We start from the raw sequence: 55,388 nt of genomic DNA, 5'->3' as shown, positions 1-55,388 counted from the left end.
GCTGGCGCAAGCAGGTGGCGGGCATCCAGGCGCTGGACAAGGAACTGGAAGGCCTGCTGTCGGCATGGTTCGACGTGGGCCTGCTTGAACTGCGCCCGCTGACCTGGGATTCGCCGGCGTCGCTGCTTGAAAAGCTGATCCTCTACGAGGCCGTCCACGAGATCAAATCCTGGGACGACCTGCGCCACCGCGTCGCGGCCGACCGCCGCTGCTATGCCTATTTCCATCCGCAGATGCCGGACGTGCCGCTTATCTTCGTGGAAGTGGCCTTCGCCAGCCAGATGGCCGACAACGTGCAGGTGCTGCTGGACAGCACCTTGCCGCCGCAGGACCTGGACAAGGCGCGCTGGGCGATCTTCTATTCCATCTCGAACACGCAGCCCGGCCTGAAGGGCATCAGCTTCGGCAACTTCCTGCTCAAGCGCGTGGTCGAGCAGTTGCTTGAGGAACTGCCCAAGCTGAAGTCCTTCGCCACCTTGTCGCCGATCCCGGGATTTACCGACTGGCTGGGCAAGCTGGACGCGCAGGCGGTCGAGGCCATCGTGCGCGAAGACAAGTCGCGCGCCAAGGACCGCAAGCGCGAAGGCGTGCCGGACGGACAGCGCTGGGTCGCGCGCCTGGCCCAGGCCGCGCAGGGCAAGACCTCCGACGTGGTCAAGCGGGCGGGCTTCCGGCTGGCGGCCAGCTACCTGCAGTCCATGAAGAACGGGCTGCCGGTGGACGCCGTGGCGCGGTTCCATCTGGGCAACGGCGCGCGCATCGAACGCCTGAACTGGGCGGCGGACACCTCGCCCAAGGGCTTGAAGCAGTCCTGCGCCATGATGGTCAATTATCTGTACGACCTGGACGAGCTGGACACCAACCTCCAGCGGCTGGGCGAAGGCAAGCCGCAGGTCAGCCGCAGCGTGGGACGCGTGGGCTGACCGCCGGAAACACGGCGGCGCAACACATCGACAAGAAAAGGGCAGGGGACATGACGGAGAACGTGGCTGGCCGCGTGCTGCTGGAGCGCGAGGGGCATCTGGCCCGGGTGACGCTATCGCACCCGGGGCGCCTGAACGCGATCACGGTGGGCATGTGGGGCGAACTGAAGGACGTCTTCACGCGCATCGCCCAGGACGACGCCGTGCGCTGCGTCATCGTGCGCGGCGAGGGCGGCAACTTCGCCGCCGGCGCCGACATCCGGGAATTCCCCGTCCAGCGCGCCGACATGGCCGGCGTGCAGCGCTACCACCGGCAGGTGCTGGCGCCCGCGCTGCAGGCCGTGGCGCAATGTCCGCAGCCGGTGGTGGCGCAGATCGAAGGCGTGTGCGTGGGCGGCGGGCTGGAAATCGCCTGCCAGTGCGACCTGCGCATCGCCGGCGCGTCCGCCCGCTTCGGCGTGCCGATCAACCGCCTGGGCTTTCCCATGGCGCCCGACGAAATGCGCGGCCTGCTGGCGCTGGCCGGACGGGCCGCGACGCTGGCCATTCTGCTGGAAGGCCGGGTGTTCGGCGCCGACGAGGCCCGCGAGCTGGGCCTCCTGACCCGCGTCGTGGACGACGGCGACGTCGCCGTCGCCGCCCGGCGCAGCGCCGACCGCATCGCCCAGGGCGCGCCGCTGGCCGCCCGCATCAACAAGCGCTTGTCCGCCAGGCTCGCCACCGGCGCCGCCTTGACCGAAGACGAGTATCAGGATTATTTCTCCTATGCCGAAAGCCGGGACCACAAAGAGGGCGTGCGCGCCTTCCTGGCCGGCGCAGACCCTTCCTTTTCCGGAGACTAGACAGGTGAGCAACGCCAACCTATATGCTGTCCTGCAAGGCGGCTTTCCCAAAGACCGCAGCAAAGTCGCGCTGGAAACGCCCGACCTCCAATACACCTGGGACGACATCGACCGCGCCACGGCGTGCCTGGCGAACCTGCTGGCCTCGCTGAAGCTGCCCGAGGGCGCGCGCGTGGCGGTGCAGGTGGAAAAATCCCCCGAAGCCCTGCTGCTGTACCTGGCCACGCTGCGCGCCGGCCTGGTGTATCTGCCGCTGAATACCGCGTACCGCGAATCGGAGATCGAATACTTCCTGGGCAACGCCGAGCCGTCCGTGGTGGTCTGCGCCAGCAAGAACCAGGACTGGGTGCAGCGCGCCGCCGACAAGGCGGGCTGCGCCCACGTCTACACGCTGGACGAGGACCGCACGGGCAGCCTGCTGCAGGCCGCGGGCGGACTGGCGCAGACCTTCAAGACGGTCCAGCGCAAGCCGGACGACCTGGCCGCGATCCTGTACACGTCGGGCACCACGGGCCGCAGCAAGGGCGCGATGCTCTCGCACGGCAACCTGGCGGCCAACGCCCGCGTGCTGCACGAATACTGGGGCTGGCGCGAAGACGACGTGCTGCTGCACATGCTGCCGATCTTCCACGTGCATGGCCTTTTCGTGGCGTCCCACGGCGCGCTGCTGGCCGGCGCCCGGATGATCTGGCTGCCCAAGCTGGATGCCGACCAGGCGCTGCGCTATCTGCCGCAGAGCACGGTGATGATGGGCGTGCCCACCTACTACGTGCGCCTGCTGGCCGATCCGCGCTTTACCCGCGAGGTCTGCGGCAAGATGCGCCTCTTCATCTCGGGCTCCGCGCCCCTGCTGGCCGAGACCTTCTCGGACTTCAAGGAACGCAGCGGTCACGCCATTCTTGAACGCTACGGCATGAGCGAAACCGTCATGCTGACCTCCAATCCTTACGATCCCAAGCTGGGCGAGCGCCTGGCCGGCACCGTGGGCCGGGCGCTGCCCGGCGTGCAGGTGCGCGTGGTGGACGACGCCGGCATCGCGCTGGCGCCGGGCGAGATCGGCAACGTGCAGGTCCGCGGTCCCAACGTGTTCTCGGGATACTGGCGCATGCCGGAAAAGACCCGCGAGGAATTCACCGAAGACGGCTGGTTCAAGACCGGCGACGTGGGCCGCTGGGGCGGCGAATCGGCGGGACGCGACGTGCCCGCCGACTACCTGTCGATTGTCGGGCGCAGCAAGGACCTGATCATCTCCGGCGGCTTCAACGTGTACCCCAAGGAAATCGAGACCCTGATCGACGATATGCCCGGCGTGGCGGAATCCGCCGTCATCGGCGTGCCGCATGCGGACTTCGGCGAGGCCGTGGTGGCGGTGGTGGTGCCCAAGGACGGCGTGTCGCTGGATGCATCGGCGATGCAGGCCGAACTGAAATCGCGCATCGCCAACTTCAAGGTGCCCAAGCGCGTGCACATCATCGACCAGCTGCCGCGCAACACCATGGGCAAGGTCCAGAAGAACGTGCTGCGCGAAACCTACAAGGCGCTGTAGCGCCCCGCCATGCCGGTCCCCGCGGGACCGGCATTTTTTCAAGGAGACCCATCCCCACCCAGTGACGCGCCAGCCCTACCCGCCGCATTCAATAAAAAAATTCCAGAGACGAGACGCCAAAAATCAGGCGCCGTCCACCGATGCAGCAAGAGGAGACAAAATGAACTATCGCACCACCGCCGCGGCCGTATTCGCCGTGGCAGCCCTGGGTTTCGGCGGCGTCGCCGCCGCGCAATGGCCCGAGCGTCCCATCACGCTGATCGTTCCGTTCCCCGCCGGCGGCGGCACGGACACGTTCGCCCGTCCGCTGGCCGCGCAGCTCACCACGCAGCTCGGCCAGACGGTGGTCATCGACAACAAGGGCGGCGCGGGCGGCACCGTGGGCGCCGGCGTGGCCGCCAAGGCCAAACCCGACGGCTACACCTTCTTCATGGGCGGCGCGCACCATGCGCTGGCGCCTTCCCTGTACAAGAGCCTGAACTACAACATCCAGAAGGATTTCGTGCCGGTCGCCCTGGTGGCGCAGCCGCCGCAGGTCGTGGTCATCAACGCCGGCAAGCTGCCGGTCAAGACCCTGCAGGAGTTCATCGACTACGCCAAGAAGCGTCCCGGCGAAATCAACTTCGGCACCGCGGGCAAGGGCAGCACCCACCACCTGGCCGGCGAGCTCTTCGCCATGCAGACCGGCATCAAGCTGGTGGACGTGCCATACCAGGGCGCGGGCCCGATGCTGTCGGCGCTGATCGGCGGGCAGGTGGACCTGGCGTTCGACGGCCTGGGTTCGTCGTCCGGGCACATCCGCGCCGGCGCGATCAAGCCGCTGGCCGTGGCCGCCACCGAGCGTTCGCAGTCGCTGCCCGACGTGCCCACGGCCGCCGAGGCCGGCGTGCCGAACTACAACGTGTCGACCTGGTACGCGATCTGGGCGCCCACCGGCACGCCCAAGGAAGCCGTGGACAAGATGGCCGCCGAAATCACCAAGGCCCTGAACACGCCCAAGCTCAAGGAAACCTGGGCGGGCAACGGCACCGCGGTCCCCACGCTGACCGGCGCCGACTTCGGCAAGTTCGTCGACAGCGAGGTCGAGCGCTGGGCCAAGGTGGTGAAGGACTCCGGCGTGACGCTGGATTGATCCTTCAGCGCCACTCGCTGGCCAGGCTGAGCCTGGCCAGCTGGTCGTGCGTCAGCGTCAGGCTGGCGGCCTTGACCAGTTCGTCCAGCTGGGCCAGCGACGTGGCGCTGACGATGGGCGACGTGATCCCCGGTTGCGCGATCTGCCAGGCCAGCGCGGCCTGCGCGGGCGTGCAGCCGGCGTCCTCGGACACCTCGTCCAGCGCCTTCAGGATGCGCAAGCCGCGGTCGTTCAGATAGGTGTCCACGATCTTCTTGCCGCGCGCGCTCTTGCCCGCATCGGCGGCGCTGCGGTACTTGCCGCTGAGAAAGCCGCTGGCCAGGGCGTAATAGTTGATCGTGCCCATCTGCTGGGTCTTCACCAGGCTCTGCAGTCCGGATTCGAAGGACTCGCGCGCATACAGGTTGTATTCGGGCTGGATGCTTTCGTAGCGCGGCAGGCTGTGCCGTTCGCTGGCGATCAGCGCTTCGGACAGGCGCACGGCGGTGTAGTTGGATGCGCCGATGGCGCGCACCTTGCCCGCTTCGATGAGCTTGGCGTATTCCCCCAGCGTGTCGGTCAGCGGCGTGTCCGTGTCGTCCTGATGCGACTGGTACAGGTCCACGTGGTCCGTCTGCAGGCGGGCCAGCGACGCTTCCAGCGAGCGGCGGATGTAGGCGGGGGCCAGCCCCTTTTCGCCCGGCGCCATTTCCATGCCGACCTTGGTGGCGATCAGCACCTGGTCGCGCTTGCCCGAGCGCTTGAGCCATTTGCCGATCAGTGTTTCGGATTCGCCGCCCCGGTTGCCCGGGACCCAGCGCGAATACACGTCGGCGGTGTCGATGAAATTCAGGCCGGCATCGACCAGCGCGTCCAGCAGGGAAAACGTGCCGGCCTCGTCGACGGTCCAGCCGAAGACGTTGCCGCCGAAGGTGAGCGGGGGAATCTGCAGGCCGGATCGGCCCAGTGCGCGTTTGATCATGTCTGTCCTCGGGATGCTGCGGACGGGAGCGCGGATCGGGATGAACGGCGTTTGCCCGGCGGTTCAGTATATTCATGCCGCCCGCCCCGGCACAGGGCATGCGTGCGTACGCATGCACCATTACAGGGATTCCCCCCAACTCCAACCGGAAGGCGGCAAGTTAGACTATACGGCTTTACGGTAGCGCGAATGGATGGCAAATCCCGGCGCCGTAAATCCACCGGCAAATTCAACAAGCAACACCAAGGGTTCAAGGAGCTTATATATGCTGATCGGAAAAAAACATTTTCTGACGGTTGGCGCTATGGCGCTGGCAATGGCTATCGCCGCGCCGGTCGCCGCGCAGCAGAAGTCGGTGGCGGTCACCGCCATCGTCGAGCACCCGGCGCTGGACGCCGTGCGTGACGGGGTGCAGGACGCCCTCAAGCAAGCCGGCTACGAGCCGGGCAAGAACCTGAAGTGGCAGTACCAAAGCGCCCAGGGCAACAACGGCACCGCGGCCCAGATCGCGCGCAAGTTCGTCGGCGACCGTCCCGACGCCATCGTCGCGATCGCCACGCCGTCGGCCCAGGCCGTCGTCGCGGCCACCAAGGACGTGCCGGTGGTGTATTCCGCCGTGACCGATCCGGTTGCCGCCCAGCTGGTTTCCAGCATGGAGGCCTCGGGCACCAACGTGACCGGCGTGTCGGACCTGCTGGCGCTGGACAAGCAGGTCGAACTGATCAAGAAGATCGTGCCCAACGCCAAGCGCGTGGGCATCGTCTACAACCCGGGCGAGGCGAACTCGGTCGTGGTCGTCAAGAAACTCCAGGAAATCCTGCCCAAGTCGGGCATGAGCCTGGTCGAAGCCGCCGCGCCGCGTTCGGTGGACGTGGCCTCGGCCGCGCGCAGCCTGATCGGCAAGGTCGACGTCATCTACACCAACACCGACAACAACGTCGTGTCGGCCTATGAATCGCTGGTCAAGGTCGGCAACGACGCCAAGATCCCGCTGATCGCGTCGGACACCGACAGCGTCAAGCGCGGCGGCATCGCCGCCCTGGGCATCAACTACCGCGACCTCGGCGTGCAGACGGGCAAGGTCGTCGTGCGCATCCTGAAGGGCGAAAAGCCCGGCGCCATCCCGTCGGAAACCAGCTCCAAGCTCGAGCTCTACGTGAACCCGGGCGCCGCCGCCAAGCAGGGCGTCACGCTGTCGGACGCCCTCATCAAGTCCGCTGCGGTGGTCGTGAAATAATACCGACCGCCATCGGCCCCGCCATGCCCTTGCGGCGTGAGCGGGGTTTTTCTTGAGTTTTTCCCCGGCGCACCGGAATCAGTCCGACCCTGCCGCTGGCGCCCGCCGGCGTGGCTGCGCTTTGGCAGGAAACAAGGGAAAATCCCGGATCGGGAAACGTTTATTGCGAAAGCTCGGGTAAAACTGACCCGCGAACGCAAGAAATTGCGCGTTTCACTTCTTTAATATGCTCGTTTCTTTACCTGATTGGATCTGACCCATGTCATTGTTTTCGTTGTTGGGCGCGTTGGAGATCGGGCTGATCTTCAGCCTGGTGGCCTTGGGCGTGTTCATCTCATTCCGCTTGCTGCGCTTTCCCGACCTGACCGTTGACGGCAGTTTTCCGCTGGGCGGCGCGGTCTGTGCCACGCTCATCGCCTCGGGCACGGATCCGTTCTCGGCAACCCTCATCGCCACCATCGCCGGCGCGGCCGCGGGGCTGGTGACGGGCTGGCTGAACGTCAAGCTCAAGATCATGGACCTGCTGGCCAGCATCCTGATGATGATCGCCCTGTATTCGGTCAACCTGCGCATCATGGGCAAGCCCAACGTGCCGCTCATTACCGAATCCACCGTATTCACGATCCTGCAGCCGGCATGGATTTCCGACTACGTCGCGCGGCCGCTGATCCTGATCGTCATCGTGATCCTGTGCAAGCTGGCGCTGGACTGGTTCTTCGCCACGCAGACGGGGCTTGCCGTGCGCGCCACTGGCTCGAACGGCCGCATGGCCCGTGCGCAGGGCGTCAATACCGGCCGCATGATCCTGGGCGGCATGGCGCTGTCGAACGCACTGGTCGCGCTGGCCGGCGCGCTGTTCGCGCAGACGCAGGGCGGGTCGGATATCTCGATGGGCATCGGCACCATCGTGATCGGCCTGGCCGCCGTGATCGTCGGCGAAAGCATCCTGCCTTCGCGCAAGCTGGTGCTGGCGACGCTGGCCGTCATCATCGGCGCCATCGTCTACCGCTTCTTCATCGCATTGGCCCTCAATAGCGATTTCATCGGCCTGAAGGCGCAAGACCTGAACCTCGTCACCGCGGTGCTGGTCACGATCGCCCTGGTCATCCCCATGCTCAAGCGCCGCCTGGTCGGCAAGAAGGGGCGCTGATATGTTGTCCGCAAAAGACCTGAAAATCACCTTCAACGCGGGCACGCCCATCGAGACCCGCGCCCTGCGCGGGCTGTCGCTGGAGATCCCGTCTGGCCAGTTCGTCACCGTGATCGGCTCCAACGGCGCGGGCAAGTCCACGTTCCTGAACGCCGTGTCGGGCGACCTTCCGGTCGACTCGGGCCGCATCGACATCAACGGCGTGGACGTGACGCGCCAGCCCGTGTGGGCGCGCGCCGGCCGCGTGGCCCGCGTGTTCCAGGACCCTATGGCGGGCACCTGCGAAGACCTGACCATCGAAGAGAACATGGCGCTGGCGCAGATGCGCGGCGCGCGGCGCGGCTACAGCCGGGCGGTCAAGGCGTCCATGAAAGACGGCTTCCGCGAACGCCTGGCCACGCTGGGCCTGGGTCTGGAGAACAGGCTCACCGACCGCATCGGCCTGCTGTCCGGCGGCCAGCGCCAGGCGGTCAGCCTGCTGATGGCGGCGCTGCAGCCGTCGCGCATCCTGCTGCTGGACGAGCACACCGCCGCGCTGGATCCCCGCACGGCCGATTTCGTGCTGCAGCTGACCGCCCGCATCGTGGCCGAAAACCAGCTCACCACGATGATGGTCACGCACAGCATGCGCCAGGCGCTGGACGTCGGCGACCGCACCGTCATGCTGCACCAGGGCCAGGTCGTGCTGGACGTGTCGGGCGACGAGCGCCGCGGCATGGACGTGCCGGACCTGCTGGCGATGTTCGAGCGCGTGCGCGGCGAGAAGCTGTCCGACGACGCATTGCTGCTGGGGTAGGGCGCTCCGCCGCGCTAGATGAACCGGCCGGGGCGGAACGCGCGATGGCGTGAAGCCGCGCCGCCGTCCACCATCAGTTCCGCCAGTATCTTCGCCGTGCCCGGCGCCGTGCTGAACCCGATGTGTTGGTGCCCCAGCGCCAGCCACAGGCCGGGATGGCGCGGCGCCTCGCCGATCATCGGCCGGCTGTCGGGCAGCGTGGGGCGTCGCCCCAGCCACGCGGCCGCATCCAGCCGCTGGCCCAGTGGAAAGGCCTCGCGCGCGCGGGCCTCGGCCAGATCCAGTTGATCCGTCCGGGCGGGCGCGTCGCAGGCGTCCAGCTCGACCCCGGTCGACAGGCGCAGCCCGCGCGCCATGGGCGACAGCACGTAGCCGCCGCCGGTGTCGTAGACGGGGCGGGTGACGCTGGCGCCCTCCTGTCCGCTGTAGTGCATGTGGTAGCCACGCTCGAACGCCATGGGCAGGTCGATGCCGGCCGTTTTCAGGATTTCCTTCGACCACGGCCCCAGCGCGAAGACCAGGCGATCCGCCGTCAACGATCCCGAACCGTCCGAGGCATGCACCGTCCAGCCCTGGCCATCGCGGCGGATCCCGCCGGCGGCCAGGCGCCTGAATTCACCGCCTTCGCGGCGGAACAGGCCGGCGTAGGCGGCAACCACCTCATGCGGATCGTCCACGGAATACGAGCCCTGGATCCACAGCGCCCGATGGAAGATCGGAGCCAGGGCCGGCTCGATCTCGGCCAGTTCGGCGGGATTCAATTCGCGCGTCGGGACCTGGTATTGCGCGAAGGTGCGGCGCGCCAGCGCGCCGGCGTTCCAGGCCGCCTGCGTGCGGTACAGGAAGATCCAGCCGGTGTCGCGCAGGCGGCGCCGCGCGCCGCTGGCGTCCAGCAGCTTCAGGTGCTCTGGGGCGGACAGCCGGATCAGGCCGTCCAGCGCTTCGACGGTCTCGCGGAACACGGAGGGCCGCGCGCTCAGCAGAAAACGCGTCGCCCAGCCCAGGTTGCCGGCCAGGTACGGCCAGCGGTAGCGGAACTGGACGGTATCGTTCTTGAGCAGGCGGGGCAGTTGGCCCCACAGGCCGGGATGGTTGAACGGCATCAGCGAACTGCGGGCCAGGACGCCGGCGTTGCCCATCGATGTTTCCAGGCCCGGCTCCTGCCGGTCCACCAGGGTGACCGACAGGCCCCGGCGCAGCAATTCCAGCGCGCAGCAGACTCCGACAATGCCCGCGCCCAGCACGATGACCTGTTTTCCCATGTCGTCTTTTTATGTGTGTCCGATCAAGAAAAACCGCCCCGCGGCAGGGCATTCCTGGCCAGGCCGGAGCGGATCGCTACGCCCCGCGCGGCCGAGGGCCGGGGGACGACGGATTGTATTGCAGGCGCCGCGCGGCGGGCGGGAAATCGACGTTGGCGGGAGGGCCGGTCAGGACAGCGCGGGCCTGAGCCCGAGGATGCGTTCCGCCGCCGCCACGCCCCACCACGAGGCTTCCTCGAACACCGAATAACCGGACAGGTCGGCGTGCGCGAACAGCACGGGGCCGTCCACGTCGCGCAGCGCGGCCAGGCCCGGATTGGACAGGTAGCCGCACAGCGGCGAGGCCATGGCATGGCCTCGCACCGTGATCTCCAGCTGGCGCGCGTGCCGCCAGAATTCATCGCCGTACGCCGCGACCAGGTCGGCGGCGGCGGTTTCGCGCAATTCCTGAGGGCTGGCGCGGGTCAGCCATTCACGCGCGGCTTGCGGCGTCTGGCTGCTGAGCGCGTGATAAGCCGTAAAGACACTGCGCGGAGACCGGGCCACGCGCAGCAACTGGTGCGTGGAGACGACGTAGCCCAGTGCCCGACCCTGGTAGACCACGTTGTCCCAGGACAAGGGTTCGCCGGGCGCCTCCAGCGGATAGCCGTCCAGGACAAAGTTCGACACCATCCACGGCGCGTGCGCGGACGCGTGCACGGCGGGATCGTAGCCATACGCGCGGATGTCCGGCAGGATGCGCTGCGCGACGAACAGAGGCATGGCGCAGACCGTGCGGCGGGTCTGCAGGAGGTAGGCGTCGGGCGCGGCGTCCGGCCGGGCCTGCAGGCAGGTGACTTGCGGGCCTGCCGGCGTTTCCTGCACGCGTGCCGCGGCGCCGGGCAGCAGCCAGCCGGCGTGCCCGAGCTTGCGCGTGATCGCGTCCTGCATGCGTGCGGCCAGGACGGCCAGCCCGCCGGGCCACGTCAGCACCGCGCCTTCGCCGGCATTCGCGGCATGGCCGTCGCGGCTGGCGAAATAGTGCAGGCCGGCCCACGCCGACACCACGCCGTATTCCGCGCCGTAGTCGTCGCGGCAGCAGTAGTTCAGGTACCAGTGCAGGGCGGGCGAGGTATAGCCCTCGCGCTCCAGCCACTGCTTGAATGTGATCGCGTCCAGCGCGCGCCACGCGGGGTCGCGCGACGATAGCGCGATGGGGATGCAGAACACCTTGCGGCCGTCGCTGCCGGCTTCGGTGCGTAGCCGTTCAACCAGGGCCAGGAATTTCCGGTGCTGCGCGGCGTCGGCCTCGGGCACGCCCGTCATGGGCAGCAGGCCCTCTTCCCAATGCCCGTTGCGCAGCAGCCTTTCCTGGGGCGAATGCACCAGGACGGACTCGTCGTAGTACGGACGCACATCCCCCGCGCCGCGCTCGATGATGCCGAAATCCGCCAGCATCTCGCGCACGTGGGCGGACGCCAGCGAGGGCAGCGGCAGGTAGTGGGCGCCCAGCGGATAGTCCAGGCCGTCGCGCCGGCCGGCCGCGGCATTGCCGGCCAGTTCCGGGCCCTGCACCACGACGAAATCGGTGAATCCTTCGCGCGCCAGTTTCCAGGCGCAGGACAGGCCGGCGACGCCGGCGCCCAGGATCGCCACCTCGTGCCGGCGCGTGGCCGACGGGTGCGGCAGGGCGGCGCCATCGCGCAGCGCGTGGCCCGCCTGCATGCCCGGGTAGTTGACGACCGGCGTGGTTTCGACGATGCGCGACCGGTAGTAGCCGGCCGCGCCCGCTGCGGCGGCCGTGGCGGCGCCCAGGAGGAAACTGCGGCGCCGCATCAGCGGATGACCTTGCGCCAGTCCTCGTCGAAGTACCGCACGAGCGATTGTTCGTTCAGGCGGTTCGGCGGCATGGCCAGCGCCGGCATGTCGGCGGGGAAATGGAACAGCTCGCGCAAGGTCGTCGGATCCAGGTAGCGCGTGGCCACGGTGACCTTGTCGGGCGGCGAATAGTCGCGCCGCTTGCCGGCCAAAATGAAGCCCCAGTCGCCGAACGACGGCACGTAGGCGTGGTACGGCCAGGTGTTCAGGCCGGCTTCCTTCAGCGTGGCGTCCACGCTCCAGAACGAGCGCGGCGCGAAATACGGCGAGGTGGACTGCACGACCATGTAGCCGGTTTCAGCCAGGTGGCGCGCCATCAGGTGATACACCGGCACCGAATACAGCCGGCCCAGGCCGAAGTTGGACGGATCGGGAAAGTCCACCACGATGAAGTCGTAGACCTCGGCATGCGTTTCCAGCCAGCGGCCCGCGTCGTCGTTGATGACGGTGACGCGCGGGTCCTTCAGCGATCCCTCGTTCAGTTTGACCAGGGGCTCGGAACGCGTGAACAGGTTCGTCATGGCGGGATCCAGGTCCACCAGCGTGACGTGTTCGACGTTCTTGTGCTTCAGGATTTCCCGCACGGCCAGCCCGTCGCCGCCGCCCAGCACCAGCACGTTGCGCGCCCAGGGCAGGGCCAGCAGGCCGGGATGCACCAGGGATTCGTGATAGCGGTGTTCGTCGCGCGACGAGAACTGCAGGTTGCCGTTGATGTAGAGGCGCAGGTCGTCGTGCCAGCGCGTCACGGCCAGGCGCTGGTACTGGGTGGTCTCGGCGTGGACCACGTCGTCGCCGTACAGGCCTTTCTCGGCCCAGGCGGTCATGCTGCCGGAGTAGACGAAGCCCAACCCCAGCAGGCCGATGACGACGCCCGCGCGCACGGCCTTTTCGCCGGGGCGGCGCACTTCGGCGCGGAACAGCCAGGTGGTCCACAGCGCCACGCTGGCGTTCAGGATGCCGAAGAGGAAGCTGGTGCGCAGCAGGCCCAGCTTGGGCGCCAGCAGCAGCGGGAACACCAGCGACACCGCCAGCGCGCCCAGGTAGTCGAAGGTCAGCACGCGGCTGACGATTTCGCGGAACTCCGCCTTGCGCTGGTTGAACACGCGCATCACCAGCGGGATCTCCATGCCGACCATCAGCCCGATGACGAACACGCCCACGTACAGCGCGGCGCGGAAAGGGGCGGCCAGCCACGCGAACACCAGGAAGAGCACCGCCGCGGATACGCCGCCCAGCAGCGCCACCAGCAGTTCGACGTCGATGAAGCGATTCAGAACGTCTTCGTCTCTTACATATTTTGACAACCACGAACCGATGCCCATGGCGAACAGGTAGCAGCCGATGACGGACGAGAATTGCAGTATCGAATCCCCCAGCAAATAGCTGGCAAGCGCGCTGCTGATGAGCTCGTAGCCCAAACCGCAGGAAGCGACGATCAATACTGAAAGAATGAGAACGCGGTCGCGCATGAGGTGTCCGACTCGAAAAATGCGTTCGCAGTATATCGAACGCGACGTATATACTGCGCGCAATTGGGAGGCTGGCAATGGGAGAAGCAATGCATCCGGCGGTGACCTATCTGATCTACATCGTTTCGGCGCTCGTCATGCTGGGCGTATTCACGATGGTCTATACGGCCGTCACGCACTACAAGGAATTCGACCTGATCCGCGAGGGCAACATCGCCGCGGCCATGTCGTACGGCGGCGCGCTGGTGGGCTTCAGCCTCACGCTGTGCTCCAGCATCGCGGTCCACGCCAGCTTCGTCATGTTCCTGGTCTGGGGCGTGGCGGCGATGGTGGTGCAGATCGTCGTGTATGTCGTCGTGGCCCGGGCCATCCGCGGCATGAACGACGCCATCGCGGAAAACAACATTGCCATGGGCGGCCTGATCGGCGCGATTTCCCTGGCGGCCGGCATCGTCAACGCCGCCTGCCTGACCTGACCCGCGCATTCCGACCCGACACAGGAGGACTTTCCATGAGTCTCGGTTCATTCATCCGCAAACAGTTCATCGACATCCTGCAATGGAACGAGGATCGCGACGGCGTGCTCGCCTGGCGCCATCCGATGCAGGATTTCGAAATCCAGTACGGCGCCAGCCTGACCGTGCGCGAGTCGCAGATGGCGGTGTTCGTGAACGAAGGCAAGGTGGCCGACGTGTTCGGCCCCGGCATGTACAAGCTGACCACGCAGACGCTGCCGGTCCTGACGTACCTGAAGAACTGGGACAAGCTGTTCGAGTCGCCCTTCAAGTCGGACGTCATCTTCTTCAGCACGCGCCTGCAGTTGGGCCGGCGCTGGGGCACGGCCCAGCCGGTGACGCTGCGCGACAGCGAGTTCGGCATGGTGCGCCTGCGCGCCTTCGGCGTGTACTCGTACCAGATCTCGGATCCCGCCAAGTTCTACCGCGAGATCAGCGGCACGCGCGACGAATACACGGTGGACGACCTGGAGGCCCAGCTGCGCAACATGGTGGTCGCCGCCATGACGACCGCCGTGGGCAGCTCCAAGGTGCCGTTCCTGGACATGGCCGGCAACCAGGGCCTGATGTCGCAGGCCATCGCCGAGCAGCTCGCGCCCGTGTTCGACCGCTATGGCGTCAAGCTCGACAACTTCACGGTCGAAAACGTGTCGCTGCCGGAAGAGCTGCAGAAGGCGCTGGACACCCGGATCTCCATGGGCATGGCGGGCGACCTGGGCAAGTTCACCCAGTACCAGACGGCCACGTCGATTCCGCTGGCCGCCCAGAACGAGGGCGGCATCGCCGGCATCGGCGCTGGGCTGGCCGCGGGCGCGGCCCTGGGCCAGACCATGGCGCAGGGCCTGGGCGCGGCGGCGCAAGGCCAGCCGCAGCAGCCCGCCCAGCAGCCCGCCGCTCAGCCGCAGCCCGTGGCGGGCGGGCAGGCGGATCCCGTGCAGCGCCTGCAGCAGCTCAAGGATCTGCTGGACAAAGGCCTGATCACGCCGGCGGACTACGACTCGGCCAAGGCCGAAGTGCTGAAGAAACTCACCAGCTAACAAGGCCCCATGCAGCAGGTTCTGTGTCCGCAGTGCGGCGCTCCAGTCAAATTCACGTCCGCGGCGTCCGTGATGGCGGTCTGCGGCGCCTGCCGCAGCACCTTGCTCAAGGACGCGGAATCGGTGCGTCGCATCGGCGAGGCGGCAGAGGTCCTGGAGGACTATTCGCCGTTGTGCCTGGGCGCGGCGGGCGTCCATGACGGCAAGCGCTTCGACGTGATCGGCCGCATCCAGCTCCGGTTCGACGAAGGCTTCTGGAACGAGTGGTACCTGTGGTTCGAGGACGGCAGCGATGGCTGGCTGTCCGACGCCTCGGGCCAGTACGCCGTGACGCGGCGCCGCAAGGTCAAGACCACGCAGGGCCTGCCGGCGTTCGAAGACATCGCGCCGGGCGATGAACTGAAACTGGACGGCCAGCGCTTCGTCGCGGCCGACGTGCGCACCAGCCAGGCGGGCGGGGCGCAGGGCGAGCTGCCCTTCGTGCCCGGCGACGGATGGCAGGCCAAGGTGGCGGACTACCGCAGCCTGGACGCCTTCCTGACGCTGGATTTTTCCGACGGACCGCAGCCCGAACTCTATATCGGCAAGGCGTTCGACCTGTCCGCGATGCAGGCGGGCTCGCTGCGCACCGCCGAACAGGTGGAAGAGACCGCCGGGCGCTTCCGCGGGCAGATCAAGGCCCTGGACTGCCCCAATTGCGGCGGCCCCATCTCCTTCGTGGCCGCGATGGCCACGAACGTCGTCTGCCCCTCGTGTACCTCCGCAGTCGATTGCTCGGGCCCCACGGCCGAAGTCATCGAGAAGGCGCGCCAGGTGCAGAAGATCCGGACCACCCTGGCGCTGGGGGCGGTGGCCAAGATGGAAGGCATCAGCTACACCCTGATCGGCCTGATGAAATGCGCCGACCCCGACCCCGAAGAACCGTCGAGCTGGATCGAATACCTGCTGTTCAATCCGGCCAAGGGATTCGTGTGGCTGGTGGAAACGGACGAGGGCTGGGAGCGCGTACAGGTCTGCGACACCTGGCCCAGCTACAACAACGCCACCAGCGTGCGCTGGCGCAACCGGCTCTACCAGAAGCTGTACGACTACACCTCGCGGGTGGAGGTGGCGCTGGGCGCCTTCAACTGGCGGGTCAAGGCCGGCGACAGCACCCGGATCACCGACTACAAGGTCGGCACGCTCAAGCTGACGCGCGAGCTGGGGGAGGCCGAACTCGGCTGGTCGGCCTCGGCGCCGGTGTCGCCGGCGCAACTGGCCCAATGGTTCGACAGGCCCGAACTGAGCAAGCAGCGCGCCATGCCGGTCGGCGGCAAGCCCGGCGGCTACCGCAAATGGGCCAAGGCCGCGCTGATCGCCATGATTTTCCTGAACTTCAACAACATCTTCGCCGGCCGCTTCATCCCGGTCGCGATCGGGATGGCGTTTCTCTGGCTGCCGGCCCTGCTGGCCGACAAGCTTTCAGGCGAGGACGAATAGCATGAAGGGCAAGCTCTTGTATGCGATCTATGCCGTGGTGGTCGTGCTGGCCACCACGGGGGCGAGCTCGCCGGGATCGCGCATCGTCAGCGGCGGCAGCTCCAGCAGCAGCAGCTGGGGCAGCAGTTATTCCGGCGGATCGGGCTGGTCCTCGGGCGGATCCCACAAGTGACCGTGCACGCTACACCCGGCCGCCATGTGCTGGCCGATTTTCGCGGCGTGCAGGCAGGCCTCCTGACGGACGCCGCGGCGCTCGAGCGCCAGATGACGGCCGCGGCGCTCGCGGCGGGCGCGCAGGTCCTGGGCGCCCATTTCCATCATTTCGGCGAAGGCGCGGGCGTGACAGGGGTGGTCATGCTGAGCGAATCCCATATCAGCATCCATTCCTGGCCCGAGCACCGGTTCGCCGCCCTGGACATCTTCATGTGCGGCGCGGCGCGGCCGGAACTTGCGCTGGACTTCCTGCAGTCGGCGCTGGCTCCCGAGTCCGTCCACGTCACCACCGTGGCGCGCGGCTGAATCCGGCTCCGGGTTGCGCCCCGAGTCGCACCCCTGATTCCGCCCCGAATCCCGCCTTGATCTTTCGCAATTCGCCTCTGGACGCCAAATTGACTAGCGTTATATACCTCTATATATTTCGTTACTGATTCAGCGGTTTCCCTCAGGAGAAAAGCATGTCCTTCAAACGCCCGATCTTGGCGCTGTCCCTGGCGCTTGCCGCCGCATGGGGCACCGGCGCCCACGCCGGCGAACTGGTGGTGTCGGCCGCCGCCAGCCTGACCAACGCCTTCAAGGAAGTGGCGCAGGGCTACGAGAAATCGCATGCGGGCACCAAGGTGATCCTGAACTTCGGCGCGTCTGATGTGTTGCTGCAGCAGATCGTGAAGGGCGCGCCCGCGGACGTCTTTGCCTCGGCCGACCAGAAGGCGATGGACAAGGCGGTCGCGGAAAAGGCCGTCAAGCCGGCCTCGCGCGTGGACTTCGCCGCCAACCAGATCGTGCTGATCGTTCCCGCCGACAGCAAGGCCAACATCGCCGCGCTGAAGGACCTGGCGCGCGACGACGTCAAACGCATCGCCTACGGCAATCCGGCTTCGGTGCCCGTGGGCCGCTACACGCAGGCCGCCCTGGAGGCCGCCGGCCTGTGGAATGCCGTGCAGGCCAAGAGCGTGCTGGCCCAGAACGTCCGCCAAAGCCTGGACTACGTGTCGCGCGGCGAAGTGGACGCCGGCTTCGTGTTCGCGACCGACGCGGCCATCATGCCGGACAAGGTCAAGGTGGCCGTGCGCGTGCCGTCGCAAACGCCGGTAACCTACCCGATTGCAGTCACCGCGCGCGAAGCGGCGGCCAAGGAAGCCGAAAGCTTCGTCGCCTACGTGCTGTCGCCCGCCGGCCAGGAGATCCTGTCGCGTTACGGGTTCCAGAAGCCCTGAGTTGCCGTTGAATCGTAGGTATCGATGAGTGATCCGGTCTGGGTCCCCCTGCTGCTTTCCTTGAAAGTGGCGGGCTGGGCCACGCTATTGGCGGCCATCGCCGGCACCGCCGCGGCCTTTGGCCTGTCCCGCTGGCGCTGGCCCGGCCGCGACCTGCTGGACGCCATCCTGACGCTGCCGCTGGTGCTGCCGCCCACCGTGCTGGGCTACTACCTGCTGGTGCTGCTGGGGCGGCGCGGCATCATCGGCGAAACGCTGGCGGGATGGGGCATAGAACTGGTCTTCACCTGGCAGGGGGCCGTGATCGCGGCGTCCGTGGTGGCCTTTCCCCTGGTGTTCAAGTCCGCGCGGGCCGCGTTCGAGAACGTGGACAGCCAGCTTGAAAACGCGGCGCGCGTGCTGGGCGTGGGCGAAGCCGGCGTGTTCTTCCGCGTGACCCTGCCGCTGGCCGGCCGCGGCATCGCCGCCGGCGTGCTGCTGGCGTTCGCCCGGGCGCTGGGCGAATTCGGCGCCACGCTGATGATCGCCGGCAACCTGCCGGGCCGTACCCAAACGCTGTCGGTCGCCATCTACGAAGCGGTGCAGGCGGGCGACGACGCCACCGCCAACATGCTGGTGCTGGTCACCTCCGTCACCTGCATCGTCGTCCTTCTTGTCGCGGGCAAGCTGGTTCCGATCGGCGCCGGGCAGCGCAACGGAGGCGGACGATGAGCGTCGGCATCCAGGTTCGCAAGCGCATGGTGTCGGGCGACCGGCATTTCGAACTGGACGTGGCGTTCACCTCGTCCTCCAAGCGCATCGCGCTGTTCGGGCCGTCGGGGGCGGGCAAGAGCCTGACCCTGCGCGCCGTGGCCGGCCTGTTGCGCCCGGACGCGGGGCGCATCGAAATCAACGGCCGCGTGCTGTTCGACAGCCAGGCGGACATCTGCCTGCCCACCCAGTCGCGCCGCGTGGCGTACCTGTTCCAGGACTACGCGCTGTTTCCGCACCTGACGGTGGCGCAGAACATTTCCTTCGGCCTGCGCCGCGGCTGGCTCAATCCGCCCCGGCGCGAAGTCGGGCCCGAGGCCGGGCGCTGGGTGGATGCGTTTGAGCTGGGCTCCATCGTGGGCAGCTATCCCAACGAGATCTCCGGCGGCCAAAAGCAGCGCGTGGCGCTGGCGCGCGCCCTGATGCTGCAGCCCGACATCTTGCTGCTGGACGAGCCTTTTTCGGCGCTGGATTCGCAACTGCGCGGCAAGATGCGCCAGGAACTGAACGCCCTGCAGCAGCGGCTGGACGTGCCGATGCTGCTGATCACGCACGATCCGGCGGATGTCGAGGCATTGGCCGACGAAGTCTTCGAGGTGCGCGAGGGCAGGGTGGGGCGCCGCGACGACGACGTCGGTCTCTGAAGGGCGGCCTGGTACGGCAGTATTAGTCCAGCACGCCCAGGATCACGCTGGATGCCTTGAAGATGGCGACGGCGTCGGCGCCGACGCCCAGGTTCAGGTCCGCCGCGCTTTCGTTCGTGACGATGGCCGCCAACGTGGCGCCGCCGTCCATGTCGATCAGGATTTCGCTGTTGACCGCGCCGGGGCGCACGTCGGCGATCTTGCCCTGGAGCTGGTTGCGGGCGGACAGCCGCAGGCCGGGGCCGGGCGCGCCCACGATGACGGCGGACGCCTTCACCAGCGCGATGGCTTCCTTGCCCACTGTCAGGCCCAGTTCCAGGGTGCTTTCGCGGGTGATGGTCGCCGTGACGGTGTGGCCGCCCGCGATGCGCAGCAGGACTTCGTCGTTGACGGCGCCCTCGCGGATCTCGATGACGGTGCCCAGGAATTTGTTGCGAGCGCTGGTCTTGAGCATGAACCGCCTCATCAGGTCGATGTCGCCGCTGGCGTCCAGGCCGGCGCGCGACAGGTTTTCCATGAACTTGCGGTGCTCGGCTTCGAGCGCCCGGAAGGTTGCGATCAAGCGTCGCGCCCGGTCGGTGAGCTGCGTGCCGCCGCCGCCCTTGCCGCCCGCCGCCCGCAGCACCAGGGGTTCGCCGGCCAGATTGTTCATGGCGTCGATGGCGTCCCAGGCGCCCTTGTAGCTCATGCCCACGGCGCGGGCAGCGGCCGTGATGGAGCCGGTGGCGTCGATCTGCGCCAGCAGGTCGATACGGTTTTTTCCGCCCCAGGTCTGGGCGCCGGAACGAAACCAGATTGAGCCGTCGAGTTCAAGCATGGCGTGGCGGTGTCTTCAATTGAGGGGGGCAGGGCGAAGTGTACTGGAGTGGCACGGCGCAGCGACCCGCTGGTGGATCGGTACGGCGCCGGGTCATCCTGCAGGAAGGGTTCCGGCATACTGCCCGGACGCGTCCCACCCGGTTGCGAATGAGATTCTGTTGAAACTTTGGAAGCTTCACGGCACTATGTTCACGCCCTTGTGCTCACGGAGAGATCGACATGAAAGCATTCAAATTGCTGGTGGCGGGTTCCATGACGGCATTACTGGCGGCCTGCGCGTCGGGCCCCACAGTCAAGAGCGATTACGATCACCAGGTTGATTTCGCGCAGTATCGGACCTTCGGATACCTCACCCCTCTGGGTACGGACAAGGCCGGGTACAACACCCTGCTTACCGAACGGCTCAAGAGCGCGACCCGCGGACAGATGGAAATGCGTGGCTACACCTACAGCGCTTCCAATCCCGACCTGCTCGTGAACTTTGGCGCCAAGATGCAGCAACAGACCGAGGTCACGCCCGGGTTCGCGCCCATGGGCCCGTATTACGGTTACCGCACCGGGTTCTACGGCGGCTGGCCCGGATACGGTTGGGGCGATGACGTGTATCAGTACACCGAGGGCACGCTCAACATCGATCTCGTGGACGCCCGTCGGCGGCAACTGGTCTGGGAAGGCGTCGCCGTGGGCCAGATCCAGAACCCGGACAGCGCCGGTTCGCCGCAGAATGTCGACAAGGTCGTGGCCGAGGTCTTCGCCAAGTATCCGTTCAGGGCCGGCGTCGGGACGCCGCAAGTGCCTGACAAGACCAAGCGCTGAGGGCAGCCGGATGACCGCCCGCCGCGAGGCCCTGACCGAAGACACCGGCGACACGCCGCCCTATGACACCGTCGCGCTTGTGCTGCAGGGAGGTGGCGCTCTCGGTTCCTATCAGGCGGGGGTGTATCAGGGCCTGCACGAGGCGGGCATCAGGCCGAACTGGATATCCGGCATCTCCATCGGCTCCATCAACGCGGCCATCATCGCCGGCTCCCCCGAAGACGAGCGCGTCGAGCGCCTGCGCGGCTTCTGGGAAAGCATCTGCCGTCCCAGCGGCTTCGCGTCGATTCCCGGGGGGGAAGCGCTGGCCCGAATGTTCGAGGGCATTCCTTTCGGCTTCGGATCGCCCGCCTTGAACGGGCAACTCTCCGCGATGCAGGCCCTGCTGACGGGGCAGCCCGGGTTTTTCAAACCGCGGTTTCCGCCGCCCTACCTGGTGCGGGGGCGCGGCGCCGCTTCCACCAGCTTCTACGACACCTCGCCGCTGGCCGAGACTTTGCGCAAGTACGTCGACTTCGATCTGCTCAATAGCGGCGCCGTCCGCGCGAGCTTTGGCGTCGTGAACGTGCGTTCGGGCAATTTCGCTTACTTCGACAGTCTGCACGACGAGCTCACGCCCGAGCACATCATGGCCTCGGGCGCCTTGCCCCCGGGCTTCCCGTCGGTGGAGATCGACGGCGAGCACTACTGGGATGGCGGCGTCGTGTCCAACACCCCGCTTGCGCAGGTGCTCACCACCGACACCATGCGCGACACGCTGGCCTTCCAGGTGGACCTGTGGCCCGCGCGGGGCGGCCTGCCTACGTCGCTCGAAGAGGTCGCCGAACGGCAGAAGGACATCCAGTATTCCAGCCGGACCCGCCTGGTCACGGACCAGTTGCGACGCGTGCTGAAGTTGCGCCATGGCCTGCAACGCCTGCTGGAGCGGCTGCCCGAGGCCGAGCGCAACGCGCCCGATCTCGCGGATATCCGCAAGCTGTCGCACACGCCGGCCACCAACATCATCAACCTCATCTACGAATCCAAGCACCTGGAGCGCTATTCCAAGGACTATGAATTCGGCACCGAGGCCATGCGGGAACACTGGGAATCGGGCCTGGCGGACATCCGCCGCACCCTGCAGAAGCCGGGCATCCTGGCGCGGCCCACCCAGGACAGCTGCTTCGTCACGCACGACATCCATCGCAACGGCAGCAAGCACTCCTAGCGCGCGGCGCGTCCGCGGCGCGGCAAATCTCGGATTGGTCTGATAGACGCTCCATTGCAAGGCGCGGAACCGTCCGCGGGCGGTAGTCTTTCGGGACATCCTGCAACCTTGTCCGGGATCGGCCCGCACCGCCCCGCGAAACGCCGTCCCGTAGGAGAACCGCCGTGAATGCTCGCTGCCTTCCTGCCCGGCCGCCGCTTGCGCCTTCCCGCCATCAGCGCAACGCGCCGGCCTTCCCGGCGCTGCGGCCGGCGGCGGGCGCGGAACCCATCGATGGCTGGTGGAGCCTGCTCTACTGGGGCTGGACGCTGCAGATGCCCAATGGTGCGCGCCTCGACCTCACCGAGATCGAGCGCGCCTGTTTTGCCTGCCTGCTGAAAAACCCGCGCCAGGAACTGGTTCGCGACGAACTCAAGGCCATCCGCGTCGGGCTGAACATGCGGTCGCTGAACGTCGCCATCTGCCGCTTGCGCGGCAAGGTCCACAAGGCGGGAGCCCGCCTGCCGCTGCATACGGTGCATGGCATCGGCTATGCGTTCCTGGGCAATCTCCGAGAAAACACCAACACGTAAAAGTGTTGCGCGGTTGTTCCCAAAAGTTCCTCGAAACCTGATGAAAGTACGTGATTTCCCCAATATCTGAGTTACATTATTGGGCTGTTCACGTATCGTCGGTGACGCATGGTTATATTCTGAAAGCGGCTTGCTGGCGCTATCGGAAGGCTGCGGCAAGCTGACGCGATTTCATGACGCGCTTCATTACGCTACGCGGGGGTTTCAATGCGGTTTTCGCCTAAACGTATTTCGGGTCTGGCAGTTTCCGGTGGCGTACTCGCGCTGATCTTGGCGGGTTGTGGTGAACGGCCGCAGATGAATCCCGGCATGCCCCAGGTCAGCGTCATCACGGTCCAGCCCCAGCGCGCCCCGATTGTTTCGGAACTGCCGGGCCGCGTGGATGCCGTCCGCGATGCCCAGATCCGCTCGCGGGTCACCGGCATCGTCCAGCGCATCACCTTCGAGCAGGGCGGCGACGTCAAGGAAAACCAGCTGCTGTTCAAGATCGACCCGGCGCCCTACAAGGCCGCCTACGATCAGGCGACGGCGCAGCTCAAGCAGGCGCAGGCCAACCTGTTCAGCGCCAAGCTGCTGGCCGACCGCTACGCGCCGCTGGTCAAGGCCAACGCGGTCAGCAAACAGGAGTACGACAACGCCGTGGCGTCATACCGCCAGGCCGACGCCTCGGTCGCCGCAGCCAAGGCCGCGCAGGACAACGCCGCCATCAATCTTGGCTACACCGATGTCACCTCGCCCATCACCGGGCGCATCGGCAAGCCGCTGGTCACCGAGGGCGCGCTGGTCGAATCCACGTCGGCCACGCAGATGGCCACCGTGCAGCAGCTCGATCCGATCTACGTCGACTTCACGCAATCCACCGCTGACCTGGCCGCGCTGCGCCGCGCCTTCGCCAGCGGCAGGCTGCAGCAGGTGGGCAAGGACGCCGCGCGCGCCACCGTGGTGCTTGAAGACGGTTCGGAATACGAGCACCCCGGCAAGCTGCTGTTCACCGGCATCACCGTGGACCCGACCACGGGGCAGGTGAACCTGCGCGCCGAGGTGCCCAATCCCGACTACATCCTGCTGCCCGGCATGTATGTGCGTGTCCGCCTGGAGCAGGGCGTGGACGACAGCGCCCTCATGGTGCCGCAGCAGTCGCTGCAGCGCACGGCCGACGGCAAGCAGAGCCTGATGCTGGTGCGGGACAACAAGATCGAACAGTTGCCCGTCACCACCGGCAGCGCGATCAACAACAACTGGCTGATCACCAGCGGCCTGAAGGCGGGCGACGTCGTCGTCGTGGAAGGCTTCCAGAAGATCCGCCCCGGCGCGCCGGTGCAGGTCAGCGAATGGAAGAGCGGCGCCAAGCCCGCGCAGGGCGGCGCGCCCGCGGCGCAGCCTGGCGCCAAGCCCGCCGAATCCGCCCCGCAGCCCGGCGCCAAGCCGGCCGAGCCTGCCCCGCAGGACAAGGCCGCCGGCCAGAAATCGTAAGCGGCACGCGGCGCAGCAGGCGCCGCGTTCCTCTTTGGTGAGCATCGCTTTCAGAGTCAGCCCACATGCCGCAATTTTTCATTGATCGACCAATTTTCGCCTGGGTAGTTGCCCTCTTCATTCTGCTGGCGGGGGTGTTGGCCATCCCGAACATGCCGGTTGCGCAGTACCCGGACGTGGCGCCTCCCGCCATCACGATCACCGCCACCTACCCCGGCGCATCGGCCAAGGAAGTGGCCGAGTCCGTCACCAGCATCATCGAAGACAAGCTCAACGGCGCGAAGGGCCTGATCTACTACGAGTCCGTCAGCGACTCGTACGGCACCTCGACCATCACCGCCACGTTCGCGCCCGGCACCAATCCCGACCTGGCGCAGGTGGACGTGCAGAACCGCGTGTCCAACGTGATCGCGCAACTGCCCTCGGCCGTGCAGCAGCAGGGCCTGCAGTACGAGCAGACCAGCACCGGCTTCCTGATGATCGTGACGGTGTCGTCCACCGACGGCTCGCTGGACCAGACCGCGCTGGCCGACTACATCACCCGCAACGTGCAGAACCCCGTTTCGCGCGTGCCGGGCGTGGGCCAGTTCCAGCTGTTCGCCGCGCCGCGCGCGATGCGCATCTGGGTGGATCCGGCCAAGCTGGTGGGCTTCAATCTCAGCATGGCCGAGGTCAACAGCGCGATCGCCGGCCAGAACGTGCTGGTGTCGGGCGGCAGCATCGGCGCGCCGCCCAATCCGGATTCGCAGCGCATCACCGCCACGGTCACGGCCAACGGCCAGCTCAGCACGGTCGACGGCTTCGGCCGGATCGTCCTGCGCGCCAATACCGACGGCTCCAAGGTGCTGCTGCGCGACGTCGCCCGCATCGAGGTGGGGGCGGACAACTACCAGTTCGGCGCCCGCCTGAACGGCATTCCCACCGCGGCCTTCGCCATCGTGCTGTCGCCCAACGCCAATGCGCTGGCCACGGCGCAGGGCGTGCGCCAGCAGATGGAAGAGCTGTCCAAGTATTTCCCCGGCAACATCAAGTACTCGGTTCCCTACGACACCGCGCCCTACGTGAAGGTGTCGATCGAGCAGGTGCTGCACACCCTGGCCGAAGCCATGGTGCTGGTGTTCCTGGTGATGTACCTGTTCCTGCAGAACGTGCGCTACACGCTGATCCCGGCGCTGGTCGTCCCGGTGGCCATGCTGGGGTCGTTCGCGGTGATGCTGGCGCTCGGGTTCTCGATCAACGTGCTCACCATGTTCGCGATGGTGCTGGCCATCGGGATTCTCGTCGACGACGCCATCGTGGTGGTCGAAAACGTCGAACGGATCATGGCGACGGAGGGCCTGCCGCCCAAAGAGGCCACCAAGAAAGCGATGCCGCAGATCAGCGGCGCCATCATCGGCATCACGCTGGTGCTGGTGACCGTGTTCCTGCCGCTGGCCTTCATGAGCGGTTCGGTGGGCGTGATCTACCGGCAGTTCTCGGTGGCCATGGCCGTGTCGATCTTCTTCTCGGCCCTGCTGGCGCTGACCTTCACGCCGGCGCTGTGCGCCACCATCCTCAAGCCGGTGGCCAAGGGCCACCATGAGGACAAGAAGGGATTCTTCGGCTGGTTCAACCGCAAGTTCGACGCCACCACCCACGGCTACCAGAACTGGGTGTCGCGCATCCTGCACAAGGGCGGCCGCATGATGCTGGTCTTCCTGGTGCTGGTCCTGCTGCTGGGCTGGCTGTACCTGCGACTGCCGTCGTCGTTCCTGCCCGAGGAAGACCAGGGCTACGTGATCAGCAACATCGAGCTGCCCACGGGCGCCAGCGCCAACCGCACGGTCGAGGTGATCGAGCAGGTCGAAAAGTACTTCAGCAGCCTGCCGGCGGTCGAGAACATCATCGCCGTGCAGGGCTACAGCTTCAACGGCAACGGCCTGAACGCCGCCATCGCGTTCACCACGCTCAAGGACTTCAAGGACCGCAAGGAGCGCAAGGATTCCGCGGGCGCGATCGCCTTCACCGCGTTCGAGAAGCAGCTGATGGGCATCCACGACGCGCAGGTGTTCACCCTGGTGCCGCCGGCCATCTCGTCGCTGGGCAACGCCACCGGCTTCGACCTGCGCCTGCAGGACCGCGGGTCCGCCGGCACCGACGCGCTGGCTGCCGCCACGGCCCAGCTGATGGGCGAGGCCATGAAGAGCCCGGTGCTGTCGCAGGTGCGTATCACCGGCCTGGCCGCGGGCACGCAGCTCAGCCTGAACATCGACCGCGACAAGGCGGCGGCGCTGGGGGTGGACTTCAACGAAGCCGCCACGCTCGTTTCCACGGCGGTCGGTTCGGCCTACCTGAGCAAGTTCCCCAACATGGGCCGGATGCAGAATATCTGGGTGCAGGCCGACGCGCCGTACCGCATGCAGCTGTCGGACGTGCTCAAGCTGAACGCGCGCAACGTGCAGGGTGGGATGGTGCCGCTGTCGACGTTCGTGACGGCCGAATGGGTCCAGGGTCCGGTGCAGGTGGTGCGCTACAACAGCTACGAGTCGATGCGTATCGGCGGCAGCTCGGCGGCCGGCTACACCACGGGCGAGGCCATGGAGGAAATGCAGCGCCTGGTCGGGCAGTTGCCGCAAGGCTTCGGCTACGAGTGGACGGGCCTTTCCTACCAGGAACGCCAGGCCGGCAACCAGGCTCCTATCCTGATGGGCCTGTCGCTGCTGGTGGTGTTCCTGGTGCTGGCCGCGCTGTATGAAAGCTGGGCCATCCCGATTTCCGTGATGCTGGTGGTGCCGCTGGGCATGCTGGGCGCGGTGGCGCTGGTCAGCGCGCTGGGCATGTCCAACGACGTGTACTTCCAGGTGGGGATGGTGACCGTGATCGGGCTGGCGGCCAAGAACGCCATTCTTATCGTGGAGTTCGCCAAGGACCAGTACGCGCGGGGCATGGGGCTGTACGAGTCCGCGGTTGAAGCCGCACGCCTGCGCTTCCGGCCGATCCTGATGACGTCGCTGGCGTTCATCCTGGGCGTGATCCCGCTGGCGCTGGCCACCGGCGCGGGCGCCGCCAGCCAGCGCGCGGTGGGCCTGGGCGTGCTGGGCGGCATGCTGGCCGCCACGCCGTTCGCGGTGATCTTCGTTCCGACCTTCTTCGTGGTGGTGCTGGGCCTGTTCAAGACGCGGCCCCGCCTGCTGGGCGCCGAACTGCGCGCCTTCGAGGAAGAGCAGGCCGCCAAGAAGGCAGAGGCCGGACAGGCCGCTGCCCCGGCGACGCCGCAACCCGCACAACCCACTGGTGGCCAGGAGGGCAAGGAATGAAAGCCCTGAAGTTGAAACAGACCGCCTTGTCCGCCTTCGTGGCGGTGGCGTTGGCCGGCTGCTCGCTGGCGCCCGACTACAAGCGTCCCGATGCGCCCGTGAGCGGCTCGTGGCCCGACCAGCCCAAGGTGCAGTACGGCGCCTATTCCCGCGCGACCACGCTGGGCACGCAGCCGTCTTCCGACGTCATGCCGGAAGCGGGCACGCCCGCGGCGGACCTGGGTTGGCGCGAATTCTTCCGTGATCCGCGCCTGCAGGCCCTGATCGAGCTGTCCCTGGTCAACAACCGCGACCTGCGCGTGGCGGTGCAGCGCGTCGAAGAGGCGCGGGCGCAGTACGGCATCCAGCGCGGGGCGCAATGGCCCAGCATCGGCGCCGGCATCCAGGGCCAGCGCCAGCATCTGCCGGCCAACATGCGGCAGGGCGGCTCCGACGCCAGTTCCATCAGCAGTTCGTACCAGGCCGGGATCGGCCTGACCACGTTCGAGATCGACCTGTTCGGCCGCCTGCGCAACCTGTCCGAAGCGGCGTACCAGCAGTACCTGTCGACGGAACAGGCGCAAAAGACGGTGCATATCACCCTGGTGGGCTCGGTGGCGCAGTCGTATTTCAACCTGCGCGCCGCCGAGGTCCAGCTTGACCTGACCCAGCGCACGCTGGCGTCGCGCCAGGAATCCTACGATCTGGTCAAGCGCCGCTTCGACGGCGGCGTGGCGTCCGAACTGGACCTGAACCAGGCCAAGTCGCTGCTGGACACGGCGTCCGCCGACCTGGCGCAACTGGCCCGGGCGCGCGCCCAGGCCATGAACGCGCTGGTGCTGGTGGTGGGCACGCCGCTGCCCGATACGCTGCCCCCGTCCGCGGAATTCGGGCGCGACCAGTTGCTGGCCACCGTGCCGTCCGGCCTGCCGTCCGACCTGCTCGAACGCCGGCCCGACATCGCGGCCGCGGAAAACCAGCTGCTTTCCGCCAACGCCAACATCGGCGCGGCGCGCGCGGCGTTCTTCCCGACCATCTCGCTGACCGGCCTGCTGGGCGTGGCCAGCCCGTCGCTGGGCGATTTGTTCAAGGGCGGCCAGGGCTACTGGAGCTTCTCCCCGTCGATCACCACGCCGCTCTTTGCGGGCGGCAGCATCCGCGAAGGGCTCAACCTGGCCAAGGCGCGCGACAATATCGCGGTGGCGCAATACGAACAGACCATCCAGCAGGCATTCCGCGAAGTGTCGGACGCGCTGGCGGGCGAAGCGACCTACGGGGCGCAGCTCGATGCCCAGCGCGCGCTGCAGGATTCGTCGGCGCGCACCCTGGAACTGTCGAATTTGCGGTATACCAACGGTATCGACAGCTACCTGCAGGTGCAGACCGCGCAGGTGGACTTTTTCAACGCCCAGCTGTCGCTGGTGCAGACCGGCCTGGCCGCGCTGATCAACCGCGTGGAGCTCTACAAGGCGCTGGGCGGCGGCTGGGAAGAAACAACGAAAGTGCAATGATAGAACTTGGTGTAAACATCGATCACGTCGCAACCCTGCGGCAGCAACGCCATACGGCCTACCCCGATCCGATCGCCGCCGCGCTGCGCGCGGAAGACGCCGGGGCCGACCTGATCACCCTGCATCTGCGCGAAGACCGCCGCCACATCCAGGACGCGGACGTCTATGCCATCCGGCCGCAGCTGCGCACCCGCATGAACCTGGAATGCGCGGTCACGCCTGAAATGCTGGAGATCGCCTGCGCGGTCAAGCCCAGCGACGTCTGCCTGGTGCCCGAAAAGCGCACCGAGCTCACGACGGAAGGGGGCCTGGAAGTGGCGGGCGCCATGGGTCCGGTGTCGGATGCGGTGGCGCTGCTGGCCGAGGCCGGCATCCGCGTGTCGCTCTTCATCGATCCGGACCCCGTGCAGATCGCCGCGGCGGCCAAGGCCGGCGCGCCCGTGATCGAACTGCATACCGGCGCCTATGCCGAAGCCGAGGGCGAGGCCGCCGAAGCCGAATTGCAGCGCATCCGCCTGGCGGTGGCCGAAGGCCTGCGCCACGGCCTGCGCGTGAACGCCGGGCACGGCCTGCACTACGGCAACGTCAAGCCGGTGGCGGCGCTGGACGGCATTTCCGAACTCAATATTGGCCACGCCATCGTGGCGCAGGCGATTTTCGACGGCTGGGAAAAGGCGGTGCGCGACATGAAGGCGCTGATGGTGCAGGCGCGGCTGCACGCCCTGCGCGGCGCCTGAGCGCGGGCCGATGACGACATCCGACGCTTTTCCTGCGAAGCCGCCCATGCCTGAACCGTCGTCCTCCGCCACGCCGCCCGGCGCCATCGCCGGCATCGGCATGGATCTCCTGCGCATCGACCGCATCGAGCGCGCCCTGGCGCGCCACGGCGACCGCTTCGCCGAGAAGATCCTGGGCGTCGAGGAACTGCAGAAGTTCCATGCCCGCCGCGCGCGCGATCCCGTCCGCGGCCTGCGCTTCCTGGCGACGCGCTTCGCCGCCAAAGAGGCGTTTTCCAAGGCGATCGGACTGGGCATGCGCATGCCCATGACCTGGCGCCGCGTGCAGACGCTGAACGCGCCGGGCGGCCGTCCGGTGCTGGTGATCGCGCCCGAACTGCTGGACTGGTATGAGCAGCGCTTCGGCGCCGCCCATGTTTCCATTACCGATGAATCCGACATGGCCGCCGCGTACGTGGTGGTCGAGCGCAAGCCCTGAGCCCGGGCTCTCCCGGCCGGCTTGCCGCGCACAGATACAAGGACAGCCCTATGGCCAAGAAAAAATCCAAGGCGGTTCTGCCTCCCGGCCCCGTCATGGTCGACGTGGCGGGATATACGCTGACGAAGGCCGAAAAGAAGCGCCTGCGCCACCCCCTGGTGGGCGGCGTCATTCTTTTCGCCCGCAACTTCGAGAACCGCGCCCAGCTTACCGAGCTGACCCGCCAGATCCACAAGGCCCGCAAGGAGCCCCTGCTGATCCTGGTCGACCACGAAGGCGGCCGCGTGCAGCGCTTCCGCGACGACGGCTTCACCGCCTTGCCCGCGATGCGCGAACTCGGTGCGCTGTGGGACCGCGATCCCCTGAACGCGATGCGCCTGGCGACCGAAGCCGGCTACGTCCTGGCCGCCGAGCTGCGCGCCTGCGGCGTGGACATGAGCTTCACGCCGGTGCTGGACCTGGACTACGGTGTCAGCAAAGTGATCGGCAATCGCGCCTTCCACTCTGACCCGCGCGTGGTGACGATGCTGTCGCGCGCGCTGGTGCAGGGCCTGGCGCTTGCCGGCATGTCCGCCTGCGGCAAGCACTTCCCGGGCCACGGTTTCGTGGGCGCGGACTCGCACCACGAGATTCCCGTGGATCCGCGCACGCTGGACGAGATCCTGAAGGACGACGCCGCGCCGTATGCCTGGCTGGGCGACGCCGTGCTGCCGTCCGTGATGCCCGCGCACGTGATCTATCCCAAGGTCGACAAGCATCCGGCCGGCTTCTCCAAGCGCTGGGTGCAGGACATCCTGCGCAAGCGCCTGGGGTACGACGGCGTCGTGTTCTCGGACGACCTGACCATGGAAGGCGCTTCGGTCGCCGGCGATATCCTGGACCGCGCCAACGCCGCGCTGCGGGCCGGCTGCGACATGGTGCTGGTGTGCAATCGGCCGGACCTGGCCGACGAGCTGCTGTCGCGGCTGGAATTCGACCACCCGCCCGAGTCCGTTGCCCGCATCCGCCGCCTGATGCCGCGCTTCGATGCGCCCGACTGGGACACCTTGCAGGCTGAAAGCCGTTACCAGAATGCCCGACGACTTCAATCTCAAATCGTTCCTGTCTGACCTGCCGCATCTGCCGGGCGTGTACCGGCACCTGGATGCGGCCGGCGAGGTCATGTATGTCGGCAAGGCGCGCGACCTGAAGAAGCGCGTCTCGTCGTATTTCCAGAAGAACCTGTCCAGCCCGCGCATTGCCCAGATGGTGGCGAAGGTGGCGCGGCTGGAGGTCACGGTGACGCGCTCCGAGGCGGAAGCGCTGATCCTGGAAAACAACCTCATCAAGAGCCTGAAGCCGCGCTACAACATCCTGTTCCGCGACGACAAGTCCTATCCCTACCTGCATATCACCGGCCACGACTGGCCGCGCATTGCCTACTACCGCGGCGCCACCAACAAGCGCGGCCAGTTCTTCGGCCCGTTCCCCAACGCCTGGGCCGTGCGCGAGACCATCCAGATCCTGCAGAAGGTGTTCCGCCTGCGCACCTGCGAGGACAGCGTCTTCGCCAACCGTTCGCGCCCCTGTCTGCTGCATCAGATCGGCCGCTGCTCGGCGCCCTGCGTCGGGGCGATCGAGGCGGCCGAGTATGAACGCGACGTGGAGCGCGCCGTGCGCTTCCTAAATGGCGAGGCCAAGGATGTGATGGGCGAGATCGAGGCCCGCATGCAGCAGGCCTCCAGCGAACTGCGCTTCGAGGAAGCCGCCGCGCTGCGCGACCAGATGGGATCGCTGGCGCGCGTGCTGCACCAGCAGACCATGGAAAACGTCAGCGGCGAGGACACCGACATCATCGCGGTGGCGGTCGCCGGCGGCAAGGTGTGCGTGAACCTGGCGATGGTGCGCGGCGGCCGCCACCTGGGCGACAAGCCGTTCTTTCCCACGCACGCCGAGGGCGAGGCCGCGCCGCAGGTGCTGGAAGCCTTCGTGGCCCAGCACTACACGGACAACGCCATGCCGCCCGTGCTGGTCTGTTCGCACGCCTTGCCCGATCCGGACCTGATCGCGCTGCTGGTCGAGCAGGCGGGCGGGCGCCCCTCGCGGGTGCTGACGCGCCCGCAGGGCACGCGCCGGTCCTGGCTGGAGCAGGCGGTCAAGAACGCCGAGATGGCGCTGGCGCGCGCGCTGACCGAATCCGGCGCCCGCGCGGCCCGCACCCTGGCGCTGGCCGAGGCGCTGGACCTGGATACGGACGAAGCCGCGCTGGATGCGCTGCGCATCGAGTGCTTCGACATCAGCCATACGGCCGGCGAGGCCACGCAGGCCTCCTGTGTGGTGTTCGAGCATCACGACATGCAGCCTTCGCTCTACCGCCGCTACAACATCGCGGGCATTACCCCGGGCGACGACTACGCCGCGATGCGCCAGGTGCTGACCCGGCGCTTCGCCAAGGTGGCGGACGGCGACGCCCAGATGCCCGGGCTGGTCCTGATCGACGGCGGCAAGGGCCAGGTCGAGGTCGCCCGCAAGGTATTCGCGGAGCTGGGCCTGGACATCCAGACGCTGGTGGGCGTGGCCAAGGGGGAAGGGCGCAAGGTCGGCCTGGAAACCCTGGTCTTCGCCGACGAGCGCCCGCCCGTGGCGCTGGGCGGCGAATCCGCCGCGCTGATGCTGATCGCCCAGGTGCGCGACGAAGCGCACCGCTTCGCCATCACCGGCATGCGCGCCCGCCGCGCCAAGACCCGCAACGTGTCGCGGCTGGAGGAAATCGAAGGCGTCGGCGCCCGCCGCCGCCAGCGCCTGCTCGCCCGCTTCGGCGGATTCTCGGGCGTCGCCTCGGCCAGCATCGAAGACCTGGCGTCCGTGGACGGCATCTCCCAGGACTTGGCCATCCGCATTTATGAGGCGCTGCGCTGACACCCGGAACCACCCCAAAATCCCGCAACCTGGCAACGACCTCACAATCGAGCGACCCGGGCCGCGCGGATCCGGCTCCGCCGGTCCGCTGCGGCGCCCCCTGGGGGGAAGCGCCGCAGGCGCTTCGGGGGGGCCTCTTTTTGTTAGCATACGAACACTATGCCAATTAACGTTCCAATAATCCTGACATGGCTGCGTATCGCCATGATTCCGCTGGTGGTCGGGCTGTTCTACCTGCCCGAGAGCTGGATGTCTGTGCCCATGCGCGATACCTTCGCTGCCTGGGCTTTCATCATTGCCGCGCTGACCGACTGGTTCGACGGCTGGCTCGCCCGGCGCTGGAACCAGACTTCGGCATTCGGCGCCTTCCTGGACCCCGTGGCGGACAAGCTGATGGTCTGCGCCGCCCTGATCGTCCTGCTGGACCTGAGCCGCGTCGACGCGTTCATCTCGCTGATCATCATCGGCCGCGAGATCACGATTTCCGCCCTGCGCGAATGGATGGCCAAGATCGGCGCCAGCGCCAGCGTGGCGGTGCATCGGCTGGGCAAGTTCAAGACCGCCGCCCAGATGGTGGCGATTCCCTGCCTGCTGTATAACCAGTCGATCCACGGCGTCAACACCAAGCTGCTGGGCGATGTCCTGATCATCGTGGCGGCGGTGCTGACGGTGTGGTCGATGCTGTACTACCTGCAGCGCGCCTGGCCCGCCATCCGCGAAAAGGCCCTGTAGGCGGGATTCGCCTGCGCCGGCTCTCCTTGCCGGCCTGATGTGCACGAATGACCCCACGGCGGCCCGGCTCGCGCAAGACGGCCGCCGTGGCGCTTCAAGAGCGATATGCCGGCTCGACCCGGCAGCAAGAGCGATATGCTGGCCCGATCCGGCACGGCCCCGCGCCGCAATCGCCGCGAACACGACGCCCGGGCGGATGCCCGGCCGTCGCCGGAGACAACCCGCGAGCCGCCCCGTGCGGCCGCAACCTGCCGCTGCCCGCGGCTTATTGCAATGAACACCGCAACCGCTGCAAGCCCCATGCTCTCGGACGCCGACATCCGCCGGCGCGACTGGAAGATCATCCTGCTCATCGGCGTGGCGCACGCGTCGTCCCACTTCTTCCAGCTGGTCCTGCCGTCGCTCTACGTCGCGCTGGGCACGGAGTTCGACCTGGACTTCGCGCGGCTGGGGCTGCTGGTGTCGACCTTCTACGTGGTGTCGGGCATCGGCCAGGCCTCGTCGGGCTTCGTGGTCGACCGGATCGGCGCGCGGCCGGTGCTGTGGTTCGGGCTGGGCTGCTTCGTGCTGTCCGGGCTGCTGATCGGGTCCGCGACGGGCTATGCCATGCTGATGGCCGCGGCGGTCGTGGGCGGCATCGGCAATTCGGTGTTCCATCCGGCGGACTACTCCATCATCAACCATCGCATCACCGCCCCGCGCCTGGGCCATGCGTTTTCGGCGCATGGACTGACCGGCAACCTGGGCTGGGCCCTCACGCCCGTGTTCATCACGTCCATCACGCTGCTGGCCAACTGGCGCGTGGCGGCCTACAGCGCCGCCGGCCTGGTGGCGCTGGTGCTGTTGCTGACCGTGCTGGGACGCAGCCTGCTCGGCGGCCCGTCGCCGCTGGAAGCCCGGCCCGACGGCAAGGATGGCGCCACGGCCAGGCCCGCCGCCAAGCCCCAGGAAGGCGTTCTGGCCACCCTGGCCGCGCTGCTGGCCAAGCCCGCGCTGTGGGGCGCATTCCTGTTCTTTGCCTGCACCTCCATCGCCCTGTCATCGGTGCAGAACTACACCATTCCGCTGCTGGGCCAGCTGTACGACCTGTCCAAGGTCACCGCCAGTTCGGCGTTGTCGGGCTACATGGTGGCCTCGGCGGTGGGCATGGCGGCCGGGGGCTTCCTGGTGTCGGCCAATCCGCGCACGGAGCGCACGGTGATGGTGGCGCTGATCCTGGCCGGGCTGACGCTGGTGGTGCTGGCGCTGGGCCTGGTGCCCCCCGTGCTGGCCGCGCCCGTGGTGGCGCTGGCCGGCTTCTGCTCCGGCGTGGCCGCGCCGTCGCGCGACATGCTGATCCGCCGCGTGACGCCCAAGGGGTCCACCGGGTCGGTCTACGGCCTGGTGTATTCGGGCATGGACGTGGGATCGGCGCTGGGACCGCTGGCCTTCGGCCTGCTGCTCGACGCCGGCCTGCGCCAGGGACCTTGGGTGGGGGCAGGCGTGGCGTTCACGGCGGCGGCCTTCCTGGCGCAATGGATCGCGGTCCAGGCACGGCGCGCCGAGCCTGCCCCGATGGCGGCCTCGGCCCGGTCCTGACAAGGCGATTCGCTGTCGGCGCCCAGGGTTTTTCCTTGAGCGCCGTCAACCTTCCTGTTGGCCTTCGTGCGGCGGCTTGCGCGGCTTGATGCCCCGCAAAGCCGTTCCGTCCCTTGCTCGCTGTAATAACCCTGAAGTCAGACAGGTTATTCACAGGAGAAGCAAATGAGAAAGCAAAGCACGCTGCTGGCCGTCGGGATCGTACTGAGCCTGTGGGCCGGGCAAGCCTGGAGCGCAGCGCAGGAACCCATACAACCGATCGAGCCCGCCGTCGTCAAGGATCCGGCCAAGGTCGAGCTGGGCAAGAAGCTCTTCTTTGATCCGCGCCTGTCGCGCTCCGGCGCGATCTCCTGCAACTCCTGTCATAACCTGGCCATGGGCGGGTCGGACAACCTGAAGGCCTCCATCGGCCACAAGTGGCAGCAGGGCGGGATCAACTCGCCCACGGTGCTCAATTCCAGCCTGAACATCGCCCAGTTCTGGGATGGCCGCGCCAAGGACCTGCGCGAGCAGGCGGGCGGTCCCATCGAAAACCCCATGGAGATGGCCTCCACGCACGAGCTGGCCGTGCAGGTGCTCAATTCCATCCCGGGCTACCGCGCCGAATTCAAGCAGGTCTTCGGCAAGGACAGCATCACGATCGGCGAGGTGACCAGCGCGCTGGCCGCGTTCGAGGAAACGCTGGTCACGCCCAACTCCCGCTTTGACCAATGGCTCAAGGGCGACAAGAAGGCGCTGACGGTGCGCGAGCTGGGCGGCTATGAACTCTTCAAGAACAGCGGCTGCGTGGCCTGCCACAACGGCGTGGCCGTGGGCGGCAACTCGTTCCAGAAGATGGGGCTGGTGACGCCGTACGTCACCGAGAACAAGGCCGAAGGGCGGGCGGGCGTGACCGGCAAGGACGCGGACCGCTTCAACTTCAAGGTGCCGACCCTGCGCAACGTGGCGCTGACCTATCCCTACTTCCACGACGGCGAGGCGGCCACGCTGACGCAGGCGGTGGACGTGATGGGCCGGCTGCAACTGGGCCGCAACTTCACGCCGGACGAGAACGCGCAGATCGTGGCGTTCCTGAAGACGCTGACGGGCGACCAGCCGGTCATCCAGTACCCGGTGCTGCCGCCGTCGGAAGACGACACGCCGCGGCCTGAACCCTTCGTGAAGTAAAGCAGCGCGGCCGCCCCAGGGGCGGCCGCTTTCATTCCATTACTGGCGGACGGTGCGCATGTCCGCGGGCGGCGCGGATTCGAAGTTGCTGCGCCACGGATTGATGTCCAGGCCGCCGCGGCGCGTGTAGCGCGCGTATACGGTCAGCTGTTCGGGGCCGCAGGCGGCCATGATGTCGCTGAAGATCCGCTCGACGCAGTGCTCGTGGAATTCCGCATGCTGGCGGAACGACACCACGTAGCGCAGCAGCGATTCGCGGTCTATCGGCGCGCCGCGGTAGCGGATCTGCACCGTCGCCCAATCGGGCTGGCCCGTCACGGGGCAGTTCGACTTCAACAGGCGCGACGCCAGGGTCTCTTCGACCACGTCGCCCGGCCGGGTGCGCAGCAGCTCGGGCGCGGGCTCGTACGTGTCGATCTCGATATCCAGCTTGTCGATGTAGATGCCGTCCAGCTCGCCCATCTGCAATTCGGAAAAGCGCTGCGGCAAAAAGAAATCCAGGCCGACCGGCGCGCCCGCGGCCGCGCTCAGGTCGCGCTCCAGCCGGCCGCGCAGCGCGGCGGAGTTGACCAGGCGGGTCTGGTTGAACGAATTCAGGTACAGCTTGAACGACTTGGACTCGATGATGTTGGGGCTGTCGGCCGGCACCGAGAACGTGGCCATGGCCACCCGCGGCTTGCCCTTGGCGTCCAGCCACGACAGCTCGTAGGCGTTCCACAGGTCTACGCCCCTGAAGGGCAGGTTGTCGGCGCTGAGATTGAGCGCCGCGCGGTTGTGCGAGCGCGCGATGGGAAAGAGCAGCGAGGGGTCGTATTGCGAGGCGTACGCCACGCTCTGCCCGAGCGGGCCGTGAGACAGGGTCATAACTGAGTCATCGAAAACGGGATGGATGCCGGCATTGTAGGCCTTGCCAAAATCGCCAATTTTCCACACTGTGAAATGTAACCCTCGTCATGTGAAAGTGCCTGCTGCGCAGCAGCGCGAGGGCATTTCACAGATGATAATGGCGTTTCACTATACGAAATTGATTCTATAAACAATTGATTTATATGAATAATAATTTTTGTCTTGTATAAGACCTGGGCTCACATTGCTCCGCAGCAGAGGCATAGACTTTGTCCAACGATTCACGCAACGCAAGACGCGAATCTTTTGAAGTTCTCTCATCACTGACCAGGAGCATCACAATGAGCACTCGCGAAACCGAAATCCGCAATCTGCAGAAAGATTGGGCCGAAAACACCCGCTGGCAGGGCATCAAGCGCGACTACAGCGCCGAAGACGTCATCCGCCTGCGCGGCTCGATCGGCGTCGAACACACGCTGGCCCGCCGCGGCGCCACCCGCCTGTGGGAACTGCTGCATAGCGAGCCTTTCGTGAATTCGCTGGGCGCCCTGACCGGCAACCAGGCCATGCAGCAGGTCAAGGCCGGCCTGAAGGCCATCTACCTGTCCGGCTGGCAGGTCGCCGGCGACGCCAACCTGGCCGGCGAAATGTACCCCGACCAGTCGCTGTACCCCGCCAACTCGGTGCCGCAGGTGGTCCGCCGCATCAACAACTCGCTGACCCGCTGCGACCAGATCCAGTGGATGGAAGGCAAGAACCCCGGCGACGAAGGCTACATCGACTTTTTCGCGCCCATCGTGGCGGACGCCGAAGCCGGCTTCGGCGGCGTGCTCAACGCCTATGAACTGATGAAGGCCATGATCGAGGCCGGCGCCTCGGGCGTGCACTTCGAAGACCAGCTCGCCTCCGTGAAGAAGTGCGGCCACATGGGTGGCAAGGTGCTGGTGCCGACCCGCGAAGCCGTCGCCAAGCTGGTGTCGGCCCGCCTGGCCGCCGACACGATGGGCACGCCCACCGTGCTGCTGGCGCGCACCGACGCCGACGCCGCCGACCTGGTGACCAGCGACGTCGACGAAAACGACCGTCCCTTCATCACCGGCGAACGCACCGTCGAAGGCTTCTTCCGCACTCGCGCCGGCATCGACCAGGCCATCTCGCGCGGCCTGGCCTATGCGCCGTACGCCGACCTGATCTGGTGCGAAACGTCCACGCCCAACCTGGAATACGCCCGCAAGTTCGCGGACGCCATCCATCGCCAGTTCCCGGGCAAGCTGCTGGCCTACAACTGCTCGCCGTCCTTCAACTGGAAGAAGAACCTGGACGACGGCACCATCGCCAAGTTCCAGCGCGAGCTGGGCGCCATGGGCTACAAGTTCCAGTTCATCACGCTGGCCGGTTTCCATGCGCTGAACTACGGCATGTTCGAACTGGCCCACGGCTATGCCCGCCGCCAGATGAGCGCCTTCGTGGAACTGCAGCAGAAGGAATTCGCCGCTGCCGAACTGGGCTTCACCGCCGTGAAGCACCAGCGCGAAGTGGGCACGGGCTACTTCGACGCCGTGACCCAGACGATCGAGGGCGGCAAGTCGTCGACCACCGCGCTGACCGGCTCCACCGAGGAAGCGCAGTTCGAACACGGCAAGTCGCAGAAGGCGGCGTAACGAGAAAGTTTTTGCAGTTGTAGTTGCAGGTGCTGTTGTAGGGTGGATTCGGGGTGCCTGCGGGCACCCTTTTTTTTGGCGTTTAACGTTCCATCGTTCGCGGCTGCGGGCTGACCAAGCTAAGCGTCAGGCTATTGCGGGCTCACAAACAACTGCACCAGTTTCCGCACGCAGCCGGGCATCGCGTCGAGCTCGTGTACCAGCACGCTTCGCTCCCGAATACTCCAATCCTCGGCCAGCGGCAATGTCGTGAGGCGCATGGTGCGCTGATGCCGTTGCGCAGCGGATTCTGGAATGATCCCGATGCCGACGCCGCTTTCTATCATCCGGCAGATGGCCTCATAGCTTGACAGCTGGATGCGCAATGGAAGGGTTCGGCCCAATCGCTGTACTTGCCTTGTCACGAGGTCGAATAGTGTGCTGCCCTGGTGATAGGTGATGTGAGGGAATTCGAGCGTATCGGCCAGACGCACCGACGCCATCTGCGCAAGTGCATGGCCTTGCGGCAACACCAGCACCAATCTGTCCATGCTGTAGGGAATGACTTCAAGACCTTGAGCATCGACCGGTCCGGCAATAAGCCCCAGCTCTGCAGCGCCCTCGAGGACGCCGCGGACAATATCGCGTGAAAGGCGTTCCTGCAGGTCAACCGTGACGGCCGGGTGCTCCGCCATGAATCCCGCGAGCACCTCAGGCAGAAACTCGGTGACCGCAGTGGTGTTGGCGAAGATTCGAATATGGCCGACGAGATCGCCGCCGTAATCGGAAAACTCCTCTTTTATGCAGGCCACCTGACGCATCAGGACGCGTGCGTGTTTCAGAAGTCTCTCGCCGGCTGGAGTCAGGGTCACGCCGCGGCTGTCGCGATACAACAGTCTGGCGCCTAGCTGTGTCTCGAGGGACTTGATCCTGGCGCTCGTTGCCGCAGTGGACAAGTTGGCTCGGCGGGCGCCCTGAGTGACGCTCGGCGATTCCGCAACCTGAATGAATACGCGTAAGTCAGATAGCTCGAAGTGCATTGGATCTCGTGCTAAGACAGGCTCGATGATCATCTTAGCCGGCGTTCGGTTTGACCGATACCCCCTGCGGGATATTCAAGATTCTCCGAATGCTCGCGCGTCCTTAGCATTTGTCTGTCGCATATCTCGCCCTTTGGGCCTCGCGTCAACAGTGAAGGACTACAGCATGAAAATCATCGATTCAGACGTTCACCCCTGGGTGCCGGGCGATATCGAAGGGCTCAAGCCTTACATGAGCAAGAGCTGGCAGATGCGTTTTGAAGGAAAGCGCGCCATTTTGCCTGACCATCCCCTGCGGCCCCCGCTGGCAGGCGCTACCTCGATTCGTCGCGACGCGACCACTCCCAGTGGCGGCATCGGTGGATCGGACCCGCGCTTCCTGGCCCAAGACCACTTGGACAAGCTCGACATCCACTACGCGATCCTATCCTCGATCCAGGCCGGCAAGCTTGTATCGCTTCCCAACTCGGGCGAAGCGGTCATGCTGGCCCGCGCTTTCAACGACTACTTCATCGACCAATGGCTGGGTGTGGATGATCGCTACCGCCTGGCGATGTGCGTTGCAGCCCATGATCCCAAGGAAGCGGCGGCAGAGATTCGACGCGTCGGCGGGCGAAGCGACGTCGTGGCGGTTTACATGCCACTGGTCAATATTCTGATGGGAAATCCGTACTACTACCCGATTTACGAGGCGGCTCAAGACTTGGGCTTACCGATCCTGCTGCACCCTACCGGCACGGAAGGCGCCTTCCAGACCAGCGTCCACTTCGCTGGTGGCGTACCCAGCACTTATATCGAGCGCCATTCCTGTTTTCCGCAGATCGCGATGGGCAATATTTCCAGCATGCTCTTCGAAGGCGTATTTGTCCGATTTCCCGGTCTGAAGGTGCTTGCCGCCGAATTTGGTTTCGGATGGGTTCCCCACATGCTATGGCGATTCGACCAGAACTGGCGGCAATTCCGGCGGGAAGTGCCGTGGCTCGAGCAAGAGCCGAGCAAATATGTATTGGATCGAGTGCGGTTCACGAGCCAGCCGCTGGAAGAGCCGGAGAAGGACGAGTATCTGCTCCAGATCCTGGAAATGGTGCATGCGGATCGGACGATTCTGTTCAGCACGGACTATCCCCACTGGGACACTGATTATCCCCAGACGACGTTCCAGAGACTGCCAGCCGGAATGAAAGACCGCATCTTTTACGACAACGCAGCCGAACTCTTCGGCCTGGCATAAACCGAGAAAGGGAGGGCGGGTCATGGAGCATAAAGCAGCCAGTTTGAATGACATTCCCGAGAACGACGGGCTGACCGTGGACGTCGGGGGCCGGCCGATTGGCGTCTTCAGAGTCGGCGAGAAGGTCTACGCAGTCAAGAACATGTGCCCGCACAAGCGAGCGCCGCTTGCGATGGGCACCGTCGAGGGCACGATGCTTCCGACTTCCTGCGCTGGCAATTATCAGTACGGAATGGAGGGACAGGTCTTGAAGTGCCCGTGGCACGGCTGGGAATTCGACCTGGCAACCGGAAACTGCCTCTTCGGCGTCAGCGACAGCCGGGTCAAGACCTATCCAGCCTATGTTCGAGACGGATACGTATATATCGACGTCTGATGTTCCCGTCAGCGAGGCTTACATGAAGAAGCGAGAAATGTCGGAGAAGTTCGAGCGCGGCCTGGAGACGCGTCGGGCCGTGCTGGGTGACCGCTACGTCGAAAAAGCGCTGGACGGTGCCACGGACTACAACTGGCCCATGCAGGTGTTTGTCACCGAGTACTGCTGGGACGAAATCTGGAACCGGCCGGGCCTGAGTCGCAAGGAGCGTTCATTGCTGAACCTAGGCATGGTCGCGTCCCAGGGCCGCCCCAACGAGATGAAAGCGCATGTGCGTGGCGCCATCAACAACGGCTGGACCCGCGAGGAACTGCGAGAAGCGTTCCTGCAGATCGCGGCGTACTGCGGCGTTCCTACAGCCATCGACAGCTTCAAGATAGCTCAGGAGGTCTTCACTGAACTCGACGGGGAGGGCGGCGTATGAGCACGAATCTCAAGGGGCAGTGGCGAAGCGCTTCTATCGGACGCTGGAGGTTGGCATGAACGATCCGGTTGTCATCGTCGGAGCAGGCCAAGCCGGCGTCGCCACGGCCTTCAAGCTGCGCGCGTTGGGTCACAAGGGCGACATCACGCTGGTGGGCGCCGAACCAGAGACTCCTTACCACCGGCCGCCCTTGTCCAAGAAGTTCTTGACGGGTACTGCGACTGCCGAGCGCTTGCACATCCGGCATATTGATCTTTATGCAAGCGAACGGATTCGTCTTTTGAGAGGGCGTTCAGCGCTCTCGATCGATCGCGCGGGCAGACGCGTGCACCTCTCGGATGGTCAGGTCTTGGAATTCGGCGCTCTGGTGCTTTGCACGGGGGCGCAGCCGCGTCGACTGGAAACGTCCCATGGGGGCGACGGCACAAACGCATACGGCTTTCGCACCCTGGAGGACGCTGAGCGCCTGCGATCAGCCCTCGTGCCGGGTCAGTCCCTGCTGCTTGTGGGGGCGGGATATGTCGGCCTGGAGCTGGCAGCCGTCGCGAGAACGCTTGGCATGCGCGTCACGATAATAGAAAGAGATCGACAAGTTTTAGGGCGCGTTGCGGCAGAACCGACGGCCGAGTGGTTCCGGAATCTGCACGAATCGCAAGGGGTTGCCATCCGCACGGGAGTCAGAATCGCGGACGTCGAGTATGAAGATGGGCGCGTCAGCAAAGTTCGCCTGACGGACCAATCGGAAGTCGCCGTCGACGTGCTGGTATCCGGCATCGGCGTGGCGCCCCAGACAGCATTGGCCTGCGCCGCCGGATTGCCTGTCGACAACGGGATCCTTGTCGATGAGCAGGGCCGGACCCAGGATCCCGCAATTTATGCCGCGGGAGACTGCGCAAATTTCGCTCGTCAGGACAAGCGAATTCGACTCGAGTCTGTCCAGAATGCCGTCGATACGGCGGAACTCGTCGCGAGGTCGATTTGCGGAATGTCTGTTGATGGCTTTCCCACGCCTTGGTTCTGGTCTGAACAGTACACCACCAAACTCCAGATCGCCGGCCTGAACGCTGGCTACACGCATGTGATTGTGCGGCAGGCGTCCGACATGTCTTTGTCGGTCTGGTACTACGAGCGGGACTCGCTCCTTGCTGTCGACGCCATCAACGATCCGAAGGCCTTCATGACGGCCCGTCAGTGGCTTGCTTCAGGCCTCAGTCCCATGTCGGATGACATTGGCAATCCTGAACTGCCGCTTTCCGTGGTCCGCACGCAATCCGCGGCAGAGACAAACCATCAACGAAAGAGCAGCCAACGATGCCAGTGATCATCTTTATCGAGCCGGACGGACGGGAGAACCGTGTCAATGCGGCTGTCGGCCAGTCTGTCATGGAGGCCGCCGTTCAGAACGGCGTGCGCGGCATCGATGCGGATTGCGGCGGTGCTTGTTCCTGCGCCACCTGCCATGGTTACGTCAGCGCGGCCTGGTGCGGCCGTATCGAGCCGGCGGATAGCGTGGAGCGTGACATGCTGGATTTTGCCTACATGCGCGATAGCTCGTCGCGCCTGACCTGTCAGATCAAGGTCACAGAGCAGATGGATGGATTTCTCATCCGTCTTCCGGAGGCGCAGGCATGAAGAACAGCCATCAGCAACAAGCGACGAGCATAGACGAACGTGTCGCGGTGGTGGGCCTGGGGCAGATGGGTGGGCGCATCGCCAAGCGCCTCTTGGCGTGCGGTCGCATTGTCGGCGTCCATGACGCGGACATGCAGCGAATGCAGGCGCTGGTTGACGAAGGGGCCGTGGCTTACAACGCGCTTCCGTCATTGGCCGCTGATCATGACGTTGTGCTCACGGTCCTGCCAAATGCAGCCGTCGTGCGTGCGGTCGCGTTGGGACGCGACGGACTCGCAGCAGGTCTACGCCCCGGCAGTCTCGTCGTCGATATGACCACCTCGATTCCTGAGGTGACGCGCGAGATCGAAGCGGCGCTGGCCAAGCTTGGCGTACATATGATGGACGCGCCAGTAAGCGGCGGGGTTGCAAAAGCCGAGCAGGGGGCCTTGACGATCATGGTTGGCGCAACCGAACGCGACCTGCACAGGTCGACGCCAATACTGCGTGATCTCGCGTCGGCGATTGTGCATGTGGGCGATGTCGGCGCGGGTCACGTGGCCAAAGCGCTGAACAACCTCATCACCGCCACAACGCTTGCCATCACGTCCGAAGCGCTGGCGGTTGGCGTGAAGATGGGGGTGGATGCGCAACGGCTGCTGGACGTGATCAACGCGGGTAGCGGCCGAAGCGCGGCGAGCGAAACGAAATTCCCGCAACAGGTGCTGTCCCGCCGTTTTGCGCCTGGATTTTCAGTCGACCTCATGGCGAAGGATGTGGGTGTGGCGCTCGACATGTCGATTCAATCCGGAGCGCCTGCCCGCGTCACGCACGCCGTTCGGACGTTGTGGGATCTCGTGGCCGCGAGCGGAAGGGGAAACATGGACCATTCCGCGGTCGCGCTTTTCATCGAGGAGGAAGTCGGCGTGGAGATCAAGGGCTGAGGAGCCGCAGCCGATACCGCTTTCTGCGCGTCCACGCCCGCGCGCCGCAACAGAACGGGGTGAACCATTGAATCAGGTTTTCCTGGCATGAGCTAAGCCAACCGTATCGCAGGCAGCCGTGTAGAGCGCCGCGAAGAAGCGTCCACTTAAGGAGACTGACATGAAGCCGATTTGCGCCATTCTGGCTCTAGGTATGACCGTCTGTGGCGGAGCAATTGCCGAGACAAAATTCCCGCAAAACCAGGTCACGCTGATCGTGCCGCAGTCGCCGGGCGGCGCTTCAGACGTCCTCGCCCGTATTCTTGCCGAGAAGCTTGCCGGTATATCGGGGCAGCCGGTGGTGGTGGAGAACCGCGCGGGCGCCGGCGGCAACATCGGCCTGGGCGCCGTGTCCAAGGCGGCTCCTGACGGCTACACGCTTTTGCTTTCCTACGAGGGAACTCAGGCTATCAACGCAAGCCTCTACAGGAAACTGAGCTACGACCCGATCAAGGACTTCGTTCCCGTCGCGACCGTTGCTACCGTCCCGTTCGTTCTTGTCGTCAACAATGACGTGAAGGCGACCACGTTCCAGGAGTTCGTGGCATTGGCGAAGACGACAACCGGGATGACCTTTGGCTCCGCGGGCAACGGCTCGGTCAATCATTTGCTTGGTGAGATGGTCAATCTTTCGACAGGCACCCGGCTGACGCATGTTCCCTACAAAGGAGCAGGCGCCGCAATGACGGATCTTCTGGGAAAACGGATCGATGCGGTGTTCACGAGTTATCCATCGATAGCGCCGCAGATTTCCGCCCATTCGGTCCGGGCGCTAGCGGTCACCAGCGCAGCCCGCGCGACACAGTTGCCGGAACTGCCCACGATCGCCGAAGCGGGATTTCCGGGCTTCGACGTCAATCCGTGGTTCGGTCTGTTCGCGCCGGCCGGCACGCCTGAGGAAATCGTCGACAAGATCAACACCGATGTCGCAGCCCTGCTGAAGGACCCCGAAGTGGCAGGAAGCTTCAGCAAGCAAGGCGCGACACCGCTGCAATCCACGCCGAGCGAATTCAAACACCGTCTAGCCAGCGATAGCGAGAAATGGCGCGCAGTGGTCACGCAGGCCGGTGCGCGCGTCGATTAGGGCGCCACTTCCTCCGGCTGGCAGGCAAGGGCCTCGAGGCAAGCCGTTCCAGAAACGGTCGAGATAGATGCGTCCTTGGCCGACGACGGCGGTCTTAAGGGTGGCGAAAAGCTTGCCTTAGTTCAGCGAGGCCATGTCGATGACAAAGCGGTACTTCACGTCGTTCTTCAACAGGCGTTCGTAGGCCTCGTTGACCGACTGGATCGGCACGATCTCCACGTCGCTGACGATCCCGTGTTCCGCGCAGAAGTCCATCATTTCCTGCGTTTCCGCCATGCCGCCGATCGCCGATCCGGCCAGCGACTTGCGGCCCATGATCAGGTTGGCGCCGGGGATCGGGTCCAGCGGCGTCAGCGCGCCCACCAGCGCCATGGTGCCGTCCAGCGCCAGCAGCGCCATGTACGGATTCACGTCATGGCTGACGGGCACGGTGTTCAGCAGGAAGTCGAAGGTGCCGGCATGGGCCGCCATCGCGTCGGCATCGCGCGACACCAGCACGTCGTCCGCGCCCAGGCGTTTGGCGTCGCGGGCCTTGTCGGCTGATGTGGTGATCATCACCACGTGCGCGCCCATGGCGTGCGCGAACTTGACGCCCATGTGGCCCAGGCCGCCCAGTCCGATGACGCCCACCTTCTTGCCCGGGCCGACCTTCCAGTGGCGCAGCGGCGAATAGGTGGTGATGCCGGCGCACAGCAGCGGCGCGACGGCCTTCAGGTCCAGCTTGTCCGACACCTTCACGGCAAAATGTTCCTGCACCACGATGCGGTCCGAGTAGCCGCCAAAGGTGAGCTGGTCGCTGCCGCGTTCCTTGTCGTTGTAGGTCAGCGTGGCGTTTTCTTCGCAGTATTGCTCCAGGTTCAGGCGGCAGGCCTTGCAGTGGCGGCAGGAATCGACCATGCAGCCGACGCCGGCGTAGTCGCCCACCTTGAACCTGGCGACGTTCTTGCCCACCTTCGCGACGCGGCCGATGATTTCATGGCCGGGCACCATGGGGTACATGGAATTGCCCCAGTCTCCGCGCGCCTGGTGCAGGTCGGAATGGCAGATGCCGCTGTAGAGGATGTCGATCAGCACATCGTCGTCGCCCGGTTCGCGGCGGGTGAAGCTGAAGGGGACCAGGGGAGTATCGGAACTGTGGGCGGCGTAGCCTCGGGCTTGGATCATGACGGCCTCTGATGGGGTTTGTTGAGCAGGCGTTCACAATAGTCCTGGGGCTGCCCTCAGTTCAAGCTAGAATTTCGGCATGATTTATTGAATTTTCTTTGATAATGATGCCGCCCGACAATCTCTCCCACCTTGCCGCCTTCTCGGCCGTCGCCCGCCTGGGCAGTTTCCGCAAGGCCGGCGAGGAGCTGGGCCTGTCGACCTCGGCCGTCAGCTACGCGATCCGCAATCTGGAAGAACGGCTGGGCGTGAACCTGTTCAACCGCACCACCCGCAGCGTGGCGCTGACCGACGCCGGCCAGCGCCTGGCCGAACGGCTGCAGCCGGTGCTGCACGAACTGGGCGACGCGCTTGAAGAAATGAACCATTTCCGCGGCTCGGCCTCCGGCACGCTGCGCATCAATACCTCGCGCGCGGCGTCGTACCTGTTGCTGATGCCCATGGCGGCGCGGTTCCTGGCGGCGTTTCCGGACATCCGCCTGGAGATCGGCGAGGACGACAGCTTCGTCGATATCGTCGGCTCGGGCTTTGACGCGGGCGTGCGGCTGCTGGAGGCCGTGCCCGAGGACATGGTGGCGGTGCCCATCGGCCCGCCGCTGCGCTCCGTGGTGGTGGCGTCCCCCGACTATCTGCACGGACGCGAGCCGCCGCGGCATCCCACGGACCTGATGCGGCACGAATGCGTCCGCTACCGCTTTCCCAGCGGTCGCTACTACAAGTGGGAATTCGAGAAGGACGGCGTGCCGCTCGAAATCGACGTGCCGGGCCGCATCGCCCTGAGCGACGTGCACGCGGAAGTGCGCGCGGCGGTCGACGGCATCGGCATCGGCTGCGTGCCGGAAGCCTATGTGACCGGGTTGCTGGAATCAGGCAGGCTGGTGCGGATGCTGGAGGACTGGTGCCCGACGATTCCCGGCTTCATGCTGTACTACCCGCGGCAGCGGCGCGTGTCGTCCGCGCTGCGGGCCTTCATCGACATGGCCAGGCAGTGAGTCCGCCGGCTCTTTACGGCCGGGCGCCTTCCAGCAAGGCCTGGACCAGCCGGTTTTCCTGGTCGGTCTGGCGGCACACGAACGAGATCTGCCGGTAGGGCGCCTGCTTGCCCAGCGAGAGCACGCGCACCGGATGCACATTGAGCAGGTTGGGTCCGGGCTCGGGCAGCACGCACACGCCCAGGCCGGCGGACACCAGCGCCGTCAGGGCCGCCAGCGACTGCATTTCGATGCGGCAGCGCGCGTGCGGCGCATGCTGACCCACGTAGCGCGCCGCCAGCCGCCCGCCGATGGTGGTCTTGTCGAAGCGGATCCATTCGTACTGCTGGAACAGTTCGGCAATGCGTGTTTCGCGCGAGTCGGGCGGGGCGATCAGCACCAGCGTCTCGCGGAACAGCGGCGTCCATGACAGGCGGCTGGAGCCGCCGGTCTCCGGCTGGGTGATGATGGCGGCGTCGATCTCGCCCTGCTTGAGTTTTTCGGTCAGTTCGGTGGCGCGGCCCCGCACCAGCCGCACATCCAGGAGCGGATAGCGTTCGCGCAGCTTGCGCAGCAGCGGCGGCAGCAGGGTCACCTGCAGCGGCTCGATGGTGCCCAGCCGCACGCGCCCCTCGACGGCCGGCGTGCTGCGGCGCCGCAGCTCGTCCAGGCGCGCCAGCGCTTCCTGCAGCACCGCGTCGACTTCCGCCGCGAAGGCATTGGGCCGCACCTGCAGCGCGGAGCGGTCGAACAGCGGCTGCCCGAAGTATTCCTCCATCTGCTTCATCTGCAGGCTGACCGCGCTGGGCGACAGGTTCATGTCGGCCGCGCCGGCCGCGAAGCTGCCTCCGCGCAGCACGGCGTTGAGGGTCCGGAAGGATTCGATCTTCATCAGAAATCCTCATGTAGTGTTTTAAGAATCCTCGCTTTATATCACCAGGGGCCAGGCCTAGCATTTGCCTCGGACAAAACGAAAACCGGCTGGACTCGGACATGCGCGGCATGGCGGACAGACCGGAAAAGAGGAGACAGGCCATGATCAATACCCTGACCGGCGTGCGCGCCGTCCTGCTGCCGGCGCTGGCGATGAGCGCGGCGCTTGCCTTCGCCGCGCCCGCCGCGGCCCAGCCGGCCGCCCCGGCCGTGCCGTCGGCCATCACGATGGTGGTGCCGTTCCCGCCGGGCGGCAGCAACGACGTATTTGCGCGGGTGCTGGCCGAGAAGCTGGGCGAACGGCTGGCGTCGACCATCATCGTCGAGAACCGCCCGGGCGCGGGCGGCGCGATCGGCGCGGAATATGTGGCCCGCGCGCCCAAGGACGGGTCGGTGCTGATGCTGTCCTCGTCCACGCTGACCACCAACGCCGCCGTGCAGACCAACCTGAAGTACGACGTGGTGCGCAGCTTCGCGCCGGTGGCGATGCTGGCGCGGTCGCCGATGGCGCTGGTCGTGGGCAAGGATTCGCCTTATCAGTCGATGGCCGACCTGCTGGCCGCGGGCCGCAAGGAACCGGGCAAGCTGACCTACGGCAGCGCGGGGCTGGGCTCGGTCAACCAGATGGCCAGCGAAATCCTGGCGGGCGGCGAAAAAACGTCGTTCACGCACGTGCCGTACAAGGGGATGTCGCATGCCCTGAACGACCTGGCGGGTGGGCGGGTGGACTTTGTCATCGGCAGTTTCGCGTCCACCGCATCGCTGCTCAAGGGCGGCCGCCTGCGCGTGCTGGCCGTGACCTCGCCCGAACGGTCCCAGTTCTATCCGGCGCTGCCCACCATCGGCGAAGGCCAGCCGGGCTATTCGGTGGAGCTGTGGTGGGGCGTCCTGGCGCCCGCCGGCACGCCCGCGCCGCTGGTGGACAAGCTGAACGCCGAGATCCGCGCCATCGTCAACGACCAGAAGATGCGCGCCATGTTCGCCGAGGAAAGCGCGGTGCCGGCCGAATTGACCGTGCCGCAGTTCGCCGAACTGGTCCAGTCCGACGCCGCCAAGTGGAAGCAGGTGGCGCGCGACCGCAACATCTCCATCCAGTAAGCCCGCCGCCGCAACCCCAACTCCAAGAGTCCAAGCATGAGAAGCAAGCTGTTCGTACCCGGATCGCGTCCCGAACTGTTCGACAAGGCGCTGGCCGGCCCGGCCGACGCCCTGTCTTTCGACCTGGAGGACGCGGTGGCGCCCACGCGCAAGGACGAGGCCCGCGACCACCTGGCCCGCATGCTGGCCACGCCGCAGGCCGCCGCGTCGGGCAAGACCCTGATCGTGCGCGTCAACGCGCTGGATTCCGGCCATTTCCATGACGATGTGCGGGCGGTGGTGCGCGAGGGCCTGCACCTGGTGAACCTGCCCAAGGCGGAGACCGAGGCCGACGTGGTGGCAGCCGCCGCCGCGGTCGAGCAGGCGTGCAGCGCCAACGGCGTGCGCCAGCCGGTGGGCCTGCTGCTGAACATCGAGTCGCCGCGCGCGTTGCGCCGGGCAGCCAGCCTGGCGGCGGCGCATCCGGCGGTGGCCGGCCTGCAGCTTGGCTTGGGCGACCTGTTCGAGCCCGCCGGCATCGCCCGGCGCGAACCGGCGGCGGTGCACCAGGCGATGTTCGCGCTGCGCATGGCCGCGGCCGAGGCAGGCGTGTTCGCCTATGACTCGGCCTTTGCCAACATCGAGGACGAAGCCGGCTACCGGGCCGAGGCCGAACTGGCGCGCCGGCTCGGCTACCTGGGCAAGAGCTGCATCCATCCCCGCCAGGTGCCGCTGGCCAATGCCGCGTTCCGGCCGACCGACGAAGAGATCGCCCACGCGCAGCGCGTGGTGCGGGCGGCGCGCGACGCCGACGCGCAGGGCGTCGCGGCGTTCGTGGTGGACGGGCGCATGATCGACGGCCCCTTCCTGCGCCGCGCCGAAGCCATCGTGCGCGCGGCTGCGGGACTGGGCCTTGCGGGCGCGCAGGGAGCGCAGTGATGACGGCCGCGACGCAAACCCGGGGCGGCCCCCTGGCCGGGGTCCGCGTGCTGGACCTGAGCGCCTACATCGCCGGCCCCTACGGCTGCGCGCTGCTGGCGGACCAAGGCGCCGACGTCATCAAGGTCGAGCCGCCCGGCGGCGACAACCTGCGCAAATATCCGTCGACGCTGGAGGCCGAAAGCCGCGCATTCCTGGGCGTGAACCGGGGCAAGCGCGGCCTGGCGCTGGACCTGAAGCAGCCCGAGGGGCTGGCCGCGCTGCACGAACTGGCGCGCCAGGCGGACGTGCTGGTGCACAACTTCCGCCCCAGCGTGCCGGGGCGGCTGGGCATCGCGTACGAGCAGCTGGCCGAGATCAATCCCCGGCTGATCTATTGCGCGGTCAGCGGCTATGGTGAAAGCGGACCGCTAAAGGACAAGGCGGGCTACGACCAGGTGCTGCAGACGATGACGGGCATGTGCGCGCTGCAGGGCAAGGCCGAAGGCCCGCCCGAGATCCTGTACGGGTCCATCGTGGACTATTACGCATCGTCCATGGTGGCCGCGGGCGTCGCCTCCGCGCTGTATGAACGCGAGCGCAGCGGGCGCGGCCAGTTCGTGGGCGTGTCCCTGCTGCGCAGCGCGCTGGCGCTGCAGTCGGCGCGGCTGGTGTGGGCCGAGGGCGAACCCCGCGAGGTCGGGCGCGACATGCGTTCGGGCGGCATCACCGGCATCCATCCCACCGGCGACGGCCATCTGTACATCTCCGCGAACACGCCGCATTTTTGGCAGGCCCTGTGCGCCAAGACCGGCCTGCAGGAACTGGCGGCCGACGAGCGTTACGACTCGGTGCGCAAGCGCGCCGAGCGCCGCGACGAGATCGTGCCGCGCCTGCACGAGGCGCTGCGCGCGCGCAGCGCGCTGGAATGGGAGGCCTGGTTCGGGGAAGAGGTGCCCTGCGCCGCCGCGCGCGGCGTCGAGGACATGTTCGATTTCCCGCAGGCGCAGGCCGAAGACCTGATCTCGACGTTCGCGCATCCGGTGGTGGGCAGCTATCGGGGCTTCGCCCAGGCCATCAAGTTCGGCCGCACCCGGCCGGCCGTGCCGCGCGCCGCGCCGGCGTTTGGCGAGCACAGCGAGCAGGTGCTGGAAGAGGCGGGGGTATCCGCCGCGCAGTTGGAGACGCTGCGCCAGAAAGGGGTGCTGGGCTGAGGGCCGGCTGTCCGCGGCGGCGCGGTCCGGAACCGGCGGTCAGGCCTTAACCCGCCTCGGCCGGCGCGCCATCCAGCGCCGCCAGGCACTCGGCCAGCGGCGGGATGCCCTGGGCCAGCGCGTCCACGGCCGCGGCATCCACCCGGGGCAGGGGCGCGATCTCGGCCAGCACGCGCACGCCGCCGAAGCGCTCGATCGCTTCCTTGTTGCCCGCCGACGGCGGTCCGCTCATGACCACGCCCAGCACCGGGATGCCGCGCCGCTTGAGCGCTTCCAGGCTGAGCAGGGTGTGGTTGATGGTGCCCAGTCCGCTGCGCGCCGCCAGCACCACCGGCATGCCCAGCCGCGCGATCAGGTCGATCATCATGTGCGTGTCGTCGATGGGCACGTACAGGCCGCCGGCGCCTTCCACGATCAGCGGGGCGCGCGTCGCGGGCGGCACGATGCTGGTGGCGTCGACCACGGTGTCTTCGAGCGTGGCGGCCGCCCACGGCGACAGGGGCGCCTGCAGCACGTAGGCGGGCAGGTGCAGGCGCTCGGGCGGCAACTGGGCCAGTTGCGCGACGGTGTCGGTGTCGCCGGGTTCTTCCGCCACGCCGGTCGGCACCGGCTTCCAGTTGTCGGCGGTCCCGGCGCGCGCCAGGATCGCCGACACCAGGGTCTTGCCGATGCCGGTGTCGGTGCCGGTCACGAAAACGCCATTGGGCCGTTGCATGGTTTTCTTCCACATACCGTAGGCCAGGTGATACGTCACCGTGGCTCCTTGTTCGTCAAATGCGGCCAGGACGCGGCGCAGCTCGGCCGCGCCGAGCGGCGGGCGGCCGGGCGCGGGCGTGGTGGCGCCGATGCCCTTCAGGCCGCGCAGGAAATGCAGGCCGTCAGGATGATCTTGTATCAGCCGTTCGCCGCGTACGCCACCCGCCAGATCGGCCATGGCCGGACGGATGGCCCGCAGGGGCGGATAAGGGGGCGTGGCGGCCGCCAGGCCGGCTGCCCGATGGGCGTCGCGCCACTCGGCGAAGGTGTCCGCCGCCAGCGTGGCCACCGCCAGGTGGCCGCCGGGCGCCAGCAGGCCGGCCAGCCGGGCCAGCCCGGCGGTCAGGTCGGTGACCCACTGGACGGCCAGGCTGGAACAGATCAGGTCGTAGCCGCCTTCGAGCCCCTCCGGGTATTCGCCGTCCAGCGCCTGGTAGCGGGCTTGGCCGGGCAGGGCGGGGCCGCGCCTGGCGGCGGCCAGCATGCCGGGAGAGATATCCGTCACCGTCCAGTCCGCCGGCCCCAGCCGGCGGGCCAGGGCCTGCGTCAGCAGGCCCGTGCCGCAGCCGATCTCCAGGATGCGCGGGCGCGGCGGCAGAGGCAGCAGGGCGATGTCGCCGGCAAGCCGCTCGGCCGCGATGCGCTGGATGGCCGCGTGGTCTTCATAGCGGGCGGCGGCGGCGCCGAAGCGGGCGCCGATCCGGGCGTTGCGCGCGGTCATGCGTCGCGCGCCAGGCGGTCGGCGAAGTCGCGGATCCGGCTTGCGCACCAGGCCGTGTCCGAGACGGGCAGCAGATGCCCGCCCTGTTCCCGCCAGTGAATGTCCTGGCCTGGATGCCCCGCGAAGGCGGCCCGCGTCATCGCGGCGGAAACGATGGGATCGGCCTCGCCCGCGAGCCCGAGCAACGGTACGGGCAGCGCGGCCAGGGCGGCGCGCTGGTCTTCGTCGCGCAACGCTTCCAGGTCGCGGCCAAGGGCCGCAAGCCGGGGCTCGGCGAATTCCGATTCGTCGCCGCAGCGCTGGCGGAATTCCCGCACGACGGCGAGGGGGGACTCGGACAGGCGCTTGAGCATGCGGTCCAGCATGCGCGCCGGCACGCCCGCGTAATCGGGTGCGGCCCCAAATCGCGGGAATCCATTGATCGACACCAGGCCTGCGCAGCCGGACGGCAGTTCACGCAAGAGGCGCAGCACGCCCAGCGAATGGCCGACGGCGATGACCGGGCCGGCAAGTTCGGGATGCCGTGGGGGGCCGAAGTAGCCGGCGTCCGAGACGGCTTGCGGCCAATCGGCCAGTTCGGCGCGCAGCGGCGTCCAGAAAGCGGCGTCGAATGCCCAGCCGTGGACGAACAGCAGCGTGGGGCGCGCGGGTGCGTGATCCGTCATGCCAGCACGGCGGCAAGGCCGTCTATCAGTTGCGATATGTCGGCGTCGCGGTGCGCGGCACTGAGCGCGATGCGCAGCCGGCTGGTGCCCGCGGGCACGGTGGGCGGCCGGATCGCCACGGCCAGCAGGCCGCGCTGCTCCAGCGCCGCGGCGATATCCAGCGCGCGGGCCTCGTCGCCCACGATGGCAGGCACGATCTGGGTGGACGACGCGCCGGTGTCCAGGCCCAGGCCCCGCAGCGCGCCGCGCAGCCGGTCGCCGCTTGCCGCCAGCCGGGCGCGTTCGGCGTCCAGGGTGGGCGCCAGGTCCAGCGCCGCGTCCATGGCCCCCAGCACGGCCGGAGGCAGCGCCGTGGTGTAGATGAAGCCCGAGCAGGCGTTCACCAGGAAATCGCACATCGCGCGCGATCCGGCGACGTAGGCGCCGAACCCGCCCAGCGCCTTGCTGAAGGTGCCCATGGCCAGGTCGATACGGCCGGGAGCCAGGCCGGCCAGGCCCATGCCGTGGGGGCCCAGCACGCCGGTGGCGTGCGCTTCGTCCAGGTAGACAAAGGCGCCGTGGCGGTCCGCCAGGTCGGCCAGCCGGACCACGTCGGTGCGGTCCCCGTCCATGCTGAACACGCTTTCCGTGATGATGAACCGCGAAACGGGCCGGCCGTCGGCGGGCGGCGTTTCCGCCCTGGCCGCCAGCAGGCGCTCCAGGTGGTCCAGGTCGTTGTGGCGGAAGCGGATCTGCCGCACGCCCGCCGCCTGGCAGCCATGATGCAGGCTCGCGTGATTGAGCTTGTCGGCGTAGACCTCCACGTCGCCCCGGCCGGCGGCCGCGCGCAGCAGGGCGGGCAGCACCGCCGCGTTGGTTTGCCAGCCCGACGCCAGCACCAGGGCGGCTTGCGTGCCTTTCAAGCGAGCCAGCTTGGCCTCGACCTGCTCGTGCAGGTCCAGGTTGCCGCAGACCAGGCGCGAGGCCTGGGCGCCCGCGCCGTGGCGCGCGGCCCATTCGCGGGCGCGCTCGACCAGCAGAGGGTGGCGGGACAGCCCCAGGTAATCGTTGCTGGAAAAGTTCAGGACGGGGGAGCCGTTCAGCACGATGCGCCCGGCCGGCGCGGAAGAGGCGGTGCGCAGGCGGCGGCGCGCGCGGCGCGTGTCGGCGAGCGCCTGCTCGGAGGAAAAAAGCGAATCCAGCTATTACATCAAGAAACCCGGCAGCGGCCCGGGACCGGCCGGCCGCTCGCGGCGGCAACAGGCCGCGGCGCGGGGGGCGCCCGCGCCAGGCCGTAGAATGCGGGCCATTGTAGTGGAGGCGGGCAAGCGCCCCGTTGCCGGCCAGGGATGGCGCGCGGCGGGCGGCGCGCCGCCGGTTTTTCGAGAGGTGAATCAGGCACGCGCCCGACTGGGTGGCCCAGGGCCCACCCCATAGCTGGCGTCCCTATGCCCAGATG

The 55,388-nt window shown here is 66.8% G+C and carries 52 protein-coding genes (1 of these 52 running past the window's edge); 40 read left to right on the top strand and 12 right to left on the bottom strand.

From position 1 onward, the window contains the following. The 4 genes from ABE485_RS20075 to ABE485_RS20060 form a co-directional block, all read left to right on the top strand. A protein-coding gene (locus ABE485_RS20075) for a malonyl-CoA decarboxylase domain-containing protein (protein ID WP_346517025.1) crosses the window boundary here: on the top strand, positions 1–923 show its 3' portion. The gene continues 394 nt to the left of window position 1, outside the view; the window shows 923 of its 1,317 coding nt (coding positions 395–1,317); the start codon falls outside the window, past its left edge; the stop codon is at positions 921–923. A 50-nt stretch (positions 924–973) separates the two neighbouring features. Beyond that, positions 974–1,765 (top strand): enoyl-CoA hydratase/isomerase family protein, encoded by a 792-nt coding sequence (locus tag ABE485_RS20070; protein WP_346517024.1) that lies wholly within the window; start codon positions 974–976, stop codon positions 1,763–1,765. 4 nt (positions 1,766–1,769) lie between these two features. After that, positions 1,770–3,311, top strand: coding sequence for a malonate--CoA ligase (locus ABE485_RS20065; protein ID WP_346517023.1), 1,542 nt, complete (start codon positions 1,770–1,772; stop codon positions 3,309–3,311). Positions 3,312–3,471: 160 nt separating this feature from the next. Continuing rightward, positions 3,472–4,443, top strand: coding sequence for a Bug family tripartite tricarboxylate transporter substrate binding protein (locus ABE485_RS20060; protein WP_346517022.1), 972 nt, complete (start codon positions 3,472–3,474; stop codon positions 4,441–4,443). 4 nt (positions 4,444–4,447) lie between these two features. Here the strand turns inward: ABE485_RS20060 and ABE485_RS20055 are convergent, their stop codons facing one another. Beyond that, positions 4,448–5,404, bottom strand: a complete 957-nt coding sequence (locus ABE485_RS20055) for an aldo/keto reductase (protein ID WP_346517021.1) — start codon at positions 5,402–5,404, stop codon at positions 4,448–4,450. 265 nt (positions 5,405–5,669) lie between these two features. Here ABE485_RS20055 and ABE485_RS20050 point away from each other — a divergent pair, with 265 nt between their 5' ends. The 3 genes from ABE485_RS20050 to ABE485_RS20040 all read left to right on the top strand — a co-directional run bounded on the left by ABE485_RS20050 (position 5,670) and on the right by ABE485_RS20040 (position 8,587). Next, positions 5,670–6,641, top strand: a complete 972-nt coding sequence (locus tag ABE485_RS20050) for an ABC transporter substrate-binding protein (RefSeq protein ID WP_346517020.1) — start codon at positions 5,670–5,672, stop codon at positions 6,639–6,641. A gap of 259 nt (positions 6,642–6,900) precedes the next feature. Continuing rightward, entirely contained in the window at positions 6,901–7,791 is an 891-nt protein-coding gene (locus tag ABE485_RS20045) for an ABC transporter permease (protein WP_346517019.1), read from the top strand. A 1-nt stretch (position 7,792) separates the two neighbouring features. After that, positions 7,793–8,587, top strand: coding sequence for an ABC transporter ATP-binding protein (locus ABE485_RS20040; protein ID WP_346517018.1), 795 nt, complete (start codon positions 7,793–7,795; stop codon positions 8,585–8,587). A 14-nt stretch (positions 8,588–8,601) separates the two neighbouring features. Here ABE485_RS20040 and ABE485_RS20035 read toward each other — a convergent pair whose 3' ends face one another. From ABE485_RS20035 to ABE485_RS20025, 3 genes are all read right to left on the bottom strand, one after another. Further along, on the bottom strand, positions 8,602–9,849 hold the full coding sequence (locus ABE485_RS20035; protein ID WP_346517017.1) for an NAD(P)/FAD-dependent oxidoreductase: 1,248 nt from the start codon (positions 9,847–9,849) through the stop codon (positions 8,602–8,604). Positions 9,850–10,017: 168 nt separating this feature from the next. Further along, positions 10,018–11,664, bottom strand: coding sequence for an NAD(P)-binding protein (locus tag ABE485_RS20030; protein WP_346517016.1), 1,647 nt, complete (start codon positions 11,662–11,664; stop codon positions 10,018–10,020). Then, positions 11,664–13,175, bottom strand: a complete 1,512-nt coding sequence (locus ABE485_RS20025) for a polyamine aminopropyltransferase (protein ID WP_346517015.1) — start codon at positions 13,173–13,175, stop codon at positions 11,664–11,666. The genes ABE485_RS20030 and ABE485_RS20025 overlap by 1 nt, the downstream gene beginning before the upstream one ends. A gap of 89 nt (positions 13,176–13,264) precedes the next feature. Between ABE485_RS20025 and ABE485_RS20020 the strand changes: the two genes are divergently transcribed. The 8 genes from ABE485_RS20020 (at position 13,265) to ABE485_RS19985 (ending at position 19,033) form a co-directional block, all read left to right on the top strand. Continuing rightward, on the top strand, positions 13,265–13,651 hold the full coding sequence (locus tag ABE485_RS20020; protein ID WP_346517038.1) for a DUF350 domain-containing protein: 387 nt from the start codon (positions 13,265–13,267) through the stop codon (positions 13,649–13,651). 35 nt (positions 13,652–13,686) lie between these two features. Continuing rightward, entirely contained in the window at positions 13,687–14,727 is a 1,041-nt protein-coding gene (locus tag ABE485_RS20015) for an SPFH domain-containing protein (RefSeq protein WP_346517014.1), read from the top strand. 9 nt (positions 14,728–14,736) lie between these two features. Next, positions 14,737–16,206 (top strand): DUF4178 domain-containing protein, encoded by a 1,470-nt coding sequence (locus ABE485_RS20010; protein WP_346517013.1) that lies wholly within the window; start codon positions 14,737–14,739, stop codon positions 16,204–16,206. A 1-nt stretch (position 16,207) separates the two neighbouring features. Beyond that, the gene (locus tag ABE485_RS20005) at positions 16,208–16,378 is read left to right on the top strand and encodes a hypothetical protein (RefSeq protein WP_346517012.1); all 171 of its coding nucleotides are present in this window, start codon (positions 16,208–16,210) and stop codon (positions 16,376–16,378) included. After that, positions 16,375–16,725 (top strand): adenosylmethionine decarboxylase, encoded by a 351-nt coding sequence (gene speD / locus ABE485_RS20000; protein WP_346517011.1) that lies wholly within the window; start codon positions 16,375–16,377, stop codon positions 16,723–16,725. The genes ABE485_RS20005 and speD overlap by 4 nt, the downstream gene beginning before the upstream one ends. Before the next feature lie 155 nt (positions 16,726–16,880). After that, complete coding sequence (gene modA, locus ABE485_RS19995) at positions 16,881–17,639, top strand: molybdate ABC transporter substrate-binding protein (protein WP_346517010.1); 759 nt, start codon at positions 16,881–16,883, stop codon at positions 17,637–17,639. Positions 17,640–17,663: 24 nt separating this feature from the next. Next, a complete protein-coding gene (gene modB / locus ABE485_RS19990) occupies positions 17,664–18,350 on the top strand; it encodes a molybdate ABC transporter permease subunit (protein ID WP_346517009.1) in 687 nt (228 codons plus the stop codon). Then, on the top strand, positions 18,347–19,033 hold the full coding sequence (locus ABE485_RS19985) for an ATP-binding cassette domain-containing protein (RefSeq protein WP_346517008.1): 687 nt from the start codon (positions 18,347–18,349) through the stop codon (positions 19,031–19,033). Before modB ends, ABE485_RS19985 begins: the two co-directional genes overlap by 4 nt. Positions 19,034–19,055: 22 nt before the next feature. Here the strand turns inward: ABE485_RS19985 and ABE485_RS19980 are convergent, their stop codons facing one another. Continuing rightward, positions 19,056–19,850, bottom strand: a complete 795-nt coding sequence (locus ABE485_RS19980) for a TOBE domain-containing protein (protein WP_346517007.1) — start codon at positions 19,848–19,850, stop codon at positions 19,056–19,058. Positions 19,851–20,071: 221 nt separating this feature from the next. Here ABE485_RS19980 and ABE485_RS19975 point away from each other — a divergent pair, with 221 nt between their 5' ends. From ABE485_RS19975 to ABE485_RS19915, 13 genes are all read left to right on the top strand, one after another. Further along, on the top strand, positions 20,072–20,668 hold the full coding sequence (locus ABE485_RS19975; protein WP_346517006.1) for a DUF4136 domain-containing protein: 597 nt from the start codon (positions 20,072–20,074) through the stop codon (positions 20,666–20,668). Positions 20,669–20,678: 10 nt separating this feature from the next. Then, the gene (locus ABE485_RS19970; protein ID WP_346517005.1) at positions 20,679–21,875 is read left to right on the top strand and encodes a patatin-like phospholipase family protein; all 1,197 of its coding nucleotides are present in this window, start codon (positions 20,679–20,681) and stop codon (positions 21,873–21,875) included. A 164-nt stretch (positions 21,876–22,039) separates the two neighbouring features. Next, positions 22,040–22,447 (top strand): winged helix-turn-helix domain-containing protein, encoded by a 408-nt coding sequence (locus ABE485_RS19965; protein WP_346517004.1) that lies wholly within the window; start codon positions 22,040–22,042, stop codon positions 22,445–22,447. 207 nt (positions 22,448–22,654) lie between these two features. Continuing rightward, positions 22,655–23,920 (top strand): efflux RND transporter periplasmic adaptor subunit, encoded by a 1,266-nt coding sequence (locus ABE485_RS19960; protein ID WP_346517003.1) that lies wholly within the window; start codon positions 22,655–22,657, stop codon positions 23,918–23,920. Between the two features lie 65 nt (positions 23,921–23,985). Continuing rightward, positions 23,986–27,216, top strand: coding sequence for an efflux RND transporter permease subunit (locus tag ABE485_RS19955; protein WP_346517002.1), 3,231 nt, complete (start codon positions 23,986–23,988; stop codon positions 27,214–27,216). Further along, a complete protein-coding gene (locus ABE485_RS19950) occupies positions 27,213–28,706 on the top strand; it encodes an efflux transporter outer membrane subunit (protein ID WP_346517001.1) in 1,494 nt (497 codons plus the stop codon). The genes ABE485_RS19955 and ABE485_RS19950 overlap by 4 nt, the downstream gene beginning before the upstream one ends. Further along, positions 28,703–29,443 (top strand): pyridoxine 5'-phosphate synthase, encoded by a 741-nt coding sequence (gene pdxJ, locus ABE485_RS19945; protein WP_346517000.1) that lies wholly within the window; start codon positions 28,703–28,705, stop codon positions 29,441–29,443. The genes ABE485_RS19950 and pdxJ overlap by 4 nt, the downstream gene beginning before the upstream one ends. Positions 29,444–29,453: 10 nt before the next feature. After that, on the top strand, positions 29,454–29,921 hold the full coding sequence (gene acpS, locus ABE485_RS19940) for a holo-ACP synthase (protein WP_430795449.1): 468 nt from the start codon (positions 29,454–29,456) through the stop codon (positions 29,919–29,921). A gap of 50 nt (positions 29,922–29,971) precedes the next feature. Then, positions 29,972–31,030, top strand: a complete 1,059-nt coding sequence (nagZ, locus tag ABE485_RS19935; RefSeq protein ID WP_346516998.1) for a beta-N-acetylhexosaminidase — start codon at positions 29,972–29,974, stop codon at positions 31,028–31,030. Continuing rightward, positions 30,993–32,819 carry an excinuclease ABC subunit UvrC gene (gene uvrC / locus ABE485_RS19930; protein ID WP_346516997.1) on the top strand — a complete coding sequence of 609 codons (1,827 nt, stop codon included), beginning with the start codon at positions 30,993–30,995 and terminating at the stop codon, positions 32,817–32,819. The genes nagZ and uvrC overlap by 38 nt, the downstream gene beginning before the upstream one ends. Before the next feature lie 159 nt (positions 32,820–32,978). Next, entirely contained in the window at positions 32,979–33,551 is a 573-nt protein-coding gene (pgsA, locus tag ABE485_RS19925) for a CDP-diacylglycerol--glycerol-3-phosphate 3-phosphatidyltransferase (RefSeq protein ID WP_346516996.1), read from the top strand. Between the two features lie 273 nt (positions 33,552–33,824). Next, the gene (locus ABE485_RS19920; protein ID WP_346516995.1) at positions 33,825–35,129 is read left to right on the top strand and encodes an MFS transporter; all 1,305 of its coding nucleotides are present in this window, start codon (positions 33,825–33,827) and stop codon (positions 35,127–35,129) included. Between the two features lie 165 nt (positions 35,130–35,294). Beyond that, complete coding sequence (locus tag ABE485_RS19915; protein WP_346516994.1) at positions 35,295–36,296, top strand: cytochrome-c peroxidase; 1,002 nt, start codon at positions 35,295–35,297, stop codon at positions 36,294–36,296. Between the two features lie 39 nt (positions 36,297–36,335). Here the strand turns inward: ABE485_RS19915 and queF are convergent, their stop codons facing one another. Then, positions 36,336–37,160, bottom strand: coding sequence for an NADPH-dependent 7-cyano-7-deazaguanine reductase QueF (gene queF, locus ABE485_RS19910; protein ID WP_346516993.1), 825 nt, complete (start codon positions 37,158–37,160; stop codon positions 36,336–36,338). 323 nt (positions 37,161–37,483) lie between these two features. Here queF and aceA point away from each other — a divergent pair, with 323 nt between their 5' ends. Then, positions 37,484–38,803 carry an isocitrate lyase gene (gene aceA, locus ABE485_RS19905; protein ID WP_346516992.1) on the top strand — a complete coding sequence of 440 codons (1,320 nt, stop codon included), beginning with the start codon at positions 37,484–37,486 and terminating at the stop codon, positions 38,801–38,803. A gap of 131 nt (positions 38,804–38,934) precedes the next feature. Here the strand turns inward: aceA and ABE485_RS19900 are convergent, their stop codons facing one another. Then, the gene (locus ABE485_RS19900) at positions 38,935–39,822 is read right to left on the bottom strand and encodes a LysR family transcriptional regulator (protein WP_346516991.1); all 888 of its coding nucleotides are present in this window, start codon (positions 39,820–39,822) and stop codon (positions 38,935–38,937) included. Between the two features lie 166 nt (positions 39,823–39,988). On the opposite strand from ABE485_RS19900, the gene ABE485_RS19895 reads away from it, so the two are divergent. The 7 genes from ABE485_RS19895 (at position 39,989) to ABE485_RS19865 (ending at position 45,531) form a co-directional block, all read left to right on the top strand. Further along, on the top strand, positions 39,989–41,053 hold the full coding sequence (locus tag ABE485_RS19895; protein ID WP_346516990.1) for an amidohydrolase family protein: 1,065 nt from the start codon (positions 39,989–39,991) through the stop codon (positions 41,051–41,053). Between the two features lie 22 nt (positions 41,054–41,075). After that, positions 41,076–41,429: a Rieske (2Fe-2S) protein gene (locus tag ABE485_RS19890; protein ID WP_346516989.1), complete on the top strand. Its 354-nt coding sequence runs from the start codon at positions 41,076–41,078 to the stop codon at positions 41,427–41,429. Positions 41,430–41,451: 22 nt separating this feature from the next. After that, on the top strand, positions 41,452–41,853 hold the full coding sequence (locus ABE485_RS19885) for a carboxymuconolactone decarboxylase family protein (protein WP_346516988.1): 402 nt from the start codon (positions 41,452–41,454) through the stop codon (positions 41,851–41,853). Between the two features lie 55 nt (positions 41,854–41,908). Continuing rightward, a complete protein-coding gene (locus ABE485_RS19880) occupies positions 41,909–43,174 on the top strand; it encodes an NAD(P)/FAD-dependent oxidoreductase (protein ID WP_346516987.1) in 1,266 nt (421 codons plus the stop codon). After that, complete coding sequence (locus ABE485_RS19875; RefSeq protein ID WP_346516986.1) at positions 43,165–43,485, top strand: 2Fe-2S iron-sulfur cluster-binding protein; 321 nt, start codon at positions 43,165–43,167, stop codon at positions 43,483–43,485. The genes ABE485_RS19880 and ABE485_RS19875 overlap by 10 nt, the downstream gene beginning before the upstream one ends. Then, positions 43,482–44,408 carry an NAD(P)-dependent oxidoreductase gene (locus ABE485_RS19870; protein WP_346516985.1) on the top strand — a complete coding sequence of 309 codons (927 nt, stop codon included), beginning with the start codon at positions 43,482–43,484 and terminating at the stop codon, positions 44,406–44,408. Before ABE485_RS19875 ends, ABE485_RS19870 begins: the two co-directional genes overlap by 4 nt. Before the next feature lie 160 nt (positions 44,409–44,568). Then, a complete protein-coding gene (locus tag ABE485_RS19865; protein ID WP_346516984.1) occupies positions 44,569–45,531 on the top strand; it encodes a Bug family tripartite tricarboxylate transporter substrate binding protein in 963 nt (320 codons plus the stop codon). 117 nt (positions 45,532–45,648) lie between these two features. Here the strand turns inward: ABE485_RS19865 and ABE485_RS19860 are convergent, their stop codons facing one another. Beyond that, positions 45,649–46,695, bottom strand: a complete 1,047-nt coding sequence (locus tag ABE485_RS19860) for an NAD(P)-dependent alcohol dehydrogenase (RefSeq protein WP_346516983.1) — start codon at positions 46,693–46,695, stop codon at positions 45,649–45,651. Positions 46,696–46,802: 107 nt separating this feature from the next. Between ABE485_RS19860 and ABE485_RS19855 the strand changes: the two genes are divergently transcribed. Continuing rightward, positions 46,803–47,687 carry a LysR family transcriptional regulator gene (locus ABE485_RS19855; RefSeq protein WP_346517037.1) on the top strand — a complete coding sequence of 295 codons (885 nt, stop codon included), beginning with the start codon at positions 46,803–46,805 and terminating at the stop codon, positions 47,685–47,687. Between the two features lie 13 nt (positions 47,688–47,700). Here ABE485_RS19855 and ABE485_RS19850 read toward each other — a convergent pair whose 3' ends face one another. Next, entirely contained in the window at positions 47,701–48,558 is an 858-nt protein-coding gene (locus tag ABE485_RS19850) for a LysR family transcriptional regulator (protein WP_346516982.1), read from the bottom strand. A 143-nt stretch (positions 48,559–48,701) separates the two neighbouring features. Here ABE485_RS19850 and ABE485_RS19845 point away from each other — a divergent pair, with 143 nt between their 5' ends. The 3 genes from ABE485_RS19845 to ABE485_RS19835 are packed head-to-tail and all read left to right on the top strand — an operon-like array spanning position 48,702 to position 51,808. Further along, complete coding sequence (locus ABE485_RS19845; protein ID WP_346516981.1) at positions 48,702–49,697, top strand: tripartite tricarboxylate transporter substrate binding protein; 996 nt, start codon at positions 48,702–48,704, stop codon at positions 49,695–49,697. 36 nt (positions 49,698–49,733) lie between these two features. Continuing rightward, positions 49,734–50,615: an HpcH/HpaI aldolase/citrate lyase family protein gene (locus ABE485_RS19840; RefSeq protein ID WP_346516980.1), complete on the top strand. Its 882-nt coding sequence runs from the start codon at positions 49,734–49,736 to the stop codon at positions 50,613–50,615. Then, the gene (locus ABE485_RS19835; RefSeq protein ID WP_346516979.1) at positions 50,615–51,808 is read left to right on the top strand and encodes a CaiB/BaiF CoA transferase family protein; all 1,194 of its coding nucleotides are present in this window, start codon (positions 50,615–50,617) and stop codon (positions 51,806–51,808) included. Before ABE485_RS19840 ends, ABE485_RS19835 begins: the two co-directional genes overlap by 1 nt. Positions 51,809–51,854: 46 nt before the next feature. Here ABE485_RS19835 and bioD read toward each other — a convergent pair whose 3' ends face one another. Genes bioD through ABE485_RS19820 form a run of 3 tightly spaced genes read right to left on the bottom strand, consistent with a single transcriptional unit; the run spans position 51,855 to position 55,131 of the window. After that, positions 51,855–53,285 carry a dethiobiotin synthase gene (bioD, locus tag ABE485_RS19830; protein WP_346516978.1) on the bottom strand — a complete coding sequence of 477 codons (1,431 nt, stop codon included), beginning with the start codon at positions 53,283–53,285 and terminating at the stop codon, positions 51,855–51,857. Further along, the gene (locus ABE485_RS19825; RefSeq protein ID WP_346516977.1) at positions 53,282–53,950 is read right to left on the bottom strand and encodes an alpha/beta fold hydrolase; all 669 of its coding nucleotides are present in this window, start codon (positions 53,948–53,950) and stop codon (positions 53,282–53,284) included. The genes bioD and ABE485_RS19825 overlap by 4 nt, the downstream gene beginning before the upstream one ends. Beyond that, complete coding sequence (locus ABE485_RS19820) at positions 53,947–55,131, bottom strand: aminotransferase class I/II-fold pyridoxal phosphate-dependent enzyme (RefSeq protein ID WP_346517036.1); 1,185 nt, start codon at positions 55,129–55,131, stop codon at positions 53,947–53,949. The genes ABE485_RS19825 and ABE485_RS19820 overlap by 4 nt, the downstream gene beginning before the upstream one ends. Positions 55,132–55,388: the final 257 nt, after the last annotated feature.

Origin of the sequence: Achromobacter spanius (assembly GCF_039673305.1) — a bacterium.
GTDB classification, from domain to species: Bacteria; Pseudomonadota; Gammaproteobacteria; order Burkholderiales; family Burkholderiaceae_B; genus Achromobacter; species Achromobacter spanius_F.
The sequence above is the reverse complement of the archived record's forward strand: the minus strand, read 5'-3'. Positions and strand labels throughout refer to the sequence as shown.

Excerpts from the sequence above, each read along its gene's own strand:
- ABE485_RS20070 (WP_346517024.1), top strand. The coding sequence starts at position 974 with ATGACGGAGAACGTGGCTGGCCGCGTGCTGCTGGAGCGCGAGGGGCAT.
- ABE485_RS20060 (WP_346517022.1), top strand. The coding sequence starts at position 3,472 with ATGAACTATCGCACCACCGCCGCGGCCGTATTCGCCGTGGCAGCCCTG.
- ABE485_RS20055 (WP_346517021.1), bottom strand. The coding sequence starts at position 5,404 with ATGATCAAACGCGCACTGGGCCGATCCGGCCTGCAGATTCCCCCGCTC.
- ABE485_RS20050 (WP_346517020.1), top strand. The coding sequence starts at position 5,670 with ATGCTGATCGGAAAAAAACATTTTCTGACGGTTGGCGCTATGGCGCTG.
- ABE485_RS20045 (WP_346517019.1), top strand. The coding sequence starts at position 6,901 with ATGTCATTGTTTTCGTTGTTGGGCGCGTTGGAGATCGGGCTGATCTTC.
- ABE485_RS20040 (WP_346517018.1), top strand. The coding sequence starts at position 7,793 with ATGTTGTCCGCAAAAGACCTGAAAATCACCTTCAACGCGGGCACGCCC.
- ABE485_RS20035 (WP_346517017.1), bottom strand. The coding sequence starts at position 9,849 with ATGGGAAAACAGGTCATCGTGCTGGGCGCGGGCATTGTCGGAGTCTGC.
- ABE485_RS20030 (WP_346517016.1), bottom strand. The coding sequence starts at position 11,664 with ATGCGGCGCCGCAGTTTCCTCCTGGGCGCCGCCACGGCCGCCGCAGCG.
- ABE485_RS20025 (WP_346517015.1), bottom strand. The coding sequence starts at position 13,175 with ATGCGCGACCGCGTTCTCATTCTTTCAGTATTGATCGTCGCTTCCTGC.
- ABE485_RS20020 (WP_346517038.1), top strand. The coding sequence starts at position 13,265 with ATGCATCCGGCGGTGACCTATCTGATCTACATCGTTTCGGCGCTCGTC.
- ABE485_RS20015 (WP_346517014.1), top strand. The coding sequence starts at position 13,687 with ATGAGTCTCGGTTCATTCATCCGCAAACAGTTCATCGACATCCTGCAA.
- ABE485_RS20010 (WP_346517013.1), top strand. The coding sequence starts at position 14,737 with ATGCAGCAGGTTCTGTGTCCGCAGTGCGGCGCTCCAGTCAAATTCACG.
- ABE485_RS20005 (WP_346517012.1), top strand. The coding sequence starts at position 16,208 with ATGAAGGGCAAGCTCTTGTATGCGATCTATGCCGTGGTGGTCGTGCTG.
- modA (WP_346517010.1), top strand. The coding sequence starts at position 16,881 with ATGTCCTTCAAACGCCCGATCTTGGCGCTGTCCCTGGCGCTTGCCGCC.
- modB (WP_346517009.1), top strand. The coding sequence starts at position 17,664 with ATGAGTGATCCGGTCTGGGTCCCCCTGCTGCTTTCCTTGAAAGTGGCG.
- ABE485_RS19985 (WP_346517008.1), top strand. The coding sequence starts at position 18,347 with ATGAGCGTCGGCATCCAGGTTCGCAAGCGCATGGTGTCGGGCGACCGG.
- ABE485_RS19980 (WP_346517007.1), bottom strand. The coding sequence starts at position 19,850 with ATGCTTGAACTCGACGGCTCAATCTGGTTTCGTTCCGGCGCCCAGACC.
- ABE485_RS19975 (WP_346517006.1), top strand. The coding sequence starts at position 20,072 with ATGAAAGCATTCAAATTGCTGGTGGCGGGTTCCATGACGGCATTACTG.
- ABE485_RS19970 (WP_346517005.1), top strand. The coding sequence starts at position 20,679 with ATGACCGCCCGCCGCGAGGCCCTGACCGAAGACACCGGCGACACGCCG.
- ABE485_RS19960 (WP_346517003.1), top strand. The coding sequence starts at position 22,655 with ATGCGGTTTTCGCCTAAACGTATTTCGGGTCTGGCAGTTTCCGGTGGC.
- ABE485_RS19955 (WP_346517002.1), top strand. The coding sequence starts at position 23,986 with ATGCCGCAATTTTTCATTGATCGACCAATTTTCGCCTGGGTAGTTGCC.
- ABE485_RS19950 (WP_346517001.1), top strand. The coding sequence starts at position 27,213 with ATGAAAGCCCTGAAGTTGAAACAGACCGCCTTGTCCGCCTTCGTGGCG.
- pdxJ (WP_346517000.1), top strand. The coding sequence starts at position 28,703 with ATGATAGAACTTGGTGTAAACATCGATCACGTCGCAACCCTGCGGCAG.
- acpS (WP_430795449.1), top strand. The coding sequence starts at position 29,454 with ATGACGACATCCGACGCTTTTCCTGCGAAGCCGCCCATGCCTGAACCG.
- nagZ (WP_346516998.1), top strand. The coding sequence starts at position 29,972 with ATGGCCAAGAAAAAATCCAAGGCGGTTCTGCCTCCCGGCCCCGTCATG.
- uvrC (WP_346516997.1), top strand. The coding sequence starts at position 30,993 with ATGCCCGACGACTTCAATCTCAAATCGTTCCTGTCTGACCTGCCGCAT.
- pgsA (WP_346516996.1), top strand. The coding sequence starts at position 32,979 with ATGCCAATTAACGTTCCAATAATCCTGACATGGCTGCGTATCGCCATG.
- ABE485_RS19920 (WP_346516995.1), top strand. The coding sequence starts at position 33,825 with ATGAACACCGCAACCGCTGCAAGCCCCATGCTCTCGGACGCCGACATC.
- ABE485_RS19915 (WP_346516994.1), top strand. The coding sequence starts at position 35,295 with ATGAGAAAGCAAAGCACGCTGCTGGCCGTCGGGATCGTACTGAGCCTG.
- queF (WP_346516993.1), bottom strand. The coding sequence starts at position 37,160 with ATGACCCTGTCTCACGGCCCGCTCGGGCAGAGCGTGGCGTACGCCTCG.
- aceA (WP_346516992.1), top strand. The coding sequence starts at position 37,484 with ATGAGCACTCGCGAAACCGAAATCCGCAATCTGCAGAAAGATTGGGCC.
- ABE485_RS19900 (WP_346516991.1), bottom strand. The coding sequence starts at position 39,822 with ATGCACTTCGAGCTATCTGACTTACGCGTATTCATTCAGGTTGCGGAA.
- ABE485_RS19895 (WP_346516990.1), top strand. The coding sequence starts at position 39,989 with ATGAAAATCATCGATTCAGACGTTCACCCCTGGGTGCCGGGCGATATC.
- ABE485_RS19890 (WP_346516989.1), top strand. The coding sequence starts at position 41,076 with ATGGAGCATAAAGCAGCCAGTTTGAATGACATTCCCGAGAACGACGGG.
- ABE485_RS19885 (WP_346516988.1), top strand. The coding sequence starts at position 41,452 with ATGAAGAAGCGAGAAATGTCGGAGAAGTTCGAGCGCGGCCTGGAGACG.
- ABE485_RS19880 (WP_346516987.1), top strand. The coding sequence starts at position 41,909 with ATGAACGATCCGGTTGTCATCGTCGGAGCAGGCCAAGCCGGCGTCGCC.
- ABE485_RS19875 (WP_346516986.1), top strand. The coding sequence starts at position 43,165 with ATGCCAGTGATCATCTTTATCGAGCCGGACGGACGGGAGAACCGTGTC.
- ABE485_RS19870 (WP_346516985.1), top strand. The coding sequence starts at position 43,482 with ATGAAGAACAGCCATCAGCAACAAGCGACGAGCATAGACGAACGTGTC.
- ABE485_RS19865 (WP_346516984.1), top strand. The coding sequence starts at position 44,569 with ATGAAGCCGATTTGCGCCATTCTGGCTCTAGGTATGACCGTCTGTGGC.
- ABE485_RS19860 (WP_346516983.1), bottom strand. The coding sequence starts at position 46,695 with ATGATCCAAGCCCGAGGCTACGCCGCCCACAGTTCCGATACTCCCCTG.
- ABE485_RS19855 (WP_346517037.1), top strand. The coding sequence starts at position 46,803 with ATGCCGCCCGACAATCTCTCCCACCTTGCCGCCTTCTCGGCCGTCGCC.
- ABE485_RS19850 (WP_346516982.1), bottom strand. The coding sequence starts at position 48,558 with ATGAAGATCGAATCCTTCCGGACCCTCAACGCCGTGCTGCGCGGAGGC.
- ABE485_RS19845 (WP_346516981.1), top strand. The coding sequence starts at position 48,702 with ATGATCAATACCCTGACCGGCGTGCGCGCCGTCCTGCTGCCGGCGCTG.
- ABE485_RS19840 (WP_346516980.1), top strand. The coding sequence starts at position 49,734 with ATGAGAAGCAAGCTGTTCGTACCCGGATCGCGTCCCGAACTGTTCGAC.
- ABE485_RS19835 (WP_346516979.1), top strand. The coding sequence starts at position 50,615 with ATGACGGCCGCGACGCAAACCCGGGGCGGCCCCCTGGCCGGGGTCCGC.
- bioD (WP_346516978.1), bottom strand. The coding sequence starts at position 53,285 with ATGACCGCGCGCAACGCCCGGATCGGCGCCCGCTTCGGCGCCGCCGCC.
- ABE485_RS19825 (WP_346516977.1), bottom strand. The coding sequence starts at position 53,950 with ATGACGGATCACGCACCCGCGCGCCCCACGCTGCTGTTCGTCCACGGC.